Below are 40458 nucleotides of genomic sequence, written 5' to 3'. Positions count from 1 at the left end.
CCGGGCTTTCCTTCCGGGCCTTTCAGCCTTTCGGCTTTCCGGCCTTTCGTGTTTCCAACCTTACCAGATCCGTTTTCCGTTCCGTTTCCGGTCCGTATTCCGTTTCCGGCCCCCTGTTGGAGCGGGGTGTTTCGCGCCTTCCGGCGTGTCCACCACTTTAGCGGATTCCCCCGGCAGCTCATAATCGAGCTTTTCGTTCCGGATTTCGGCATGCCGAAGTCGTTCCCGATTGGGGGTCGTGCTGAGTGGTTTGCCGCCGGTGCGGCTCGAGTGCGTACCTGCGAACCGTTAAGGCTCTGTGGCAGCTCGGGGAACATTACGGATCGGTCTGATCGGTGTCAACCCGTGTCGGCCGAATGCCTCAACCGAGGTCGTTCAGCCGCCCGTCGGCGTCCGGTTGGGTCTCCTCCACCCGGCGCAGGACGCGGGCGAGCATCTCGCCGAGGGCGCCGCGCTCCTTGGCGGACAGGTCCTGGAGCAGGTCTTCCTCGAAGACGGACGCCCGGCGCATCGCCTCCAGCCACTTCTCCCGCCCGCCGGTCGTCAGCTCGACGATGACGCGCACGCGGTTGTTCTCATCACGCTCCCGGGTGACGAGCCCTTCGTTCACCAGGCGGTCGATGCGGTGGGTCATGGCGGCGGGGGTGAGGCCGAGCCGCTTGGCCAGTTCGCCGGGGCCCAGCTGGTACGGGGAGCCGGACAGGACGAGGGCCTTCAGGACCTCGAACTCGACGTTGCTGATGCCGAGGGTCGAGGACTGCCTGCTGTAGGCGACGTTCATCCGCCGGGTCAGCCTGCTCAGGGCGTTCACGACCTGCTCGACCTGCGGGTCGAGGTCCTGGAACTCGCGCTGGTAGGCCGCGATCTGCTCCTCAAGGGTCAGCAGGTCGTCCGGGTCGGGGGTCTCAGCCATGTGCGGAGTATGGCACGGAAGTCGTTCGCGTCGAACTTCTTCGCCGTGTACTCTTAAGCGTCGAAGTTTAGCTTCGAAGTCTTCAGGGTTCGACTCTGCGGACTTCTTCGTCCCCTGTACGACCTTCTCGACCTAGGTAGGTGAGTGTGACCACCGCGATGGGCGCAGCGCTGCGCCGGATCCAACTGGGCAACGCGCTGAGCGCGTTCGGCAACGGCTTCACGGTCCCGTTCCTGTTCGTCTATGTGGCGCAGGTGCGGGATCTCGGTGCGCATACGGCGGGCCTGGTGCTCGCGATGTTCGCGGTGGCCGCGCTTGTCGTGCTCCCCTTCACCGGTCGGGTGATCGACCGGCGGGGGCCGCTGTCCGTTGCCGTCGCGGGCGCGGTCGCCTCCGCCGCGGGGTCGCTGGGGCTCGGGCTGGCGGCGGGCGAGCCGCTGGTGCTCGCCGCGGCCGGGGTGCTCGGTGCGGGGATGGCGGTGATCCAGCCCGCGCTGGCCACGCTGATCGTGTGGTGCTCGACGCCCACGACCCGGTCGCGCGCCTTCGCGATGCAGTTCTTCCTCAGCAATCTGGGGCTGGGCGTCGGCGGTCTGCTCGGCGGGCTGCTGGTGGACACCTCGTCCCCGGACAGCTTTGTGCGGCTCTTCGCGATCGACGCGGTGATGTTCCTGGTGCTGGGTGCCGCGGTGGCGACCGTACGGCTGCCGAAGGGGCCGGTGCTCGACGGCGCGGTGCCGACCGACGCGTCCGCCGGTGGGACCGGCGGCTGGCGGACCCTGCTGGCGCACCGGGCCATGGTGCAGCTGTGTGTGCTGGGCTTCGTGCTGTTCTTCGCCTGCTACGGGCAGTTCGAGTCCGGGCTGTCGGCGTTCGCCGTGGACGTCGCCCATGTGTCGCCCGCGATGCTGGGCGTGGCGCTGGCGGCGAATACGGCGGCGATCGTGCTGGCGCAGTTCGTGGTGCTCAAGCTGGTCGAGCGGCGGCGGCGCAGCCGGGTGATCGCGCTGGTCGGGCTGGTGTGGACGGTCGCGTGGGTGGTGGCCGGGGGCGCCGGTCTGGTGCCGGGCAGCCAGGTCATGGGCACGGCCGCGATCATCTCGGCGTACGCGCTCTTCGGTCTCGGTGAGGCATTGCTGTCGCCGACCGTCGCGCCGCTGGTGGCCGATCTGGCGCCGTCATCCCTGCTGGGGCAGTACAACGCGGCGTTCTCCCTGGTGAAGCAGTTGGCGCTGGCGGTCGGCCCGGCGTTCGGCGGGCTGATGGCGGGGGCCGGTCTGTACGGGGCGTACATCGCGGTGCTGGTCGTCTGCTCGCTGGGCATATCGGTGCTCGCGCTGCGGCTGGGCGGGCGGCTGTCGGCGTGGCAGGACAATCCGCTGCGCGGGGCGGCGCCCTCGGTGCCCGCGCCGCGTACGGAGTCGTCAGCTCCGGTGACCACGGCGGTCTGACGGCCGCCGCGCTCATCCCGCTTCCCGCCCTCCTCGCCGGACGTCCTTATGGTTCACCGGCGGGGAGGGCGAATTCGCACCACACCGCCTTTCCGCCGCCCGGTGTGCGGCGTGAGCCCCACGAGGAGGCGATGGTCGCGACGATCGAGATGCCGCGCCCGGCCTCGTCGACCGGTTCGGCCCGGCGGCGGCGGGGCAGATGGTCGTCGCCGTCGGTCACCTCGATGATCAGGCGCCGGTCGGTGCGGCGCAGCCGCAGCCGCATCGGGGGCGTGCCGTGCTGGAGGGAGTTGGCGACCAGCTCGCTGGCGGCGAGGACGCCCAGGTCGCGCAGTTCCATGGGGAAGCGCCAGCTGGCGAGGACTCCGGAGGCGAACGCCCGGGCGCGCGGCGCCGCTTCCACCCCGCCGAGGAGTTCGAGGGCGGCGTTGTGGAACAGCTCCGCGTCATGGCCGCTGCGGGCGGGGTGCTGGAGGACCAGGACGGCGACGTCGTCGTCGTGCGCGGCGGTGATGCCGAGCGCCCGGATGAGGCGGTCGCACATCACCTGGGGGGTGCCGGTCGCGCCCGCGAAGACGCGCTCCAGGGCGGCGACGCCGTCGTAGATGTCCTTGTCGCGCCGCTCCACCAGCCCGTCCGTGTACAGGACGGCGCTGGCGCCGGGGCCGAGCGGGACGGAGCCGGAGGTGTGCAGCCAGCCGCCGGTGCCCAGCGGCGGGCCGGTGGGTTCGGCGGCGCGGCGCACGGTGCCGTCCGGGTCGCGGACCAGGATCGGCAGATGGCCCGCGGAGGCGTAGACGAGGCGGCTCTCGTTGGGGTCGTGGACCGCGTAGACGCAGGTGGCGATCTGGTTGGCGTCGATCTCGGCGGCCAGCCCGTCGAGGAGCTGGAGCACCTCGTGCGGGGGCAGGTCGAGGCGGGCGTAGGCGCGGACGGCGGTGCGCAGCTGGCCCATGACGGCGGCGGCGCGGACGCCGCGCCCCATCACGTCCCCGATGACGAGGGCGGTGCGGCCCGCGCCGAGGGTGATGACGTCGTACCAGTCGCCGCCGACCGCCGCGTCCTTGCCGCCGGGCTGGTAGGTGACGGCGACCCGCAGGTCGTCGGGTTGTTCCAGCTCCTGCGGGAGGAGGCTGCGCTGGAGGGTGACGGCGGTCTCGCGCTGCAGCCGCTCGCTGGCGCGCAGCCGCTCGGCGGACTCGACCTGGTCGGTGACGTCGGCGCCGAAGACGAGGACGCCGCGGACCGGTTCGGCGGCGACCTCGGGGGCCGCCGTCACCGTGGCGGTCACGGTGGCCTGCGCGGCCGTGCCGGGGAGCGCCTGGTCGGGGAGCACCGCCGTGTCGGGGAGCGCCTGGTCGGGGACGGTTCCGTCGTGGGCGGGCACGGGGGCTGGGCCCGGGGCCGGGGCGGCCATCTCGATGGGCGAGCAGGTGAAGGTGTAGTACCCGTGCCGCGAGCGGCCGGAGGCCGTGGCCGCCGACTCGGGCTCGGCTTCGGTGTCCGGCGTCGTCGGCCCGGGCACCGGGGCCTCGGGCGCCGCGGGGACGCGCCGCGCCTTGACCGTACGCGGCGTGCCGCTGCGCAGGACCTGGTCCATCAGCGGCAGCAGGCCCAGCTCACGCAGCTCGGGCAGGGCCTGGCCCGCGGGGACGCCACGGGTCCGGTCGCCGAACAGGTCGGCGTAGGCGTCGTTGACGTAGGCGATGCGGTGCTCGGGGCCGTACACCACCGCGACCAGGGCCGGGACCTGGCCGAGGACGTCGTGGACGGACAGCCCGTCGAGGGTCGGGACGGCGGCGGGCGGCGGGCCGCCCGGGGCGGTGCCGGGCGCTCCCGGCAGCGGTGGCTCGCCGACGGCGGAGGGGTCGGTGCGCTCGCCGCGGGCGGCCGGGACGGAGCCGCCGCCCGGGGCGGGCTGCGGACGCCGCGCGGCGCGGTCGGACCGCGCGGCGCTGCGTCGCTGCGTTCGGGGGAGCCGGGCGCTCCAGCGCGTGAAGTTCACTGCGGGTTACCTCGTGGGGTGGTGGCTGAGCAGCGCGCCGGCGCGGGATCGGGGAGAGGGATGCGGGTGCGGGGGACGGCCCCCGGGGGAATGCAGCAAACTTCCGAATCCTCGCGATTGTCACTCTTTGCAGATACGAGCCCACCCATGGTCACACGTCCAGTGTGGCCGACCGGACTGACATCCGTGAGACGCCGTTCGTGGGAGGGGAGTTCCCGGCTCCGCCCCGTCGGGGTCAACTGGCGGTCAACTGGCTTCGGGATGGCGTCCGGTGTCGGCGGCGAGTTTGAACTCCGCGCGGGGGTTCTCCAGCGATCCGAGCGAGACGATCTCGCGCTTGAACAGGCCGGACAGGATCCATTCGGCCAGCACCCGCGCCTTGCGGTTGAAGGTCGGCACCCGGCTGAGGTGGTAGACGCGGTGCATGAACCACGCCGGATAGCCCTTCACCTTGCGGCCGTACAGATGTGCGACACCCCGGTGGAGGCCGAGGGAGGCCACGGAACCGGCGTACTTGTGCTCGTAGTCGGTGAGCGGACGGCCGTCGAGCGAGGCGAGCAGGTTCTCGGCGAGGACCTTCGCCTGGCGGACGGCGTGCTGCGCGTTGGGGGCGCAGACGGCGCCGGGCTCGGCCGCCGTACGGTCCGGCACGGACGCCGCGTCCCCGGCGGCCCAGGCGTGCTCCACTCCGTCCACCTGCAGCGCCGCGGTGCAGGTGAGGCGGCCGCGGGCGTTCAGCGGGAGGTCGGTGGAGGCGAGGATGGGCGACGGTTTGACGCCCGCGGTCCACACGAGGGTGCGGGTGGGGAAGCGTGAGCCGTCACTCAGTACGGCGACCCGGTCCTGGCAGGAGTCGAGGCGGGTTTCCAGCCGTACGTCGATGTTGCGGCCGCGCAGTTCCCGGACGGCGTACGTGCCCATCTCCTCGCCGACCTCGGGGAGGATCCGGTTGGTGGCCTCGACGAGGATCCACTTCAGGTCCTCGGGCGCGATGTTGTGGTAGTAGCGGACGGCGTACCGGGCCATGTCCTCCAGCTCGCCGAGAGCCTCGACGCCCGCGTACCCGCCGCCGACGAACACGAAGGTCAGCGCGGAGTCGCGGACGTCGGGGTCGCGGGTGGAGGACGCGATGTCGAGCTGTTCGAGGACGTGGTTGCGCAGCCCGATGGCCTCTTCGACGGTCTTGAAGCCGATGCCGGTCTCGGCGAGGCCGGGGACCGGGAGGGTGCGGGAGACGGATCCGGGCGCCAGCACCAGCTCGTCGTAGTGGACCTCGATCGAACCGGTGCCCTCCTCCTCGGTGGCGAGCGTTCTGATGGTCGCGGTGCGTTTGCCGTGATGGATCGCGGTCGCCTCGCCGATGATGACCTGGCAGTCGCCGAGGACCCGGCGCAGCGGCACCACGACGTGGCGGGGCGAGATCGACCCGGCCGCGGCCTCCGGCAGGAACGGCTGGTAGGTCATGTACGGCTCGGGATCGACCACGATGACCTGTACGGCGCCGTGCCTCAGCTCCCGCCTGAGCTTCCGCTGGAGGCGCAGCGCGGTGTACATCCCGACGTAGCCGCCGCCGACAACGAGAATGCGCGCTGGTTCCTTCACCCTCCCATGAGGCATCCGCGACCGCGGTTTGTCCACAGCCCCGACGAATTGTGTGACCGGAGGTCCGGAGGCGCCCCCGGGCCGGGGAGCGGTGCGGCGCGGGGTATACGCGCAGGTCAGGGCGTGGCCACGGGGGGCGGGACGGTCCGGGAGGCGGGGTAGGGTGGCCTGGTGGTCCGGTTGGGGGACGGTCTGTCCCGACCTACCCTCTTCATTCTTGACCTGGGCTCAACTATGTTCGTACTTCGTCGGGGTTGTGACTGCCCCGGCTGACAGGGCGGGGAGTCTCCGGGGGGAGACGTCATTACCGGGGGATCACTTATGCACCTTCAGGGTTCGTCATGGTCCGCAGCCGTCGCGTCCTCGGACGGAACGGGCGGCCGGAGCACTCCGCTGCGCGTGGACGCGCAGCGCAATCTGGAACATGTCCTGCGTGCGGCGCGCGAAGTCTTCGGTGAGCTGGGGTACGGGGCTCCGATGGAGGACGTGGCGCGGCGGGCGCGGGTCGGGGTGGGCACCGTCTACCGGCGGTTCCCCAGCAAGGACGTGCTCGTCCGCCGCATAGCGGAGGAGGAGACGGCCAGGCTGACCGATCAGGCACGGGCGGCGCTGGGGCAGGAGAACGAGCCGTGGTCCGCGCTGGCCCGGTTCCTGCGCACCTCGGTGGCGTCCGGCGCGGGCCGGTTGCTGCCGCCGCAGGTGCTGCGGGTCGGGGTCGACGCGGAGACGGAGATCCGGGTTCCGCAGCAGCGGCAGGTGGCGGCGTTATCCGCCCCGGCACCGGCGGGTGCGGTGTCCGCACCGGCGGGTGCCGTGCAGACAGCGGCGGTGCCGTCGGCCGGTGCGGCGCAGCCGGAGTTGCGGCTGGTCGAAGAGCCGGGCATGGAGCAGGACGAGCCGGACGACGCGGGCGCGGCGATCCTGCTGCAGGTCGTCGGGCAGCTGGTCGAGCGGGCACGGGCCGCGGGTGAGCTGCGCCCGGATGTGACGGTCGCCGATGTGCTGCTGGTGATCGCCACGGCCGCGCCGTCGCTGCCGGACGCGGCGCAGCAGGCCGCGGCGTCGGCCCGGCTGCTGGACATCCTGCTGGACGGGCTGCGGTCGCGGCCGGTGGGGTGACCGGGGGGGGAGCCACCTTCTGAGCGCTCAGCACTTCCTGATCGCTCAGCGCCTTCTGATCGATCCGTTCGCCGGGTGCGTTCCGCCCGGCGAACGGCGGTCGGGGCGGGGTTCGCTCGTTCGTTTCGGGTGCGCGTCGGGCGTCTTCCCCGTATGGGTGACCGTATGCCGCCCTGTTTTCCGGGGCGGTCAGCTTTCCGGGGGCGGTCAGCTTCCGGGGCGGTCAGCTTTCCGGGGGCGGTCAGCTTCCGGGGCGGTCAGCTTTCCGGGGGCGGTCAGCTTCCGGGGCGGTCAGGACCTCGTCGAGCAGCGCTATGGCCTCGTCGACGGTCAGGCCTGTGGCCTCGTCGCGTAGCTTCCCGGCCACAGCCGCGCCCAGCGCCGCACCCGCCCGATCCTCGGTCACTCCGGTCTCCGCGAGCGCCAGCGGGGTACGCGGCAGCCGCCCGCGCCAGCCGTCGGCCGCGCCCAGCAGCCGGACGGCCTGCCGTTCGTGTCCGTGCCGCACCAGGATGTACGCGGCGGAGTCCGCCTGCTGGGCGAGCAGCGCCTCCGTACAGCCCACCTCGACGCCCAGGCGCAGCGTGTCGCGCAGCGTGCGCAGCCCGCCCCACGGGTCGCCCTCCTCGGCGCTGACCCGCCCCTCCAGCTCCTGCACCACGACCCAGAACTGCGGCGGCGGAGTCGCCTTCGCCGCCTGCCGCCGCGCGTCCTCGACGTACGCCCGCGCCTCGGCCGGATCGCCGCCCAGCAGCTCGATGTTGCCGCGCATCAGGCGGTTGAAGGCCCGGACATCCACGGCGCCCCAGCGCTCGGCCTCCTGCTCGGAGTGGTCCAGCAGCTTCGCCGCGCCCTCGGGGTCCCCGGCGTTGAGGGCGAGGTCGGCCATCCGGGTGATGAGGAACGGCACCTCGGTGTGCGCGCCGATCTCCCGGGCCAGCCGCTGCGCCTCCTCGTAGGCGGCGCCCGCCTCGGTGAGCCGCCCGCGCATCGTCGCCATCTCGCCCCCGGCGCTCTGCACCTGGGCGAGCATCCAGCGGTCGCCGACGCGGGTGCTCAGCTCGCGCAGCTCGGCGTAGTCGGCCTCGGCGCGCTCGATACCGCTCGACGTGTCGATGGCGAGGTGCGCGCGGAACATGAGCGCGACGCCGAGCGCCCAGTCGTCGCCGTGCTCGCGGCAGTTGGCCACCGTCGCGTCCATCAGCGGGATCATCGCGGTGTGGCCGTCGAGGAGGTATCCGGCGAACGGCCACAGCACGCCGGGGAAGCGGGCGCTGCGCGGGCCCGGATGGCTGCCGTAGACGTCGCGCGTGCGCTGGGCTATCAACCGCGTCTCGGGGTCCTTCACGTCCGGGCCGCGGCCGGTGTCGGCGAGCAGGAAGAACCGCAGCAGCCTCAGATCCATGCGGTGCCAGTAGCGGGTGGCGGCGGGGTCGATCCCGTCGGCGCCGTCCGGGGCGGGAGGCGGCATGTCCACGGCTGGGCGGTCCCGCTTGTCCTCTCGTTCGTCGGCCGGGTCGTCTCGTTCGTCGGCCGGGTCGTGGTCGAGGGTCAGGGCCCGGTGGGCCCAGGCGGCGCCCTCGTCGCGGTAGTTGCGCAGCCACCAGAACCAGCCCATCGCGAGGATGATCGCGAACGAGGTGCCCTCGTCGCGGGCGGTGAGGGAGCGGTGCAGGGCGGCCCGGATGTTGTCGAGGTCGGTCTCGACGCGGCGCAGCCAGGGCAGCTGTTCGGCGGAGCGCAGCCGGGGCTCGGCGGCGCGGACGAAGTCCCGGAAGTGGGCGATGTGCCGGGCCGAGGCGGCGGCGTGGTCGGCCCGGGCGGCGGGGTCCTCGGCGGCCCGCTCTCCGACGTACTCGTGGATCGTCTCCAGCATGCGGTAGCGGGCCTCGCCCATCGGCCCGCCCGGCGGGTGATCGACGGCCAGGAGGGACTTGTCGGCCAGCGCCCCGAGCAGGTCGAGCACCTCAGGGGGCGCGATGGGGGCGGCGGAGTGTGCGGGGGTGTGCGCGGGGGCGTACGCATCGGCGCGTATGGCCGCACGCTCCGGCGCGTCCGCGCGGAATGCTTCCGCGGCGTCCGCGCAGACCGCCTCCGCCGCGGCCAGGCTCCATCCGCCCGCGAAGACCGACGCCCGGCGCAGCACGGTGCGTTCCCGTTCGTCCAGCAGGTCCCAGGACCAGTCGACCACCGCCCGCAGGGTCTGCTGGCGCGGCAGGGCGGTCCTGCTGCCGTTGGTCAGCAGGTGGAACCGGTCGTCCAGGCGGTCGGCGATCTGCCTCGGGGTCAGCAGCCGCAGCCGGGCCGCGGCCAGCTCGATCGCCAGCGGCAGTCCGTCCAGGCGGCGGCAGATCTCCGCGACCGCCGCCGCCGTGTCCGGGTCCCCGGCCGGGTCGAATCCGGGCCGTACGGTCGCGGCGCGCTCGGCGAACAGCTGGTGGGCGGGGGCGGGCGGCAGCGGCTCCACGGGCCGTACGGTCTCGCCGGGCACGCCCAGCGGCTCCCGGCTGGTGGCCAGGACGGTCACGCCAGGGCAGTGCGCCAGCAGCGCCTCGGTGAGCCGGGCGGCGGGGTCGATGACGTGCTCGCAGTTGTCGAGCAGGAGCAGCAGGCGGCGGTCGGCGCAGTACTCGACCAGGCGGGTCGCCGGGTCGACGACGTCCGCCCCGCCGGTCGTCCGGCCGTCGAGTCCGGAGGCGAGCAGTGTCGTCTCGCGGCGGCCGACGGCGCTCAGGACGGCGCCGGGTACGGCGGAGGCCTCGTCCAGCGAGGCGAGTTCGACCACCCAGACGCCGTCCGGGTAGGCGGCCGTCACGGTCGCGGCGGTCTCCTCGGACAGCCGGGTCTTGCCGGAACCGCCCGGTCCGGTCAGCGTGACCAGCCGGGAGCCGTCCAGGTCCCGGCAGATGGCGCCGATCTCGCTCTGGCGGCCGACGAAGCTGGTGAGGCGGGCCCGGAGGTTGCCGGGCGGAGCCGGGGGCGGGACCGGGCGCGGCTCCCGGCCGGGGGCGCGGTCCCGGCCGGGGGCGCGGTCCCGGGTGCGATCCGCGGCGCGGTAGCGGTCCTGTCCCGAGTCGCCGTCGCGGTCCGAGTCGCGGTCGCCGTCGCGGTCCGGCCCCGGGTCGCCGTCGCGGTCCGGGCGGCGGTGCCGGTCGCCGTCCGGGGCGCGGTCACGGTCGGCGTAGCGGTACCGGGCGCCGTCCGGGCGGCGGCCCCGGTCGCCGTCCGCGGCGCGCCCGACAGTCGGTGGCCCCGGCGGTGGCATGGCGCCCGTAGGCGGCGGCTCGCCCGCCAGCAGCTGCCGGTGCAGTTCCCGCAGCTCCGTGCCGGGGTCGGTGCCGAGCCGGTCGGCGAGGAGCGCGCGGACGTCCTCGTACGCGGCGAGGGCGTCGGCCGAGTGCCCGGCGGCCCGCAGCGCGCGGATCAGCTGAGCGTGGAACGTTTCGTCAAGCGGATGGTCGGCGACCAGCTCGCGCAGCTCCGGAACGACGTCCGCCGGGCGGCCGCGGGCGAGGTCGGCGTCGATGCGGCGGTGCAGCGCCGCCAGCCGCCGCGCCTCGGCCCGGGCGGCGGACGCGTCCCGCTCCGGCAGGTCGGCGAGCGCCGGGCCGCGCCACAGCGCGAGCGCCCGCCGGAGCGTGGTGGCGGCCGTGTGGGGATCACCGGCGTCGAGGGCGCGCATGCCGTCGTCGGCCAGCCGCTCGAAGCGCAGCAGATCGACGTCGTCCTGGGGCGCGGCGGTCGCGAGACGGTAGCCGCCGGGCGAGGAGACCACGGCCTCCCGCCCGATCGCCCGCCGCAACCGGCCCACCAGCGCCTGGAGCGCGGCGGGCGCGTCGTGCGGCGGGTCGGTGGCCCACACCTCGTCGATGAGGACGTCGACGGGGATGGGCCCGGGCCGTGCGGCACGCAGGGCGAGCGCGGCGAGCAGCGCACGGATCCGGGGCCCGCCGAGGGACAGCGGGTTCCCGTGTTCGTCGCGTGCTTCGGTCGTGCCGAGGATGAGATACCGCACGGCGGTCATTCTCCTGGGTTTGCCGCGGAAGGGGACACTCCATCACGAGCGGGTCGCACAGCCGTGACGCGGTCGCCCGCCAGGCGCCGCACGCCGCGGCCCGCTCGGGCTGACGGCCCGACGCCACCGTAATCCCGACGACACGGCGACGCACCGCCATATCGACCACCCCGGACCGGGCGCCCCCGCCTCGGCCGGGCGGTCCCCCGGCCGCCGGGCAACGCGCCCGCAGCGCGAGGTGTCAGGTACGCGGTGCGGGGCGGCGGACGTCCGGGGCGTCAGAGCGAGGGGCGGGGGACCACTCCGCCCGCTACCGCGCGTTGGCGGGGGGCCGCTGTGCCGGTCCAGCAGGTGCCTCGGCGGGAGAGGAGGCGGCGTAGCCAGACCTCGGTGGAGACCAGTTCGGCCAGGCCGTCCAAGGGCAGGCGTTCGCCCTCGGAGGCCGCGCGCAGCGCCTTGCGGACGACGCGGGCCTCGATGAGTCCGGCGTCGGCCAGCAGGGGGGCATCGAAGAGGCCGACGAGATCGCCGAGCCAGGTGCGCAGGCCCGCGCGTACGGAGGCGGAGTGGGCGGCGTGGGAGGTGGCGCCCCAGCCGGTGGGGAGGTCGCGGATGCCCGCGCCCGCCAGGACCGTACGCAGGACGGAGGCGCGCGCTCCGGGCTGGACGCGCAGGGCTTCGGGGAGCGCGCGGCAGGCGCGTACGACCTGGTTGTCGAGGAAGGGGGCGTGCAGGCGCTGGCTGCGCACCTCCGCCGCCTGCTCGAAGACGCGGTGGTCGGCGGCGTACCGGGCGAGGGCGGCGTCGGCGCGGCGTTCGCCGGGGCGGCGCAGGAGGGCGGGGCGCAGCGCCGCCTCTTCGAGCCGTACGGACACCTCGGCGAGGGCTTCCCCGGTGAGCCAGCGGGCGGCCGGGCCGGGGCGGCACCAGGCGAGCGAGGCGAGGGAAGCGGAGACGGCGCCCGCGGCGACACCCGCGCCGTCGTCGGTGAAGCGGCGCTCCAGGAGGCGCGCGGCGGCTTCCTGCACGCCGTCCCGGTAGGAGGTGCGGGCCAGCCGCCGGGCGGCGCGGTAGACGGTGAAGGGGACGAAGAAGGAGTGGGCGTTGGGCCCGTCGGCCTTGGCGAGGGCGGTGGCCGGGCGCAGCAGGTGGCGTCTGCGGCGGTCGAGCAGCAGGTCGGCGAGGCGGGCCGGGTGGGCGTCGAGCACCTGGCGGGCACCGTGGCCGACGAAGTGGTCGGCGCTGCCCGCGGCGAGGCGGCGGCGGTGGCGTTCGGCGATGACGAGGGAGGGGCCGGGCTCGTCGGTGAGGGCGCCGGTGTCGAGGGCGGCGTACGGGAGGGCCTCTTCGCCCCCGGCGACGACCACGTGGTGCAGCCGGGGGTTGGCGGCGATGGCGCCCGCGCGCTCCAGTTCGGCCTCGCGGCTGCGGGCGCCGCCGGTGGTGACGAGGTCGTTGAAGGTGACGGCGAGGAGGCGTTCACCGGCCTCGGTGCCGTGGCCGAGGAGGGTACCGGGCATGCCGGGGAGCCCGGCGGCGAGCAGGGCGAGCGTGGCGGAGGCGCTGCCTCCGGACAGGTCGGCGCCGATGCCGGGGGCCGGGGCGCCACGGGCGGCGCGGCGTTCGGCGGGGCCCATGCCGGGGACGGGCCCGGGGTCGAGGTCGTCGGCGGCGGGGGCGTGGCGGGGTGCGGTGAGGCGGGCGCGTACGGCTTCGAGCAGGGCGTCCCGTACGCCCTCCACGGCCTTGTCCTGGTCGAGCGGGGGCGCGGCGACGGCGAGCGAGGCGGTGGGTTCGTAGCCGGTGATGTCGCGGGCGCCGTCGCGCAGGACGAGCGCGTGTCCGGGCGGCACCCGTCTGACGCCCATGTACGGCGTGCCGTCGCCGACGGCTTCCGGGGAGTCGGGGCAGGCGAGCAGCGCGCCGAGGTGGCTGACGTCGAGCTGGGCCTCGATGAGGTCGGCGAGCGGGAGCGCGGCGGTGGCATACGCGGTGCCGCCGGACCAGTCGGTGTGGAAGACGGGCCGGGCCCCGGCCAGGTCACCGGCGATGGTGATGCGGCGGCCGACCTGGGCGACGGCCGTGTAGCTGCCGGGCCAGGCGGTGAGGTGGCGCAGGGCGCCGCCGCGGGCGGCGAACAGGCCGACCCGCAACTCCTCGTCGGTGGCGCCGCAGCAGCCGAAGACGGCGAGCCGGGTGAAGGGGTCGGCCTGGACGACGCGCACCTCGTCGGGCCGCCAGTCGCCGACCGCCCACAGCGGATCGGGGTCGGACCACAGGAGCTGGGCACCGACCGGCTGGATCGCACGGCCTTCCGGGGGGACCGGGCCGGATGCGGTACTGCTCCACCCCACCAACCACCGCATCGCCGCCTCCACAGGCTGTGGGCATCCAGGGCAACCAAGAAGTAGGTGCCATCATGCACAGCTTGTTGACGGTTTCGACATCGAACCGGACAACTACGTGGATCTCTTGGATGTCCCTTGACTGCGTATGACTGCAGATGGCCGCGGGAATTCCAGGAGTTGATCACGGTCATGACGCACCGTTCCGCCGTGGCCCATGCTGCCACGACTGGGGCGCACAACAGCGCAAGGACGCCGACGCGTGTACGAGGCAGCCGCCACGGCGTGGCCAGCGGGCAGCTCCACGGCGTACGGCGAGGGCGACGCCACTCCACTCACGGGCGACGCCAACCCACCCACGGGCGACGCCAACCCGCTGACGAGGGAAGGGGCTTCCCGCGCCGGGCCTCCCCCTCCCCGGCCCGCCGCGGGAGCCCGGCTCTGGCAGGCGATATCCGGCCAAGTTCGCCGTGGCGCGCTCGGTGGTCTTGCGGATGACCCGCCATCATCCGGACCGCCGCGCGCCGTTCGCCGTCGCTCGCCTCCACACCTTCCCAACACGACAGTCCGGGAGGCGGCTTCCGCCTCCCGGACCGTTCCGCCACCCGCGGGGAATGAGGCGGCGGCGTCCCCCAGCCCACTGGATCCAGTACAGCGGGCCGACCCACGCAGGTCCCATCGAAACGTTCTCGCCGGGACTGAGACAGAGCGCACACACGGGCGCACAGCCACACACACCGGGAGCACGCGTCACGCCCCGCACGCCCGTTCGTACAAGAATCTCGCCATCCGGGACACCACCTCTTAACGGTCGGGATGCGGCGAACTACGCTGGGTTTACGAATGCCCCGCGCCCATGCCGGGGCGGCCGTCGGTGCTGTCGAGGGGTGCGCATGTCCAGGGAGCCACGCGGGCCGAACGAGAAGCTCGGCACCGTTCTCGCCCTCGCTGGGATCAGCAATGCCGGGCTCGCGCGCAGAGTCAACGACCTCGGCGCCCAGCGTGGCCTGACTCTTCGCTACGACAAGACGTCCGTTGCGCGCTGGGTGTCCAAGGGCATGGTGCCCCAGGGCGCCGCGCCCCATCTGATTGCGGCCGCTATCGGGAGCAAACTCGGCCGCCCCGTCCCACTCCATGAGATCGGGCTCGCCGACGCCGATCCGGCCCCCGAGGTCGGGCTCGCGTTCCCGCGCGACATCGGCCAGGCAGTCCGCTCCGCGACCGAGCTGTACCGGCTTGATCTCGCGGGTCGGCGCGGCGGGGTGGGTATCTGGCAGAGCCTGGCCGGATCCTTCGCGGTCAGCGCGTACGCCACCCCCGCCTCCCGCTGGCTCATATCCCCGGCCGACACGTCGGTCGCCCGCGGCCCTGAGGACGCCGAGGAGGCGGACGGCGCGGCGGGCGCGGGCGGTGCGGGCGGAGCGGGCGGCAGCGGTGCCGACGCCTTACCGCAGCGCGTCGGCCACAGCGACGTCACCAAGCTGCGCGAGGCCGCCGAGGACGCGCGCCGCTGGGACTCCAAGTACGGCGGCGGCGACTGGCGTTCCTCCATGGTCCCCGAATGCCTGCGGGTCGACGCGGCGCCGCTGCTGCTCGGCTCGTACAGCGACGAGGTCGGCCGCTCCCTCTTCGGCGCCACCGCCGAACTGACTCGGCTGGCCGGGTGGATGGCCTTCGACACCGGCCAGCAGGAGGCCGCCCAGCGGTACTACATCCAGGCGCTGCGGCTCGCCCGCGCCGCCGCCGACGTCCCGCTCGGCGGCTACGTCCTGGCGTCGATGAGCCTGCAGGCCACCTACCGCGGCTTCGCCGACGAGGGCGTGGACCTCGCCCAGGCCGCCCTGGAGCGCAACCGCGGCCTGGCCACCGCCCGCACCATGAGCTTCTTCCGGCTGGTCGAGGCGCGCGCCCAGGCCAAGTCCGGGGACGGCCCGGCCTGCGGGGCGGCGCTGAAGTCCTCCGAGGGCTGGCTGGAGCGGTCCCGGGCGGGCGACCCCGACCCGTCCTGGCTCGACTTCTACAGCCACGAGCGGTTCGCGGCCGACGCCGCCGAGTGCTACCGCGACCTGCGGCTGCCGCGCCAGGTGCGGCGCTTCACCGAGCAGGCGCTGGCCCGGCCGACGGAGGAGTTCGTACGGTCCCACGGGCTGCGGCTCGTCGTCTCCGCCGTGGCCGAACTGGAGTCCGGCAACCTGGACGCGGCGTGCGCGGCGGGCGCCCGGGCCGTGGAGGTCGCCAACCGCATCTCTTCCGCGCGTACCACGGAGTACGTACGCGATCTGATGCACCGGCTGGAGGCGTACCGGGACGAGCCGCGGGTGGCGGAGCTGCGGGAGCGGGCCCGTCCGCTGCTGGTGACACCGGCGTGAGGGGCTCTCCGTGGTGACGGCGGCGGCGTCTGCGGTGAGCATCGGCGGCATCTGCGGTGAACATCGGTGACCCGGTATCGGTGACCCGGTATCGGTGACCCTCGCGTGAGCTTCGGGCAAAGCCCGCGTGATCTTCACGCACCCGTCCGGATCCCAGGCGCCGCACGGGTTTCGGGCCGCTGTCAGTGGCGCAGGTCATGATAGGGATCGACGGTCGGGTGACCGGAGGGGTCGGGCGACGGTCGGTTGTGGCGCGTGGGGAGGTGCATGGCGTGACGGCGGTGGACTGCGACGTGCTGGTGATCGGGGGCGGGATCGTCGGCCTGTCGACGGCGTACGCGATCACGCGCGCGGCGCCCGGCACCCGCGTGACCGTGCTGGAGAAGGAGGCGGGCCCGGCCCGCCACCAGACCGGGCGGAACAGCGGAGTGATCCACAGCGGGATCTACTACCGTCCGGGCTCGCTGAAGGCGCGGTTCGCGGTGCGCGGCGCGGCGGAGATGGTGAAGTTCTGCGCCGAGTACGGCATCGCCCATGAGGTGACCGGCAAGCTCATCGTCGCCACCGAGCGCTCCGAGCTGCCACGGCTGCACGCCCTGGTCCAGCGCGGCCGGGAGAACGGGATCCCGGTGCGCGAGCTGGGCCCCGCCCAGATAGCGGAGTACGAGCCGTGGGTGCGCGGCCTCGCCGCGATCCACGTCGGCACGACGGGGGTGTGCGACTTCGGCGCGGTGGCGGCGCGGCTGGCCCGGCTCGCGCGGGACGCGGGCGCGTCCGTGCGGTACGGGGCGGGGGTGACCCGCATCGGCCGCCGCCCGGCGGCGGTCGCGGTCCGCACGGCGGACGGCACGGTGCTGCGGGCGCGGGCCCTGGTCAACTGCGCGGGGCTCCAGTGCGACGCGATCGCCCGGCTAGCGGGCGACGACCCCGGTATGCGGATCGTCCCCTTCCGCGGTGAGTACTACGAGCTGGTGCCGTCGCGTACGTCCCTGGTCAACGGCCTGGTCTACCCGGTTCCCGACCCCGCGTTCCCGTTCCTCGGCGTCCATCTGACCCGCGGCATCGACGGCGGCGTCCACCTCGGGCCCAACGCGGTGCCCGCGCTCGCCCGCGAGGGCTACACCTGGCGCACGGTCCGCCCGCGCGAGCTGGCCGGGACGCTGGCGTACCCGGGCGCCTGGCGGATAGCCCACCGCCACTGGCGGTACGGGGCGGGCGAGCTGCACCGCTCCCTCTCCAAGCGCGCCTTCACCGACGCCGTCCGCCGGCTGCTGCCGGATGTGACCCCCGACGACCTGATAGCCGCCCCGGCCGGGGTGCGCGCCCAGGCGGTGCTGCGGGACGGCACGCTCGTGGACGACTTCCTGATCTCCCAGTCCCCCCGAGTCGTCCACGTCCTCAACGCCCCCTCCCCCGCCGCCACCGCGTCCCTCCCCATCGGCCGCGAGGTGGCGAGGCGGGTGCTGGCGACGCTGTGACCGGCCTCACGACGACCGCCACCCGGTAGCGGGCGGGCCGGGCCAGCGCCCTCGCCCGCGGGCCCCAGGCCGCACGGCGCACCCCGGCCACGACCGATTGCCGCGACGGGTTGCCGCGACCGCCACGGTGCCGACGGGGGGGGTGCGCCACGGTGCCGACGGGGGTGCGCCACGGTCCCGACCGAGGGGGCGCCACGGTCCCGACCGAGGGGGCGCCACGGTCCCGACGGGGTGCGGGGCGGAGCCCGAGCCGGGGGTGCAGGGCGCAGCCCCAGCCGGGGGTGCGCGGACGCAGCCCCAGCCGGAGGCGCAGGGGCGCAGCCCCAGCCGGGGCGCAGGGGCGCAGCCCCGACGGGGGTACGGGGGCGGAGCCCCCGGAAGGGGTCTGGGGCGGAGCCCCAGCCGGGGCCCGGGGGCGGAGCCCCCGGTTTCGGGAAGGGGCGGGGTGGGGAAAAGGCCCACCCCCGTGCGCCCGGGAGCGGACCCACCCCCGCCCGTAGAATCGGAAGCACTGTGTCCGAGAACTCCACCGCCCCCGATGCCCACGCGGAGCGCCACCGCACCGTGCCCGCTCCCGCCTCCGCCCCCGCCAGCGACCGCGACCGCGACCGCGCCGAGCCCCGCTTCCCCGGGGGACCCGCCGCCGACCCGGCCGGTTCGCACCATGAGCGCCGCATCCGTTCCTTCCGCCCCCGCCGCGGCCGGGTGACCGTCGGCCAGGGCGAGGCGCTGCGCCGCCTGTGGCCGCAGTGGGGGCTGGACATCGACGGGCTGCACCCCCTCGACCTCGGCGAGCTGTTCGGCGACCCGGACCTCCCCGTCGTCCTGGAGATCGGCTTCGGCATGGGCGAGGCCACCGCGCAGATGGCCGCCGCCGACCCCGGCACCGGCATCCTCGCGGTCGACGTCCACACCCCCGGCCAGGGCAATCTGCTCGCCCTCGCCGAACGCGACGGCCTGTCCAACGTCCGGGTGGCCAACGGCGACGCGATCATCCTGCTGCGCGAGATGCTGGCGCCCGCCGCCCTCTCCGGGCTGCGCGTCTACTTCCCGGACCCGTGGCCCAAGAAGCGGCACCACAAGCGCCGGTTGCTCCAGCCCGAGTTCGTCGAGCTGGCCGCCACCCGGCTGCGCCCCGGCGCGCTGCTGCACTGCGCGACCGACTGGGAGCCGTACGCGGAGCAGATGCTGGAGGTCCTGACCGCCAGCCCGTCGTTCGACAACACCCAGCCCGACGGCGGCTACAGCCCGCGCCCGGACTTCCGCCCGCTCACCAAGTTCGAGTCCCAGGGGCTGGACAAGGGGCATATCGTCCACGACCTGATCTTCCGCCGCAACGACGCATAGCGGCCCTGCGCGGATGGGAACAATCCCGCAGTCCGCCACTCCCCCGTTCGTTAGGGTCGGTTGAGTGCATCAGTCCCCGTCCCCCCACCAGCCGCCCGATCCGCCGGTCACGCCGTACGAGCCGTACGCGCCGTACGACCAGCAGCCGTGGCTCGACGGCGTGGCCGCTCCGGGAGGCTGGCCACACGCACCACACCCGGGGCACCCTGGGCACCCGGGCTACCCAGGACACCCCGGGCACCCAGGAGGGGCGTGGGGCAGAACCAGCCGCTTCAGCCTCAGCCGCCTCTGGGACAACAAGGCACTGCGCGCCACCGCGCTCATCGGACTGCTGTCGCTCTCCGGCCTGGTCATCCTGGCCCTCGTCCGCGAGCAGACCGGCACCAAGGGCTTCCTGGTGGGGCTCGGCCTCGCCGTGCTGCCCGTACCGCTGATCATCTCGGTGTTCCGCTGGCTCGACCGCGTCGACCCGAAACCCTGGCGGAACCTGATCTTCGCCTTCGCCTGGGGCGCGTGCGCCGCGACGCTCGTCGCACTCATCGCCAACGGCTTCGCCACCGAGTGGCTCATGACCACCATCGCCGACTCGTCATCCCCGGGCGGCCAGGCCGACGCCGACACCTGGGGCGCCACGTTCGTCGCGCCGTTCGTGGAGGAGAGCGCCAAGGCGGCGGCCGTCCTCCTCCTCTTCGTGTTCCGACGACGCGACTTCAACGGGATCGTGGACGGGGTCGTCGTCGCCGGAATCACCGCCACCGGTTTCGCCTTCACCGAGAACATCCTCTACCTCGGCTCGGCCTTCGTCAGCGACCAGGAGTTCGGCTACTCGGGCATACGGTCCACCACCGCCGCGACGTTCTTCATCCGCGGCGTGATGTCCCCCTTCGCGCACCCCCTGTTCACCGCCATGACCGGCGTCGGCTTCGGCCTGGCCGCCGCGGCCGCCGCACACCAGCGCACCCGCCGCATCCTGCTGCCGATCGCGGCGCTGCTGGCCGCGATGGTCCTGCACGGCCTCTGGAACGGCTCGTCCACCCTCGGCGGCTACGGCTTCATCATCGTCTACGCCGCGTTCATGGTCCCCGTCTTCGGGCTGCTGACCTGGCTCACCATCTGGTCCCGCAACAACGAGCTGCGCACCGTACTCGACCAGCTCACCGCCTACCGGGCGGCCGGGTGGCTCACCCCGCCCGAGCCCTTCGCACTGTCCTCGATGCGCGCCCGTGGCATCGCCCGCGACCTCGCCCGCCGCTCCCAGGGCGCGGCGGCGGCCCGCGCGGTCGGCGAGTACATCGCCTCCGCGACCTCCCTCGCCTTCCTGCGCCGCCGCGCGTACCGGGGCACGGCGGGCCCCGACTTCACCACCCGCGAGCGGGAACTCCTCGACGTCCTCTGGGAACGCCGCGAAACGGCCCAACCAGCCCTGGCCCACGCGGCCCTCTCCCTCCCCCTCCCCTACCCAGGCCCACCCCAGACCCCCATCCCCCCGCCGTACTGGCCCACCCCGCCATACGGCGGCTACGGATACGGCTACGGCGCCCCCGGCTACGGCCCCCAGCCCCCACACCCGACGTACGCCCTCCCCCCGTCGTACGCCCCACAGCTCCCATCAGCACCTCACCCCGCCACCGTCCCGTACGGCCCCACGGACCCACACGGTCGCTCCTGATCCATCCTGATCGTCCAACACGGCCATCCTCGGCGTGAGGCGTCTCGGACTATCTCCCGCCGCCCCGCTGCTACGGTCGCGAGTATGACGCTCTCGGTCTCCACGGGTCAGGCTGTTGATCTACGGGTGCAGCCGGTTGACGAGATTCTTGACCACGTCGCGCGGTCTCTCCAGGTGCGCTTGCTCCCGGATACGGCGGTGCGCAAGCGCCGTTCCGTGGGAGCCCGGACAGACCGCGATACCTGGGTCCGGGTTGAGCGGCGCTTGCTCGACAAGATCACCGACCAAGGCTGGAACGGCACCGAGTGTGCCGCCCGCCTGGAGGGCGTCGCCCAGCCGACATGGCGGGGATGCGTGGTCTGGCGGGACGCGGACGGACCAGTGATGTGGCGGGCCGACGAAACCGACCTCCTACCGGCCGCTCCCGTCGGAAGCGCCATCTTGAGTGAAGCCCCGGAACTGCCAGATGAGTGGTGGGAGGCATTGAGCTCCTCGCTGGACGCGCTGGCCGCTCACAAGACGAGGCGAGTGGCCACACCGGACACCGACACCATCACCCAGGAATTGGTCACCGAGTCCATCCGAGCTGTCTTCTCCGACGACTTCGATACGACCGTGCAGCGATGGGTACCGGCCCACGCGGACCTGAACTGGGCCAATGTGACCGCTCCCGTCTTCAGCCTCTTCGACTGGGAGGACTGGGGCAACGCACCGCAGGGGCTGGACTCCGCCTCACTGTGGGCAAGCTCGCTCGCCGCCCCCGCTCTGGCCGATCGCGTATGGCAGGAGCGCCAGCGCGACTTCGAGAGCCGGGACGGCAAGCTGATGACGTTGTTCGTCTGCTCAAAGATCCTCGGACCGTACGCGCACCCGGAAGACCCCCGACTGGAACCCGCGCGGCGCATGGCCGAGCAGGTCATCGAGGACCTTCAGGCGGGGTGATCAAGCGAGCGGTCACGAAGGAGTCTTCGGTACTCCCCGATGGTCCGCTCCTCGACCTCACCGGCCAGGGCGCCAACGAGCTCGCCCAGATGAGCGGGTTCGTCGGTGCCCACGGCAACGGCGGTGACTCGCGGGAGGTGATAGGCGGCCCGGAAGGCTGCCTGCACGCGGGAGAGCCGACCGCTGTCCCGGAGGAAGACGCGCGGGTCGATCCTGGCCCACACTGGGGCGCTCACGCTGCCTCCGAAGGGGCTCATCCCCCACACCGCGCCATCGCCCAGGTCCCATGCCTTGACGAGAGCATCAGCGGCACCAAGCGTTCTGACTCCGACCAGCAGGCCGGCGCGGACCATGAGGACCGACGGCCTCGGTGAGGTCGGGTCGATCAGGTCCAGCAGCGGTGATGGATCCCAGGAAGCGATGCCCCAGGCGGCACACAACCCTTTCGCCGCAGCGCCGTCGAGGGCGGCACACGCCCGCGCCAGCACGTCCCGGTCATGAGGGGCGGCCCCGCGGAGCGAGTGTTCCGGGTTGTGCAGGAACACGAGGTCAGGCTCCCGCCCGAGATCGTCGGCCGCCTGTTCCACAGCCGCGTGCAGCCGTACGGAGTCCAGGGAGTGCTCCCCGCCGTTCCTGCCCGGGAAGTACCCGACCTTCGTGGAGACCGTGAACTGCGGCAGCAGATCACCGGCTGTCCGAGCCAGAATCCGATGCGAGTGAAAGCCGAGGTAGTTGGTGCTGGTGTCGAGTGCGGTCACACCGAGATCAAGCGCTCCGGTCAGAAGGCGGCGTTCATGACGAGACCGGTGTAGCCCGAGGACAACTCGGGCGTCAGCACCGCGCACAGCTCCTCCTCAACCAGGATCTCGGCGAGCTCTGCCACTTCCGCACCGACGGCGGCCGCAGCCCGCTCCAGCAGAACCGGCCTGCCGCTCAGCAGCATCCGTAGCGCGGGTAGGGCCTTGGCCGTGAAGGTGAGCTTCTTCCCTGCGGCCACGACGTCGACGGTCTCCCCGTTCTCCACAACGCGGGGAGGGAAGTGGGCGATGCACACCACGGCGTCGAGCGGCCCGAAGATGTCGAGATACGGCAGGTGACGTGGCAGCGTCATCTCCTGCTCGTACGCGGTCAGGAAGTCGGCCGGAGGACGTTCGCCGACCAGCGCCGTGGCGGCCTCGACCAGGGCCTCGCTGTCGGGGCCGTGCCGACGGTCCAGGTCGTGCCGGAAGATCTCGCGTTCGCGGCCCCAGTCGGCCAGCCAGGCGAGCCAGCTCGCTCCGGTGCGTTTGGTGATGCCGAACGTGACGTGAAGGCTCTTGCCCGAGCCGCTGCCGGTCCGGGTCGCCTGATGCCAGTGCCCTCGGGGAATGTGCATGACGTCACCGGTCTTCAGGAGACCGGACCAGATGATCTCGTCGCTCGGGGTGTCGTTGGGGTCGGAGTCGCGGTACATGGGGACCGTGCGCGAAGTCGAGCGGACCTCCCACTCCTTCTCGCCCGCAAGCTGCACGATCACGACGTCGTGGTCGTCCCAGTGCAGGGGGAAGCCGGCGGCGTCGTTCGTCGTCAGGTACGCGTTGACCTGTACGCGCTCGTGGGACCACCACTGCAACGCCCGGCACGCGGCCTCCATCGTCGGATCGAAGACGTTGGCCTGGTCGAGGATGAGCGTCGCACCTTCCCGCAAGAGCCTCCCGAGGCTGCGCATGTTGACCATGGGGATGCTCTGGCCCCGAGGACTGACGCTGTCGGTGTAGTAGACGGCCGGGTGTACCTCCTCGCCCTTCTGGAAGCATCGGAACTGCGGGCGGTTGAGGCTCCTGCGCATCGCTATATCGAGCATGCGATTCGGACTCAGGAAGCGGGAGACGAGAGCGGGGTCGTCCATGCTTCCCCGCACGAAGCCCTTGCCAAGCTCCTGCGCTCCGCTCCATCCGAGTGCTGTCTCGATCGCGCTGATCAATCGATGTTCCATCGCTGCGTCCTCCATGGGTTCGACCACGTGATGCGGACGCGGCGGGGCCGGCACGACCAGTCGTATCGGCCCCGCCGCTTGGTGCTTACTCGCTGTCGTGCAGGTTGCCGTCGCCGCCCGGCCACGGCGTGTCGCCCGAACTTCCGGCGTTGTCGGACCGGAGGCTGTCGTACCGATCGTGGACGGCGGTCAGCTCTTCGACCGCCACCAGGAGGCCGCTCCGGGCCGGAGGCGGTGTCGTGTGCTCTGCCACCTCGTACTCCTTCCTCTTGGGATCTCCCGCCGGGGCTCCGACGGGAGGTCGTGGCCGCCCCACGGCCGTGGGAGCAATGGGAGTCCGTGGGACGACGGTCATGGGGCGGCCCGGTGAGCCGCAGTGCTACACCAGCGGTCGTGCAGGCCGGTCGTTCATCGACAGGACGCCCGCTTCCCGGCGCACGTTGGCTCGGGGATCCTGCGACGGAGCCGTTCGCAGCGTGTGCCGCCTCATCACGCGACTGTCGGAATGCGCGGCTCGGGATCGACTCGGGGCTCCCGCTTCCGCCAAGTCGCGAATACTCTGCGCAGACCGGCGGCGCGGACAGCGGGCATCGCCGCGGGAAGCACGATCTCCGCCCATACGCGCTTGCCAGGTCCGGAGGGCTCCCAGGCACACCGCGACGCGAAACGGCCAACCAGCGCCAAGCCCCGCCCGCTCTCGTCGTCGGCTTGGCTACAACCCACGTGCGGAGCCGACGGGTTGCGATCAAACACGTCGATCACCAAGCGACCGGGACGATAGTGCACCGTGACGGTGACGGGCCCCACCCCATGGACTACGGCGTTGGTGATGAGCTCGGAGGCAACGAGTCGGATGGTGCCGACCATCTCGTCATCCAGCGGCACACCCCACGTACGCACCTTGTCGACGACCGTGCGCCGGGCGAGGGGCACTTCCTTTTCCGTACCCGCGAGGACGAACCGATGGACGAGCGTGGGCATAGCGGATGCCTCCGAAAAGCTGGAGAGCGGCTCCGTCCCCGACGGGGGACACGGGGATGGAGCCGCCGATCTGAGGAAACCGTTCCGAGAGCGTGCCCCGAGGACGGCTGGTACTCAGTCAACGGCCGCAGCGCGCACGTCGGAACGTTTCCAGGGGGTTTCTCCGGTGGAGGGCCCCTCCCCGGACATGGACACGTGAAGTAGCCTCCCAGCTACGCCGCGAGAGGATGACGGGAGTGATGACGTGCTTGGTGAGCCGTTAGCAGCCCATCCGCTGAGCTTCGTCCGCCAGTCGCGCGGGTGGGGGAAGGCCGAATTCGCCCGGCTCATGCAGGCTCACGGAAGATCGCTTGGAATCCCGTTGGCGACCAACCGGACAACCGTCTGGAAGTGGGAGCAGGGGCAGGAGCCGGACGCGGATGCCCAGCGCGTCCTCGCCGATCTGCTGCGTGTCCCGTACGAACAGGCGCGCGCGGAAGGGTGGCCGCGGTGGCTTCCCGTTTGGGAAGTGACGGGGCTTACCGCCCCGTGGACCGAGGCCGGCACGGTCGAGGCGTTGTCCGATCTGGTGGGTAGTGGCCGCATGGATCGCCGGGGCTTTCTCACCATCACCGGCACCGCCCTGACGGGGCTCGCGTCGAGCTGGGTGGACGCGCCCTCCGCCTTCGCCTCAGCGCTCAACGGTGATCAGGTCACAGACACGATGGTTTCTACGATCGAGCAACGCATCAGCACGCTCCGCACGCTCGACGACCAGCTCGGGGGCGCCCGGCTTCTGGAGCAGGCGCGTGGCGATCTCGCTCTCGTCACCGGTCTCCTCGGCGCCGGCCGATACACCGACAGGATCCGTGTCCGCCTGTACGCGCTCGCGGCCCGGGTATCGCATCTCACCGGGTGGATGGCCTACGACGCTGGTCTGCGGTCCGTCGGCCAGCGGTATTACGTCGGGGCCCTGCGCAGCGCACGTACCGCTGGGGACGATGCCTTCGGCGCCTTCGTCCTCGCGGAGATGGGGGTCCACGTCTCCGAAGCCGGACGCGCCGCCGAGCGGGTCGACCTCATCTCGACCGCCATCGACAACGCTCCCCGCTCCCTGTCGCCTTGTACTCAGTCCTTCCTCTACCTGCACAAAGCCGAGGCATTGTCGCGCGACGGCGACCACCGCATGGCCGGCACGGCCCTCAACCGCGCCGTTTCCCACTGGGAGCACCACGCGGAGGAAGAGAACCCGGACTGGCTCGACTGGTTCACCGAGGCGCAGCTGAAGTCGACCGAGGGCAAGGTCCTGCTGCGCGCCGGGCAGGTGGAGCGCGCGACGAGTTCCCTGGAGACCTCCGTGAAGAGCGCGGCTCCGCGGGACAAGGCCGTACGGTCCAGCCGCCTGGCTGAGGCACGGCTCACTGCTGGTGACCTGGAGGGAGCGCTGGACGCCGCCAACTTCGGCGCCCGGCTCCTGGAGGACAGCGTCAGCTCCATACGGGCTCTGGACCGCCTGAAGGAGTTCTCCGCGCGGCTCGAACCGCACAGGTCCGTCGCCTCTGTCCGCGAGTTCCGCGACCGCCTTCAGGCGCTGCCCGTCGCAGCCTGATAGACACCGAGGCCGAACCCGCCCCGCCGGGGAGATCAGTCAGACTGCCAGGATGAACGGCATGACGACGATCCACGGTGAGGTGGCGCCCGGGTTCGAACCGGTGCGTGAGGCGTTCAAAGCGAACTTCGCCCGGCACGGGGACATCGGCGCGGCAGTGTGCGTGTACCAGCACGGCCGGCCTGTGGTGGACCTGTGGGGTGGCGTCGCCGATGCCGAGACCGGTCGTCCGTGGACACGGGAGACGCTGCAACTGGTCTACTCGGCGACCAAGGGAGCGACCGCCACCGCGGCGCACATGCTGGCCGAGCGCGGCGCGCTGGACCTGGACGCGCCAGTGGCCAAGTACTGGCCGGAGTTCGCCGCGAGCGGCAAGGCGGACATCCCGGTGCGCTGGCTCCTCTCCCACCAGGCCGGCCTAGTCACACTGGATCAACCGGTACCGCTGAAGGAGGCGTTGACCTGGCATCCGATTGCGGCAGCGCTGGCCGCCCAGCGCCCCCTTTGGACTCCAGGTACGGCGCACGGGTACCACGGGCGGACCTGGGGCTGGCTCGTCGGCGAAGTGATCCGCCGAGTATCCGGCCGCTCACCCGGCCGCTTCTTCGCCGACGAGATCGCCGCCCCGCTCGGTCTGGACTTCTTCATCGGCTTGCCCGCGGGTGAACGCGACCGGGTCAGCCGCATGGTCTACCAGCGGCCGGACGTCGACCTCACCACCGTGCCCGCCGAGTCACTCCCTGAGGAACTCCGCGAATTGGTCGCCGCTTGGCGTGACCCGAACTCATTCAGCAACAGGGCGTATGCGGTCACCGACCCACCCGAGATCGACTTCAGCTCACCGGAGGTGCAGGCCGCCGAACTCCCGGCGTCCAACGGCATCGGCACCGCACACGCACTGGCGCGGATGTACGCCGCGCTGATCGACGAGGTGGACGGCGTGCGCCTGCTCAACCCGGCAACCCTGGCGTCGGCGACCAAGGAGCAGGCCGGCGGAAAGGACCAGGTGATGCTGATTCCGAGCCGGTTCAGCTCCGGGTACATGCTGCCCACCGAGACCAACCCCATGACCGGCCCGGACGCCTTCGGCCACACCGGCCGCGGCGGCTCCCTCGCCTTCGCCGACCCGGAACATGGCCTCGCCTTCGGCTACGCAATGAACCGCATCATCGGGGGGTCCGACGATGTGCGTGCGGCTTCGCTGGTAGACGCGGTGCGAACTTCGCTGGCGTAGGCGGCGTGCGCCCGGGAACTGGCCCACCCCGCCAAAGGGTGGCTACGGGTACGCACCCCCGGCCAGGGATACGGGTACGGCTCCTCCTTCAGCCCCAGACACCCCGCGTCCAACAGACCCCGACACCGGACGTACGCCTCCAACCGTCGCACGCCCCGCAGCTCCCGGCGGGCCCGCGAGGTCAGCACTAAGCCACCCAGGCTGACAACCCAGGTATTGCTGGGCCCCGCCTTCCAAGATCGTGCGCTTATATGACTAACGTGTGAGTCGACCATGATTGGTGGATCTTGGGGGACTCATGTGGGACATAGCGCTCGGCGAGGAGCGCAAGCGGACAAAGATCCAGAGCACGTACGGCGGCAACCACCAGACGGGGATCGCCCACTCCAACTCATCGGCCAATGTGCTGCTGTTCACCAACCCCGAACGTGGCCACAAAGTCGGCTACTTCGACGGCTGGGGCAAGGACGGCTTCTACCACTACACCGGCGAAGGCCAGAAGGGCGACCAGAAGATGACCCCGGGAAACCGGGCCATACTTCAGCACGTCCAGGACGGGCGCGCGCTACGCCTGTTCAACGCAGTCGCCAGGGGCGTCTACGCGTACCTTGGGGAGTTCACCCTCGCAGATCCTCCCTGGTACTACCGGGACGCGCCCGATGCGAACGACGAGTCACGCAGCGTGATCATGTTTCGCCTCAAGCCGATCGACCAGGTGGCCGACCCCGGCGAGAGTCTCTCGTTCACACCGCGCAATGAAGACTTGATCGAAGACGTCGAGATCGAGCAGCATCAGACAGAGCGCACGACCGTCAGTACGAAGAGCAAGCAACACGAAGCTGAGCGGCGTGAGGCCCCCTTGGTCACGAAGTATCGGGACTACTTGGAGGCGCAAGGCCACACCGTCAAGCGCAAGAAGATCATCCCTGCTGGTGAGGTAAGGGCCCTCTACACCGATCTGTACGACGTCACCGCCGACGCTCTCATCGAGGCCAAGGGCACTGTGGCCCGCGAAGCCGTGCGCATGGCCATAGGGCAGCTGTATGACTATCGGCGCTACATCTCGCCCAAGCCATCACTTGCTGTCTTGCTGCCCGCACGGCCCCGACAAGATCTGGTTGACCTGTGCAACATGTCAGGCGCGGCGGTGATCTGGCCCCACGGCGAGGTCTTCGACAGCAGCGCCGCAGATCCCCTGCACTGACGCTCGCCTGCCTGAAGACGGGCAGTTCAGGCGCGGTGTCAGAGTCACTTGGTACAACGTCTATGCCACAAGCGATGAGGGGATGCTGCGATGGTCGACCACTGGGCGGACCAGACCACACCGGTGCCTGGCCTGTACGAGCGGCTGATCACGTCACGCATCGAGGACCAGCTGAAGGCGCTGGACGCCGCAGGGTGGAAGACCATCCAGCAGAAGGTCGGCGAGCACTCCTCCCCGCACGTCCTCGCGCGCCACGTCGCCGACACGGTGCGGCAGATCTTCGCCAACCTGCCCCCTCACGAGCAGGTCATCGCGGCCAACCACATCCTTGAGTCGATCAGCACGCTCGACGGCGCCACGCAGTGGATCGACCTCATCGCCGACGGCCCTCGGCAACTGATCGCCGTCGCCGAGCAGGAGGCACCGGGCGTCTACTCCATGCGCCCGGCCACACCGCTCTCCGAGACGGCGCTCATCACCAACTCCCCCGAGGACCCGAACCTGGGCTTCGAGCTGCGGGCCGAATTAGCTACCGCAGACCGCGTCGACCTGCTCTGCGCGTTCGTGAAGTGGCACGGCCTGCGGGTCCTGGAGGAGTCGCTGAAGGCGGCGCGGGATCGCGGGGTGCCGATCCGCGTCATCACGACCACATACATCGGAGCCACCGAGCGGACCGCCCTGGATCGACTCGTCAGGGAGTTCAACGCCGAGGTCAAGGTCAACTACGAGGTACGGTCCACGCGGCTGCACGCAAAGGCCTGGCTGTTTCGGCGGAACAGCGGCTACGACACCGCGTACGTGGGGAGCTCGAACCTCTCCAGGGCCGCATTGCTCGACGGCTTGGAATGGAATGTCCGTCTCTCATCGGTAGCGACGCCGCCGGTGTTGAAGAAGTTCGAGGCCACCTTTGACTCGTACTGGAGCGAGGCCTCCTTCGAGACGTACGACCCTGACAGCGACGCCACTCGGCTCGAAGAGGCGCTCACCCTGGCGAGCGGAAAACAGCGCACCGGCACGCACGCCATCAGCCTGTCCGGCCTTGAAGTGCGGCCGTACCCACATCAGCAAGACATGCTCGAACGACTCCATATCGAGCGGGACATCCACAACCGGCACCGCAACTTGCTGGTCGCAGCGACGGGCACGGGGAAGACCGTCATGGCCGCGCTCGATTACAAGGAGTTGAAGAGGAAGCACCAGGGGCGGCCTCTCAACCTCCTCTTCGTCGCACACCGCCAAGAGATCCTGAAGCAGTCGCTCCGCACGTATCAAGAAGTGCTCGATGATGCGAACTTCGGGGAACTGCTCGTTGGAGGGGACAAGCCACAAGACTGGACGCACGTCTTTGCTAGCGTCCAGTCCCTCACCACTCGGTCCCTGGAACAACTCGCTCCCGACCACTTCGACGTCGTCGTCATCGATGAGTTCCACCACGGGGTTTCACCGACCTACCGACGCATCATCGACCACTTCAAGCCGATGGAGCTCCTGGGCCTGACGGCCACACCAGAGCGCATGGACGGACGGAATGTCCAAGATGAGTTCTTCGACGGCCACATTGCCGCCGAGATGCGCCTGTGGGAGGCGCTGGAGAATGATCTACTTAGCCCCTTCCACTACTTCGGCATAGCCGACAACACGGACCTCGAAGGGCTCACCTGGAAGCAGGGTTCGTACGACACAGGCGAGCTGGGCCAGCTCTACACGGGAAACCATGCGCGAGCTCGTCTCATCGTGAAGGCCGTGCAGGAGAAGGTGACGGATCCGGGCACAATGCGGGCGCTGGACTTCTGTGTCACCGTCGCGCACGCTCACTTCATGGCCGACTTCTTCCGCCAGGCTGGCATCAGCACCCAGGCCCTCGACGGGTCCACCCCCACCACGGAACGCGCCCAGGCCCTGAACGACCTGCGTAACGGCAAGGTGCAGGTCCTGTTCTCGGTCGACCTCTTCAACGAAGGGCTCGACATCCCGGATGTGGACACCCTCCTCCTGCTCCGCCCGACCGCCAGCGCCACGGTGTTTCTGCAGCAGCTGGGCCGGGGCCTGCGACGCACGCCGGATAAGGCCGTGCTCACCGTCCTCGACTTCATCGGACAGCACCGCAAGGAGTTTCGCTTTGAGGAGCAGTTCCGCGCGCTGACGAGCTTCACCCGCAACCGGCTCACGGAGCACATCGAGCGCGACTTCCCGCAGCTGCCCTCGGGGTGCGAAATCATCCTCGACCGCAAGTCCAAGCAACGGATCCTGGAGAACATCAAGAGCCAGATCAACGTCAACGTTCGGCAACTGACACAAGAGGTGGCCGCCTACGCCGAACCACGGCTCGACGCCTATCTCCGTGAGAGCCGCCGCGAGCTCAAAGAGCTGTATCGCAGCAACAACTCATGGACACGCCTCCTGAGGCGAGCCCGCCTGCTGGGCGAGGAGCATCCCGAGGGCGAAGAGGCACTGCTCAAGCGGGTCTCGGCATTCCTCCATGTCGATGATCCACAACGCGTCCATGCCTACCGCCGGATGCTGGCCGATGACACCCCGGAGTACGACGCGCTCGACGCATCGGGGCAGGCGTACGCACGGATGCTCTTCTTCTCCTTGTGGCCACTGGGCGGTGGATTCGCCAGCTACGCCGAGGGCTTCGCGTCCTTGCGCCAGCAGAGTGCGTTCCGCAGCGAGCTGAGCCAAGTACTGGCGTACAACCTGGAGCACACCGACCACTACCCGATCCCGCTCCTGGGTGAGCACGGCGGAGTCCCACTGGCCGTCCACGCCTCCTATAGCCGCGAGGAAATCCTGCCCGCCCTCGGCCAGGCGGAGGTGGGCGGCTTCGTCCCGGGAAACTTCCGCGAGGGAGTGAAGTGGTGCGAAGGGCTCCAGACCGATGCGCTCTTGATCACCCTTGAGAAGGACGATAAGGACTTCTCGCCGCAGACCCGGTACAAGGACTACGCGATGAGCTCAGAGCACTTCCACTGGGAATCGCAGAACCAGACCTCGGAGTCCTCCCCCACGGGCCTGCGCTATCAGCAGCATCAGCAGCGCGGCACCCATGTGCTGCTTTTCGTCCGGCGCTACAAGAAGACCGACATCGGCGGACCCCAGCCGTGGATGCTGCTTGGCCCCGGCACGTACGAATCTCATCAGGGCAGCAAGCCCATGGGCATCGTCTGGCGGCTCCAGCACGAACTGCCTGCCGATGTCTGGACGTACTCGGCCATCGCAGCGGGGTAGTCGCTCAGCCGACCGCGCCGAGCTCCGCTTCGAAGTGCATCTGCGCTCGATCCAAGGCCGTGTCGGGGTCCTGCCCATGGGCACGGAACCAATGGAGGAGGTCGGCGATCACGGCGATCGCCGCCTCCTCCGCCACAGCGTGGCTCAGCGGCGAAGTAGCGCTCGTCTGCAAGAGGGGCTGGCCGTAGAGGGTCAGCAGGGCCTCGGCACGATGCACCTGAGGCCGATCAACGTGGGTGTCGTCTCGCCTGAGCTCGGTGGCGATCTCGCACCAGGTGGTCTTGCCTCGCTCGGTCGGGATCACCCCCCAACGGTCGGTTACGGCAGTGACCAGGGCCAGCCCCCGACCCGACTCGGCCGTGGCTGCTGCACTCAGCAGCGTGGGCAATGCACGGGAGTCCGGATCGCTGATCGCAATGCGCAGGTAGGTGCCGTTCATGTCGACGGCCATGGTGGTCGGAGTCCCGAGGCCGACGTGGGTGATGACGTTGGCAACGAGTTCGCTGACGCAGATCTGCGCAGCGTCCACGAGGTCAGGTAGGCCCCAGAGTGTGAGGTGCGTACGCACGATGCGCCTCAGTGCGGCCACTTCGCCTGGTTCCGCCAAGAAGGGAAGGTCCCACGCCTTCCGCTGCATGCACTGCTCGACAACCACGCGCCTCAACTCCTTGCCGTTGCACCACTCCAGGTGATCACCGATCGCAATCACCTTGTTCCTCTTGGTGACTTCACGTGAGAGCATGGCACCGCACATTCCGACATGCAATGTGCATATGAGGATTCGCCCGATTGGGTGACTGACGAATGGCCAAGCGCCGACAAGACTGAACGAACGTCACCAGATGAGGAGTTCACGGTGCCCGGATCACCCACTGCACGACGTCGCCGCTTGGCGATCGAGCTCAAGAAACTTCGTGAGGAGCACCAGCTCACCTGCGGTCAGGTAGGCAAGGAACTGGACTGGAGCGGTTCGAAGGTCAACCGCCTGGAGACGGGCCAGGGTCGCGTCCAGCCATCGGACGTCGATGCGCTCTGCCGCTTCTACGGCACCCCCGACGAGCTGCGCGAACTCCTCAAGGAGCTGGCCAAGCAGTCCAAGATGCGCGGCTGGTGGCATGCGTACGGTAGCGCGGTGCCCACCTGGTTCTCGGTCTACGTTGGACTCGAGCAGGCGGCTTCTGGGCTACGGACCTACGAATGCGAATGTGTGCCCGGCCTCCTGCAGACGGCTGACTACGCACGCGATCTCCATCAGGCCACGACTCCCTCGAGCTCCGAGGACGTCGAGCAGGTAATCGGCGTACGGATGGAACGGCAGGCCCTGCTGACGAGCGCGACGCCTCCCGACCTATGGGTGATCATCCACGAGAGCGTCCTGCGACATGCGATCGGCAGTCCCAGGGTGATGCGGGAGCAACTCGAACACCTCCTGGAAGTCGCCCAGCTGAAGAGCGTCACAATCCAGGTGCTGCCGTTCGACGCCGGGAGCTACCCTGCCGTGGGGGCGTTCAGCATCTTGAAGTTCCCCGAGCAGGAGGACCTCGACGTCGTCTATCGCGACGGCCTGACGGACGCCGTGTACCTGGAGCGTCCGGAAGACATCGCTCAATATGCGAAGGCGTTTGACAACCTACGTGCGTTGTCCTTGAGTCCTCAGCGATCCAGCAATCTCATCAGGCATGCGATGCGAGGACTGACGGATGACTGACATAGCAACGCTCGTGTGGCACAAGAGCAGCTACAGCAATGGGGCCGGGGGCAACTGCGTGGAGACGGCGAAGCTGCCGGACCACGAGACCGCCGTACGGGACTCGAAGCGTCCGGATGGGCCCGTACTCGGGTTCACGCAGGGCGCGTGGGGGGACTTCGTCACGGCCCTGCGGCGGGATGAGCTGGGCTGACCCAAGGAGTGGGAGGTAGCGGCATGGCTGGAGTAACGGCGGGGCTGGTGGCTGCGGGTGGGTTGATCGGGGGGGGTATGGGGTGGCCCGGTGGACCAGGAGGCGGCCGCTCGGTGGGGTCGCGCTGGCGGCGGCCGGGGCCGTGACCGCCAAGGGGTGGCGCGAGAAGGCGGGGAACGGGACGGCGGCCGCGTTGAGCGGGTTGTACGTGGCCGCGTTCGCCGGGTCGCATCCGCTGGCGAAGAAGGTCGGGGCGTGGCCGTCCGTCTTCGGAGTCGCCGGTGGGGTCGCCGCCGCTTCGTGGGTGCTGGCCGATCGGCGCGGGGCGTAGGAGCGTCCGGATACGCGTCACTGCGCCATTGGAGGTGACCGAAGGGCAGTCCTTGGGCCGTGTGGATCAATTCCGGCGTCCCCATCAGGACTTTCTTATGATTTTCTCTTAAATCTGAAGTGACAGTCGACATCCGACTGCGCTTCATGTGGAGGAATCATGCAGATCGCGAAGAAGGCGGCCTTCCTGGCCGCGACCGCCGGCAGCCTGGTGCTCCTCGGGACCGGCACCGCGGCCGCCCACGGTGGCACGGACCACGAGGCGCCTCCCCCCGCGAACGTCCAGTCGTGCAGCGTCACCACCGGCGACATCAGCTTCACCAACGGTGACGTCACCACCGGGAACGTCGGGGACGACTCCCCGGTCGCCAACAACACCGTCATCATCAGTGTCAGCTGCTTCAACACCACCGAGACGACTGAGGCGGCTTAAGAAGTAAAACGCTGGGAGTCTCCGGGCGAGGATCATGCACTGAGCGAGTTGGAGAAACGCGTCGTGCATGTCGCCCCGGGGCTCCCAGCGCACACGTGAACGACCGTGACCGCCACGGAGTGACGGCCCGAGCGGCCAGGACGGCGTTGCGGGGCGTCGCCGTCCCGGCGCCGTGGGGTCAGTCCGAGGCGGACGTCAGGAGGTTCAGTTCCGGGTCCGTGAGGTGGAGGTCTACCGAGGCCAGGAGGGCCGGGAGTTGGGCCGGGACGCGGGCGCTGGCGACGGGGGCGACCACGGTCGGCTGGGCGGTGAGCCAGGCCAGGGCGACGGTGGCGTGGTCGGCGTTGTGGTTGGCGGCCACGTCGTCGAGGGCGGCGAGGACCTTCTGGCCGCGCTCGGTCTCCAGGTGCTGGGCGGCGCCCGTGGAGCGGGCGCTGTCGACCGTGGCGCCGGGGCGGTACTTGCCGGTGAGGAAGCCGGACGCGAGGGAGTAGTACGGGAGCGTCGCCAGGCCGTGGCGGGCGGCGACGTCGGCCAGGTCGCCCTCGAAGGTGTCGCGCGAGACCAGGTTGTAGTGGGGCTGGAGGGCGACGTAGCGGGCCAGGTTCTCCCGGGCGGAGAAGTCGAGGGAGGCGTCCAGGCGCTCGGCGGAGATGTTGGAGGCGGCGATCTCGCGGATCTTACCCGCCTTCACCAGCTCGTCGAGGGTGGAGATGATCTCGTCCACCTGCACCGACGTGTCGTCGAAGTGGGTGTAGTAGAGGTCGACGTAATCCGTGCCCAGGCGCTGGAGGGACTCGTCCAGGCCGGACTTGATGGCGGAGGAGGAGAGTCCGCGGGGCTCCGGGGTGCCGGCGCCGACCTTGGTGGCGAGGACGATGTCGTCGCGGTTGCCACGGGAGGCGAACCACTTGCCGAGGACGGTCTCGGACTCGCCGCCCTTGTTGCCGGGCGCCCACGCGGAGTAGACGTCGGCGGTGTCGACGAAGTTGCCACCCGCCGCCGCGTACGCGTCGAGCACCTCGAAGGACTCGGCCTCGTCGGCCGTCCAGCCGAAGACATTGCCGCCCAGGGAGAGCGGGAAGACGGACAGGCTGCCGATGGTCTTACGGGTGTTCTCGCGGGTCTCAGTCATACGTATAGACAACGTCTCCGGCGGACCCGTCTATTCCGGTGGCGGGGGACAAAGCGAACCGGCGGCCCTGGCGTCAAGGGGGGAGAGAGCGCCAGAGCCGCCGGAACGAGGGGCCGTCGGAACGGCGACGGCCGGATCAGGGGGTCACGGGTTCAGCCCGTGGTCGCGCAGCCAGGTCAGCGGGGCGATCGGGGAGCCGCCGCCCGGTCGCACCTCCAGGTGGAGGTGGGGGCCGGTGACGTTGCCGGTGGCGCCGACGCGGCCGATGGTCTCGCCCGAGGACACCTTGCCCGAGGTGACGACCATGGACGACAGGTGGCAGTACCAGATCTCGGTGCCGTCATCGAGCTTGAGCACGATGCGGTAGCCGTACGAACCGGCCCAGCCCGCCTGGGTGATCGTGCCGCCGCCCACCGCCTTGACCGGGGTGCCGGTCGGGGCGGCGAAGTCCTGGCCGGTGTGGTCGGCGGACCAGATGTCGCCGGCCTGGCCGAAGCCCGCGGTCAGGGTGTACGAGGCAACGGGGAGGGTGAACCCGGCGGAGGTGGAGGTGGAGGTCTTGGCGGGGGTGTCGGCGGCCTTGGCCTCGGCGGCCTTCTTCTCGGCCGCTTCCTTCGCCTTGGCGGCCTCGGCGGCCTTCTTCTTGGCGGCGGCCTCGGCCTTCTTCTGGTCCGCCAGGTCGCGGGCCTTGGCCGCGGCCTTCGCGGCGTCGCCGGCGGCGGCCTTCGCGGCGGCCCGCGCCGCGGCCTCGCGCCGGTCGTCGTCCGCCGCGGTCTGCTGGCTCTCGGCCTGCTGGAGGATGCGGGTGCGCAGCGCCTCGCCCGAGTCGGCACCGCTCGTGGCGAGGGTGGCCGCGGCGGGCTGGGCGGAGTCCTGGTCGTCGGCCATCAGGGAGCCGATGCCGGGCAGGTCCTTGGCGGCGGGGAGCTGGGCCTTGACCTCGTCGGCGACGTGGGCGAGGTCCGGCATGGAGATGGGTGCGGCCGGACGGTCCTTGGCGGTCGCCATGCCGCCCGCGCCGACCGCCGCGATGACGCCGACGCCGAGGACGGCACTGCTGCGGGCCATGGTCCCGCCGCGCTGCTTGACGACGCGGTGCCTGCCGCGCAGCGGAGCGATGGACTCCTCGGTGGGGTTCCACTCGTCCCAGACGGCTTCCTTGCCGACGGAAGCGGCGGACGGCTCATCTGGTTCGGCACCGAGTCCGACCGCGGGGCGGGCGCCGGCTCCGGCGTCGAAGCCGACTCCGTACGCGGTCGCGGTGCCGATACCGGTACCGGACGAGCGGTACGGAGCTTCGTCCAGTACGGACCTGTTGGACGCCACCGGGGCGCACTCCTTTCCTTCCCTCTCGCCTACCGGGTTAGCTGACGGGTTCGGAGCAGGAAGGTCTCCTACGGGTCAGGTTCGACCCGATTCACCCCAAGGTGGTGGTTCCCCGGTTCCCTTGGTACATACGGGATTCGGCGACGGCGCACGGTGCCGCCCTTGCGACGGCTGTGTCGACCGCGCTGCGTTATCGAACGTTAATAGAGAGCGCGACATGATTCCAAGCTCTTCTGAAGAATCCGCGTAGCTTTGGCATGAACTTAGTAACCAAGGAAGGACAGATGGGGGCGTTTCGCCTCACTTGAAAAGGGATGGTAAAAACCTCCGGCGGGCTGATCGTGTGTCAATCGTTATCCGTGCCCGTCACGGTTGGCTACGGTCCGTGTCCGGAGCGGGGGGTGTCGTTCCGTTCGGCGTCGTTCCGTTCGTACCGGGCGGGCGCCGCACCGCGAGCAGTGCCATGTCGTCCGAACTCTCCCCGCCCGAGTGCAGCGCTACGTCCTCCACCAGCGCGTCGAGCAGCCCGCCCGGTCCGGTGAAGCGGCGGCCGCGCAGCCGCTCCTCGGGGACGTAGAAGGTGCCGTGCCGGTCGCGGGCCTCGGTCACCCCGTCCGTGAACAGCAGCAGCGTGGCGTCCTCCGGGAACCGCAGCTCCGTCACCCGGTCGGGCCACGCGCCGAGTTCGCCCATCCCCAGGGGCAGCGCGGGCGTCTCCGGCTCCAGGGGGCGCACCTCGCCGTCGCCGGGCAGCAGCAGCGGCGGGGGGTGGCCTCGGTTGATGAGGCGGAGGGTGGAGTCGCCGCGCGGGATCTCGCCGAGTACGGCGGTGGTGAACCCCTCGAACGCCTCCAGCTCGGCCCGCCGGGCACCCTCGCGCCGCAGCGCCCGCTCCAGCCGCCCCGCCAGCCCCTCCAGCGTCGACTCCTGCTCCGCCGCCTCCCGGAACGCGCCGATGAGGACCGCGACGACCTCCACCGCCTGCAGCCCCTTGCCCCGGACGTCCCCGACGATCAGCCGCACGCCGTGCGGGGTGTCCTGCACCGCGTACAGGTCGCCGCCGATCGCCGCGTACCGCTCGGCCGCCACATAGCGCGCCGCGATGTCAAGACCGGCGATACGGGCGGGCGGTACGGGCAGCACGGCCCGCTGCGCCGCCTCCGCGATGCCGCGCGCCGAGGCCAGCCGCCGGTCGCCTCGGCGTACGACGCGGTTGATCACGAGCGCGAGCAGGGCGACGGTGGCCACCGTGGCGATCTCGGTCGCAGCCTGGGTCGGGTCCCGTACGCCGTGCAGCTCCGCGAGCAGACAGACGGCGGTGAGGGCGAGGACCGTCGTGATGATGGTCTGCCGCAGCGGGAAGAGGGAGGCGGCGACCAGCGGGGCCGCGGCGAAGAAGGGGGAGGCGGTGTACGGGGCCGGGGCGGCGAGGTCGAAGGCGACGCCGCCGAGCAGGAGGAGGGCGGGGGTCCACGGGGCCAGCCGGCGCCCCGGCGAGGCCTGGACGGCCTCCTCGGCCGTGATGAGACCGGCGGCCGCGCCGGAGGAGTCGGGAGCGGCGGGCGTACGGGCGCCCGGACGCGCCCTGCTCCCTCGCACCCGCACCACCGGCCTGTCTCGCTTTCCCTGGTTCGTGACCCCGTCATCAGGCTTCCGGGTGCCGGGGCGCGGCGCGAGCCGGTGGCGGCCATGTGGGTGCGTACGAACGCCCCGCGGCCCCGGATGGCAGGCATCCGGGGCCGCGGGGTGAGCCGTGGCGTGCGCCAGGGCCCGTCAGCCGAGGCCGGGGCCGTCGGCGTGGGTCTCGTCGGTTCAGGGGGTGCCGGTAGCGATGTTGGTGCAGTTGCTGCCGATGGTGGTGTCACCCGTCGGGGCGAGCGCGGCGGCGCCGACGATCGTACCGACGGCGGTGTCACACTCGTTGCTCTGGACGGCCGCAGTGCCGCTGGTGAAGTTGATGCAGTTGGAGGCGATGTTGATGTCGCCCGACGGGGCGGTCACGGCGCCCTCGACGATGGTGCCGACCGCCGTGTCGCACGCGTTGGTCTGGATCGTCCCGAAGGGGTCGAAGCCCCCGTAACCACCGTGAGCGGACGCCCCGCCCGCGCTCCCCAGCACCAGGGCGCCTGCCGTTGCGGCCAGGACAGCAACCTTCTTTCCGATGTTCACTTGATTTCCTCCAGAAAAGCCGAATCCGCGGAAAACCACACGTTCCGATTGAACGGAAGAACATCCGCGACATCGGGGAGGCGCGCACACACTTCACCCGATGGGCCCACTGTCGGACTATTCGGAAATCAGCACCTCAGAGGTCGACGCCGAGGGCGCGGGCGTGGCGGTCGGCCGCCAGCTCCGCCGACACCTCGTCGAGGTAGACCTCGCACACCAGCCGCCCGTCCCGGGTCAGGTTGTGCTCCAGCTCCCACAGCACGATCTCGTCCCCGCCCGCGAGCAGGAAGGCGTGCTCGTAGAAGCGGCACCAGGTGGCGTCGGGGCCGCCGGAGCGGCGGCGCGGCTTGGGGGCGAGGGCGATGTCATGGGCGAAGGCGGTCATCAGCAGCCGCTCGGTCTCCTCCCCCGGCCGGTCGGGGTTCTCGGCGCGGCGGAGGACGCGGCGGGCGTGGTCGGCCGAGTTGTCGGCCACGTACGCGCGCTGGGCTCCCGGGGGCTCGGCGGCCTGGAGCATCTGCTCCGGCAGCCACAGCGGTAACCCGTCCAGCTCCTCCCAGCGGGCGCCGCCGATGCAGCGGTGGACGCGGCGCTCGGCGAGCGCGAGGGCGCCCTCGTCCGCGTACAGCTCGAAGAGCGGGCGGTCGTCCGGGCCGGTGTTGTGCTCCAGCTCCCACAGCAGCAGGCTGCTGCCGTCGGGCAGCAGGAAGACATGCCGGTACGTCGTATAGCCACGTGGACCTGACGGCTCGTTGCACTGCCGGCAGGAACGCAGCTCGGACTGGTGCATCAGGGCGCTCCGCGCCCGGCTCAGCACCGCCTCACCGATCTCGAAGCCGTTCTGCGCACGGGCGAGCAGCCCGTCCATCAGCTCGGCGGGGGTGCCCCCCGCTCCTGAGTGCCCCACGTCTCTCCTCCCGCCCCCGGGTGACTCCCTCGCGTACTTAGCGTAGCGGCGCGAATACGCGCCGCGCCTGTGGTTCCGCGAAGCAGCCGGTCGGACTTGTGCCTCACTCACTCCTGCGTCGTGAAGCCAGGATGTATCACTTGTTCGACGGACCGAACAAATCGGAATGTCATATTCCGGATACCTGGGTGCCAATGGGTTTCCCGAAAAGGCGGCACGCCGCAGCCCCCTGAATGCCTGTCATATGAGGGACGCCCTATGCCAGACGAGTGAAACGAAGTCCGCGCCCAGTGCCTTTCCCGAATGCCTTCGTTGAGTCAGGCGTCCGTGAATCCGCGGAATAACCACACGGAGGATTAAGTGAACATCGGCAAGAAGGCAGCCTTCCTGACCGCAGCGGCCGGCGCTCTGGTCTTCGTCGGCGCTGGCGCCGCGAGCGCGCACAACTACGGCAGCGACCTGGGTGCCATTCAGACCAACGCGTGTGACACCGCCACGAGCGCCATCATCACCGGCGCTGTGACGGCTCCGGCGGGCGACTTCAACATCGGCTCCGACTGCATCAACTTCACCAACTCCGGTGCGGTCTTCCAGAGCAACGACTGCGACACCGCCACCGGCCCGATCACCACCGCCGCCGCGCTGGCCCCGACCGGCGACATCAACATCGGCAGCAACTGCACCAACATCGCGGTCGACGACACTCCGTGACGCCGCCGCGCGTGACGTCACCGCGTCGCTGAACACCCCACGGTGTTCCCGCTGAATCGGGGGGCCGGGGAGAGTGGT

30 protein-coding genes, 1 pseudogene and 1 riboswitch are annotated in these 40458 nt (G+C 71.0%); of the genes and pseudogenes, 16 read left to right on the top strand and 15 right to left on the bottom strand.

Features of this window, described 5'->3' with window-relative positions:
- Positions 1–361: 361 nt before the first annotated feature.
- Entirely contained in the window at positions 362–913 is a 552-nt protein-coding gene (locus ACFV9T_RS38130) for a MarR family winged helix-turn-helix transcriptional regulator (RefSeq protein WP_385447265.1), read from the bottom strand.
- A gap of 146 nt (positions 914–1059) precedes the next feature.
- On the opposite strand from ACFV9T_RS38130, the gene ACFV9T_RS38125 reads away from it, so the two are divergent.
- Positions 1060–2364 (top strand): MFS transporter, encoded by a 1305-nt coding sequence (locus ACFV9T_RS38125; RefSeq protein ID WP_385447272.1) that lies wholly within the window; start codon positions 1060–1062, stop codon positions 2362–2364.
- Positions 2365–2410: 46 nt separating this feature from the next.
- On the opposite strand, the gene ACFV9T_RS38120 is transcribed toward ACFV9T_RS38125, so the two are convergent.
- Both ACFV9T_RS38120 and ACFV9T_RS38115 read right to left on the bottom strand, forming a co-directional pair.
- A complete protein-coding gene (locus tag ACFV9T_RS38120; RefSeq protein ID WP_385447263.1) occupies positions 2411–4369 on the bottom strand; it encodes a SpoIIE family protein phosphatase in 1959 nt (652 codons plus the stop codon).
- A gap of 246 nt (positions 4370–4615) precedes the next feature.
- A complete protein-coding gene (locus ACFV9T_RS38115; protein ID WP_385447261.1) occupies positions 4616–5986 on the bottom strand; it encodes an NAD(P)/FAD-dependent oxidoreductase in 1371 nt (456 codons plus the stop codon).
- Between the two features lie 306 nt (positions 5987–6292).
- Here ACFV9T_RS38115 and ACFV9T_RS38110 point away from each other — a divergent pair, with 306 nt between their 5' ends.
- The gene (locus tag ACFV9T_RS38110) at positions 6293–7090 is read left to right on the top strand and encodes a TetR/AcrR family transcriptional regulator (protein WP_385447259.1); all 798 of its coding nucleotides are present in this window, start codon (positions 6293–6295) and stop codon (positions 7088–7090) included.
- Between the two features lie 241 nt (positions 7091–7331).
- Here the strand turns inward: ACFV9T_RS38110 and ACFV9T_RS38105 are convergent, their stop codons facing one another.
- Together ACFV9T_RS38105 and ACFV9T_RS38100 are read right to left on the bottom strand one after the other, a co-directional pair.
- Positions 7332–11114, bottom strand: coding sequence for a BTAD domain-containing putative transcriptional regulator (locus ACFV9T_RS38105; RefSeq protein WP_385447257.1), 3783 nt, complete (start codon positions 11112–11114; stop codon positions 7332–7334).
- A gap of 269 nt (positions 11115–11383) precedes the next feature.
- Positions 11384–13471 carry an asparagine synthase-related protein gene (locus ACFV9T_RS38100; RefSeq protein WP_385447255.1) on the bottom strand — a complete coding sequence of 696 codons (2088 nt, stop codon included), beginning with the start codon at positions 13469–13471 and terminating at the stop codon, positions 11384–11386.
- A gap of 872 nt (positions 13472–14343) precedes the next feature.
- Between ACFV9T_RS38100 and ACFV9T_RS38095 the strand changes: the two genes are divergently transcribed.
- The 5 genes from ACFV9T_RS38095 (at position 14344) to ACFV9T_RS38075 (ending at position 21255) form a co-directional block, all read left to right on the top strand.
- Complete coding sequence (locus ACFV9T_RS38095) at positions 14344–15819, top strand: MFS transporter (protein WP_385447253.1); 1476 nt, start codon at positions 14344–14346, stop codon at positions 15817–15819.
- A 272-nt stretch (positions 15820–16091) separates the two neighbouring features.
- A complete protein-coding gene (gene lhgO, locus ACFV9T_RS38090; protein WP_385447251.1) occupies positions 16092–17297 on the top strand; it encodes an L-2-hydroxyglutarate oxidase in 1206 nt (401 codons plus the stop codon).
- Between the two features lie 513 nt (positions 17298–17810).
- On the top strand, positions 17811–18644 hold the full coding sequence (gene trmB, locus ACFV9T_RS38085) for a tRNA (guanosine(46)-N7)-methyltransferase TrmB (protein ID WP_385447249.1): 834 nt from the start codon (positions 17811–17813) through the stop codon (positions 18642–18644).
- Positions 18645–18708: 64 nt separating this feature from the next.
- The gene (locus tag ACFV9T_RS38080; RefSeq protein ID WP_385447247.1) at positions 18709–20313 is read left to right on the top strand and encodes a PrsW family intramembrane metalloprotease; all 1605 of its coding nucleotides are present in this window, start codon (positions 18709–18711) and stop codon (positions 20311–20313) included.
- A gap of 84 nt (positions 20314–20397) precedes the next feature.
- Positions 20398–21255: a hypothetical protein gene (locus ACFV9T_RS38075; RefSeq protein ID WP_385447245.1), complete on the top strand. Its 858-nt coding sequence runs from the start codon at positions 20398–20400 to the stop codon at positions 21253–21255.
- On the opposite strand, the gene ACFV9T_RS38070 is transcribed toward ACFV9T_RS38075, so the two are convergent.
- The 4 genes from ACFV9T_RS38070 to ACFV9T_RS38055 form a co-directional block, all read right to left on the bottom strand.
- Positions 21243–22100, bottom strand: coding sequence for an aldo/keto reductase (locus ACFV9T_RS38070; protein WP_385447244.1), 858 nt, complete (start codon positions 22098–22100; stop codon positions 21243–21245). The genes ACFV9T_RS38075 and ACFV9T_RS38070 overlap by 13 nt on opposite strands.
- Positions 22034–23230, bottom strand: coding sequence for a JmjC domain-containing protein (locus ACFV9T_RS38065; RefSeq protein WP_385447242.1), 1197 nt, complete (start codon positions 23228–23230; stop codon positions 22034–22036). Before ACFV9T_RS38065 ends, ACFV9T_RS38070 begins: the two co-directional genes overlap by 67 nt.
- Positions 23231–23315: 85 nt before the next feature.
- On the bottom strand, positions 23316–23483 hold the full coding sequence (locus ACFV9T_RS38060; RefSeq protein WP_385447240.1) for a hypothetical protein: 168 nt from the start codon (positions 23481–23483) through the stop codon (positions 23316–23318).
- Between the two features lie 236 nt (positions 23484–23719).
- Positions 23720–24211, bottom strand: coding sequence for an ATP-binding protein (locus tag ACFV9T_RS38055; protein ID WP_385447238.1), 492 nt, complete (start codon positions 24209–24211; stop codon positions 23720–23722).
- Positions 24212–24455: 244 nt separating this feature from the next.
- On the opposite strand from ACFV9T_RS38055, the gene ACFV9T_RS38050 reads away from it, so the two are divergent.
- From ACFV9T_RS38050 to ACFV9T_RS38035, 4 genes are all read left to right on the top strand, one after another.
- Complete coding sequence (locus ACFV9T_RS38050) at positions 24456–25799, top strand: tetratricopeptide repeat protein (RefSeq protein WP_385447236.1); 1344 nt, start codon at positions 24456–24458, stop codon at positions 25797–25799.
- A 61-nt stretch (positions 25800–25860) separates the two neighbouring features.
- Entirely contained in the window at positions 25861–27033 is a 1173-nt protein-coding gene (locus ACFV9T_RS38045) for a serine hydrolase domain-containing protein (RefSeq protein WP_385447270.1), read from the top strand.
- A 298-nt stretch (positions 27034–27331) separates the two neighbouring features.
- Positions 27332–28237: a restriction endonuclease gene (locus tag ACFV9T_RS38040; protein WP_385447234.1), complete on the top strand. Its 906-nt coding sequence runs from the start codon at positions 27332–27334 to the stop codon at positions 28235–28237.
- A 90-nt stretch (positions 28238–28327) separates the two neighbouring features.
- Complete coding sequence (locus ACFV9T_RS38035; protein ID WP_385447233.1) at positions 28328–31468, top strand: DUF3427 domain-containing protein; 3141 nt, start codon at positions 28328–28330, stop codon at positions 31466–31468.
- Positions 31469–31472: 4 nt separating this feature from the next.
- Here ACFV9T_RS38035 and ACFV9T_RS38030 read toward each other — a convergent pair whose 3' ends face one another.
- Entirely contained in the window at positions 31473–32105 is a 633-nt protein-coding gene (locus ACFV9T_RS38030) for an ATP-binding protein (protein WP_385447268.1), read from the bottom strand.
- Between the two features lie 252 nt (positions 32106–32357).
- On the opposite strand from ACFV9T_RS38030, the gene ACFV9T_RS38025 reads away from it, so the two are divergent.
- The 4 genes and pseudogenes from ACFV9T_RS38025 (at position 32358) to ACFV9T_RS38010 (ending at position 34132) form a co-directional block, all read left to right on the top strand.
- The gene (locus tag ACFV9T_RS38025; RefSeq protein ID WP_385447231.1) at positions 32358–33176 is read left to right on the top strand and encodes a helix-turn-helix domain-containing protein; all 819 of its coding nucleotides are present in this window, start codon (positions 32358–32360) and stop codon (positions 33174–33176) included.
- Positions 33169–33369, top strand: coding sequence for a DUF397 domain-containing protein (locus tag ACFV9T_RS38020; RefSeq protein ID WP_385447229.1), 201 nt, complete (start codon positions 33169–33171; stop codon positions 33367–33369). The genes ACFV9T_RS38025 and ACFV9T_RS38020 overlap by 8 nt, the downstream gene beginning before the upstream one ends.
- Positions 33370–33392: 23 nt before the next feature.
- Positions 33393–33700: pseudogene (locus ACFV9T_RS38015) on the top strand (hypothetical protein).
- 159 nt (positions 33701–33859) lie between these two features.
- A complete protein-coding gene (locus ACFV9T_RS38010; RefSeq protein WP_385447227.1) occupies positions 33860–34132 on the top strand; it encodes a hypothetical protein in 273 nt (90 codons plus the stop codon).
- A 178-nt stretch (positions 34133–34310) separates the two neighbouring features.
- Here the strand turns inward: ACFV9T_RS38010 and ACFV9T_RS38005 are convergent, their stop codons facing one another.
- The 5 genes from ACFV9T_RS38005 to ACFV9T_RS37985 all read right to left on the bottom strand — a co-directional run bounded on the left by ACFV9T_RS38005 (position 34311) and on the right by ACFV9T_RS37985 (position 39669).
- Positions 34311–35267 carry an aldo/keto reductase gene (locus ACFV9T_RS38005; RefSeq protein ID WP_385447225.1) on the bottom strand — a complete coding sequence of 319 codons (957 nt, stop codon included), beginning with the start codon at positions 35265–35267 and terminating at the stop codon, positions 34311–34313.
- A gap of 144 nt (positions 35268–35411) precedes the next feature.
- Positions 35412–36593, bottom strand: a complete 1182-nt coding sequence (locus tag ACFV9T_RS38000; protein ID WP_385447223.1) for a M23 family metallopeptidase — start codon at positions 36591–36593, stop codon at positions 35412–35414.
- An 11-nt stretch (positions 36594–36604) separates the two neighbouring features.
- Positions 36605–36746, bottom strand: a riboswitch (cyclic di-AMP (ydaO/yuaA leader).
- Between the two features lie 213 nt (positions 36747–36959).
- A complete protein-coding gene (locus ACFV9T_RS37995) occupies positions 36960–38192 on the bottom strand; it encodes a PP2C family protein-serine/threonine phosphatase (RefSeq protein ID WP_385447221.1) in 1233 nt (410 codons plus the stop codon).
- 213 nt (positions 38193–38405) lie between these two features.
- Positions 38406–38762: a hypothetical protein gene (locus ACFV9T_RS37990; protein ID WP_385447219.1), complete on the bottom strand. Its 357-nt coding sequence runs from the start codon at positions 38760–38762 to the stop codon at positions 38406–38408.
- Positions 38763–38898: 136 nt separating this feature from the next.
- Positions 38899–39669, bottom strand: a complete 771-nt coding sequence (locus ACFV9T_RS37985) for a DUF6227 family protein (protein WP_385447217.1) — start codon at positions 39667–39669, stop codon at positions 38899–38901.
- Between the two features lie 360 nt (positions 39670–40029).
- Between ACFV9T_RS37985 and ACFV9T_RS37980 the strand changes: the two genes are divergently transcribed.
- Positions 40030–40380, top strand: a complete 351-nt coding sequence (locus ACFV9T_RS37980; RefSeq protein WP_385447215.1) for a hypothetical protein — start codon at positions 40030–40032, stop codon at positions 40378–40380.
- The last annotated feature ends 78 nt before the right edge of the window (positions 40381–40458 follow it).

The organism is Streptomyces sp. NPDC059850, assembly GCF_042731515.1.
Classification (GTDB): Bacteria; Actinomycetota; Actinomycetes; order Streptomycetales; family Streptomycetaceae; genus Streptomyces.
Note: the sequence above shows the minus strand (reverse complement) of the source record. Positions and strands in the feature narration are given on the sequence as shown.

Bases quoted from the DNA above. Each gene is read 5' to 3' on its own strand.
- ACFV9T_RS38030 (WP_385447268.1), bottom strand. From the start codon at position 32,105: ATGCAGCGGAAGGCGTGGGACCTTCCCTTCTTGGCGGAACCAGGCGAA.
- ACFV9T_RS38010 (WP_385447227.1), top strand. From the start codon at position 33,860: ATGCAGATCGCGAAGAAGGCGGCCTTCCTGGCCGCGACCGCCGGCAGC.
- ACFV9T_RS38110 (WP_385447259.1), top strand. From the start codon at position 6,293: ATGCACCTTCAGGGTTCGTCATGGTCCGCAGCCGTCGCGTCCTCGGAC.
- ACFV9T_RS38105 (WP_385447257.1), bottom strand. From the start codon at position 11,114: ATGACCGCCGTGCGGTATCTCATCCTCGGCACGACCGAAGCACGCGAC.
- ACFV9T_RS38035 (WP_385447233.1), top strand. From the start codon at position 28,328: ATGGTCGACCACTGGGCGGACCAGACCACACCGGTGCCTGGCCTGTAC.
- ACFV9T_RS38130 (WP_385447265.1), bottom strand. From the start codon at position 913: ATGGCTGAGACCCCCGACCCGGACGACCTGCTGACCCTTGAGGAGCAG.
- ACFV9T_RS38115 (WP_385447261.1), bottom strand. From the start codon at position 5,986: ATGCCTCATGGGAGGGTGAAGGAACCAGCGCGCATTCTCGTTGTCGGC.
- ACFV9T_RS38100 (WP_385447255.1), bottom strand. From the start codon at position 13,471: ATGCGGTGGTTGGTGGGGTGGAGCAGTACCGCATCCGGCCCGGTCCCC.
- ACFV9T_RS38020 (WP_385447229.1), top strand. From the start codon at position 33,169: ATGACTGACATAGCAACGCTCGTGTGGCACAAGAGCAGCTACAGCAAT.
- ACFV9T_RS38040 (WP_385447234.1), top strand. From the start codon at position 27,332: ATGTGGGACATAGCGCTCGGCGAGGAGCGCAAGCGGACAAAGATCCAG.
- ACFV9T_RS38065 (WP_385447242.1), bottom strand. From the start codon at position 23,230: ATGGAACATCGATTGATCAGCGCGATCGAGACAGCACTCGGATGGAGC.
- ACFV9T_RS38055 (WP_385447238.1), bottom strand. From the start codon at position 24,211: ATGCCCACGCTCGTCCATCGGTTCGTCCTCGCGGGTACGGAAAAGGAA.
- ACFV9T_RS38095 (WP_385447253.1), top strand. From the start codon at position 14,344: ATGTCCAGGGAGCCACGCGGGCCGAACGAGAAGCTCGGCACCGTTCTC.
- ACFV9T_RS38075 (WP_385447245.1), top strand. From the start codon at position 20,398: ATGACGCTCTCGGTCTCCACGGGTCAGGCTGTTGATCTACGGGTGCAG.
- ACFV9T_RS38005 (WP_385447225.1), bottom strand. From the start codon at position 35,267: ATGACTGAGACCCGCGAGAACACCCGTAAGACCATCGGCAGCCTGTCC.
- ACFV9T_RS38045 (WP_385447270.1), top strand. From the start codon at position 25,861: ATGACGACGATCCACGGTGAGGTGGCGCCCGGGTTCGAACCGGTGCGT.